Genomic DNA, 55,895 nt, shown 5'->3' with positions numbered 1-55,895 from the left:
GCCCGGGACGTCGTAGAGCATGACCGGCAGGCCGCCGGCGTCCGCGACGGTCTCCATGTGCCGGGCCAGCCCCTCCTGGGAGGGACGCGAGTAGTAGGGGCTGACCACGAGCAACCCGTCAGCCCCGGCCTCGGCGGCCTGCTCGGCCATGCGGGCGGCGTGCAGCGTGTCGTTCGAGCCAGCACCCGCCAGGACCGCCGCGCGGTCGCCGACGGCGTCGACGACGGCCGCGACCAGCTCCGCCTTCTCCGGGGCGTGGGTCGTGGGCGACTCACCGGTGGTGCCGTTGAGCACCAGGCCGTCGTTGCCGTGGTCCACGAGCCACGTCGCCAGCGCGCGAGCAGCCTCGAGGTCCACGGCGCCGTCCGCCGTCATCGGGGTGACCATCGCGGTCAGCACCGCACCGAACGGACGGCCGGGCGTCGAGGGGAGAGCCATGGGACAACCGTACCCGCAGGCCGGGCGCACGATCGCTCGGAGGACGCTCCGGCCGGCGAGACGGGCCGGGGCGTTGCATGCTCGGAGCATGACGGCGACGCCCCTCTCCCCCACCCTCGTGGCCCACCTGCCGACCGGCCTCCTGGTCGACGGCCGCTGGGAGGCGGCCGACGGCGGCGGCACGTTCGAGGTGGTCGACCCGGCCACCGAGGAGGTCCTGTTCGACGTCGCGGACGCCACGCCGCAGGACGCCGAGCGTGCGCTCGCCTCGGCCGCACGGGCGTGGCCGGCCTGGCGCGCCGTCCCACCGCGCGAGCGCTCCGAGCTGCTGCGCGCGGTGCACGCCCGCCTCCTCGCCCGCGCCGACGACGTCGCGGCCCTCATCACCGCCGAGTGCGGCAAGACCCGCGCCGAGGCCCGGGCCGAGGTCGTCTACGGCGCCGACTTCCTGCGCTGGTACGCCGAGGAGGCGGTGCGGTTCCCCGGCCTGTCGCGCACCGCCCCCGCCGGCGGTGCCAGGCAGCTGGTGCAGCACCGGCCCGTGGGTCCCGCGCTGCTCATCACCCCCTGGAACTTCCCCATCGCGATGGCCACCCGCAAGATCGGGCCGGCGCTCGCCGCCGGCTGCCCCGTGGTGATCAAGCCCGCCCGCCTGACGCCCATGACCACCATGCTCGTCGCCGAGATCATCCGCGCCGAGCTGGCCGAGCGCGGCCTGCCCACCGGCGTCGTCAACGTGATCCCGACGTCGTCGGCCTCCGACGTCACCGGGCCGCTGCTCGCCGACCCACGCCTGCGCAAGCTGTCCTTCACGGGCTCCACCGCCGTCGGGCGCACCCTGCTGCAGTCGGCGGCGGGCCAGGTGCTCAGCAGCTCCATGGAGCTGGGCGGCAACGCCCCGTTCATCGTGTTCGGGGACGCCGAGCTGGACGCCGCCGTCGACGCCGCCGTCGTCGCCAAGCTGCGCAACGCCGGACAGTCCTGCGTGGCCGCCAACCGGTTCCTGGTGCACGACTCGGTGGCCCGCAAGTTCGCCCGGCAGCTCGCCGAACGGTTCGAGTCGTTGCGCCTGGGCCACGGCTCCCAGGACGGCGTGGACCTCGGGCCGCTGATCGAGGCGTCCGCCGTCGACGCCGTGGACGAGCTCGTGGCCGACGCGACCGACCGCGGGGCCCAGGTGCTCACCGGCGGCGAGCGCCCCGCCGACCTCGGGGGCCGCGGCTACTTCTACCGCCCCACCGTGCTGACCGGCGTCGACCCCGACGCGCGCGCCGTGCGCGAGGAGATCTTCGGGCCCGTGGCCCCCGTGGTGGCGTTCGGCGACGACGAGGAGGCGATCGCCCTCGCCAACGACACCGAGTACGGGCTCGCCGCCTACGCCTGCACCACCTCGCTGGACCGCGCGATGCGGGTCGCCGAGGAGGTCGAGGCCGGCATGATCGGCATCAACCGCGGGATGGTCTCCGACGCGAGCGCCCCCTTCGGCGGCATGAAGCAGTCCGGGCTGGGCCGCGAGGGCGGCGAGGCCGGGATCGAGGAGTACCTGGAGAGCGTCTACGTGGCCCTGTGAGCCGACGGCGGCAGCGCCTCCGGGGTCCCCCCCGGCGCAGCGGGTGTGAGACGACCGTGCACGGCGGCACTCGGGCGTGTAGCAGTAGTGCGGTGAGCCCTGCCCGTCCCGACGCCGCACGCACCGGACCGCGCACCGGACAGCGGCCCGCTCCGGTGCGGGCCGCCGTCCGGCAGGGCGTGTCCGTGGCGTTGGCCACCGGCCTGTACGGCATCTCCTTCGGGGCGCTGTCCGTGGTGGCCGGCGTCGGCGTGCTGCCCACCATGGCCCTGAGCCTCCTGCTGTTCTCCGGCGGCTCCCAGTTCGCCCTGATCGGCGTGGTCGCCGCGGGCGGGTCGCCTGTGGCCGCCGTCGCCACCGCCGCCCTGCTCGGCGCTCGCAACACCCTCTACGGTGCCGTCGTCGCTCCTCTGCTGGGAGCCCGCGGCCTGCGCCGGCTCGCCGCCGCGCAGGTGACCATCGACGAGTCGACGGCGGTGGCCGTCGCGCAGACGGATCGCCGCGCGGCACGGGCGGGGTTCTGGACCGCGGGCGTCGGCGTGTTCGTGCTCTGGAACGCGTTCACCCTGGTCGGGGCCCTGGCCGGCGACGCCCTCGGCGACCCCCGTGCGTGGGGTCTCGACGCGGCCGCCGCCGCGGCGTTCCTGGCCCTCGTGTGGCCCCGCCTCGCCTCTCGGGCGGCCCAGGGCGTCGCTGCGGCGGCCGTCGTCGTCTCGGCGGCGCTCGTCCCCGTGGTACCGCCCGGCATCCCTGTGCTGGCGGCCGCGGCCGCAGCCGTGCTGGTCGGCGTGCTGACCGGGCCGCGGCCCGCCAGCCCCGCCGCGCTCGCGGCGCACGGGCCGACCACCGGCGGCGGCACCCCCGGCCATGCCCCTGACGACGCCACCGACGAGAGTGATGAGAGTGAGGCACGGACCCCATGACCACGACCGTGCTGTGGGTGACAGTGCTCGCCGCCTCGCTCGCCTGCTTCGCCCTCAAGCTCGCGGGCCATCTCGTGCCCGAGCACTGGCTCGCCGACGAGCGCGTCTCCCGCCTGACCGGGCTGGTCACGGTGGCGCTGCTGACCTCCCTCGTGGTGGTGCAGACGGTGGGCGACGGGCGGGGCCTGACCGTGGACGCGCGTCTGCCCGCCCTGGCGGTGGCGGCGGTGGCGCTCGCCCTGCGGGCGCCGTTCGTGCTCGTCGTCGTGCTGGCGGCCGGGGCGGCAGCCGCCCTCCGGGCCCTCGGCTGGGGCTGAGGTGCAGCGCAGGGTGGGGGCCGAGGCACGAGGCACCCGCCCGCAGCACAACCGACCCCCCAGCCGACCACAGCAGCCCTGGGGCTGAGGTGCAGCGCAGGGTGGGGGTCGAGGCACGAGGCACCCGCCCGCAGCACGACCGACCCCCGGCCGACCACAGCAGCCCTGGGGCTGAGGTGCAGCGCGGGCCGCTCCCCCGGGGCGGCGGCGGGCAGTAGGTTGGGGTGATGGCCCTGTTCACCTCGTCCGACGGCGCTGCTGCGGACGTCTCTGTGCGCCCCGCCGTCCCGGGCGACGAGGACGCCGTCACGCGGGTCCAGGTCGCCGCGTGGCGCACCGTCCAGGCGCTGGGCGACGCCGTCGTCGACCTCGTCGACACCGCTGCCGTGCGCTCCCGGTGGGCCGAGGCGGTGTCCGCTCCCCCGGGCCCGGGCTTCGCCGTGCTCGTGGCGCTGGACGGGCCCGACATCGTCGGGTTCGCTGCGGTGGCGCCCGGTCAGATCCTCGCCCTCGAGGTCGATCCTGGGCACCGTCGTGGCGGGCACGGTTCACGCCTGCTGAGCGCCGCGGTGGACCGTCTGCGCTCCGACGGCGCGCAGGAGGTGGTGACGTGGGTGCTCCAGGGCGACGGCGGCCGAGAGCGGTTCCTCGGCGAGGCCGGTCTCGGCCCGGACGGCACCGAGCGCGCGCTGGCGGTAGGGATGGACGACGACGGCGTGCGGAGCGTGGTGGAGCGGCGCTGGTCCGCGTTGCTGTGAGGTCGGTCCCTGCCGGACACAGCCCCGTCACAGTCCCGTAGCACGCGCCTGTCACGATGAGTCGTACGCCGCGGCTCACCTGTCGGGGCGAGGCGGGCGAGAGGGCGACATGGGCGACGGGGCCGCGATCGTGACGGACTACTTCGCCGCGCCGTCGGACGACGCCGCGGCCCTCGCGCTCGACGTGCCGTCGGGGCCGTCCACGCTGGCGCGCGGCTCGGGCGAGCCCTTGTTCGACACGGTGGCCCTGCCTGGCGTGGAGCCGTTCGTCATGCTCGGGACGCTCCACGAGCTGCTCTCCGGCCGCCCCTACGGCGAGTGCACCGCAGAGGGCCGCCACGGCCAGGTGGTGGGTGGCGACGGGGAGGGACCGTGGGTGGTGAGCCTGTCCGACGGTCTCGTGGAGGCGCTGGTGCGCTCCTCCCCCACGCGGCTGGCCGACGTCGCGGCACGGTGGGCCCGGACCCCGGAGGTGCGCCAGGTCGTCCCGCTGGTGGCAAGTACGGCCGTGCTCGCGCTGGCGGAGCTCGCCCACCGTGCCACGGACGTCCGGCACTCGTTGTACTGCTGGACCCGCCTGCCGGACTGAGGATCTGCGCAGCCCCGCAGCGGGGCGCGGGCGGCGTCGCGCCGGGTCAACCGTCGAAGAGGCTCGACGCCTTGCGCAGCGCCTCGCGGGCGCGCCTGCGGTCCCGCGCGGCGTCGTAGGCGAACGCGAGCCGGTACCAGGCACGCCAGCTGCCGGGCTCGCGCTCGACGGCCTCCCGGTAGGAGGCGAACGCCGAGTCGGCGGCCGCGCGGTCCACCCGTCCGCCGGGCGAGCGCGGCAGGTCGTCCACGGGCAGGCCGCCCTCGCCTGCGAGCACGTCGGCCATGCGCTGCACGCGCGCGGCGAGCCGGTACTCCAGACCGATCATCCCGAGCACCAGGAGGGGGATGACGAGCACCGCCGCACCGATGCCCACGAGCACCGGCTCGCCCGTGCGGATCATGGCGACACCGCGGCCAGCGATCGCCCACACGTAGAGGCCCAGCAGCACCGTGACCAGCACCGCGCCCACCAGGCCGCGGGGCAGTCGGCGCCGCGCGCTCGTCTCGCTCACCGGTGCCCCCTCACCCGAGGTCGAGCACGTGCTCGAGACCCACGGTCAGGCCCGGGCGGGACGGCACCCGGCGCACCGCGAGCAGCACGCCGGGCATGAACGACACGCGGTCGAACGAGTCCTGACGGATGACCAGCTGCTCCCCCGGGTTGCCGAGGAGCACCTCCTCGTGCGCGACGAGGCCGCGCAGGCGCACCGCGTGCACCCGGACGCCGTCGACGTCGGCACCGCGGGCGTCGTGACCGCTCGCCGTGGCGTCGGGCATCGGGCCGAGGCCGGCGTCGGCGCGTGCCGCGGCGATCGCTGCGGCGGTGTGCCGGGCCGTCCCGCTGGGCGCGTCCACCTTGTCCGGGTGGTGCAGCTCGACGATCTCCGCCGACTCGAAGTAGCGCGCCGCCTGGGCGGCGAACCGCATCACCAGCACAGCGGAGAGACCGAAGTTCGGGGCGATGAGCACGCCCAGGGGCTGCTCGCGCCCGGCGTTGGCCTCGGCCAGGTGCTCGGCCACGCGGCCGCGCGACGCAGCCGTCCAGCCCGTCGTCCCCACGACGGCGTGGACGCCGGCGTCGATCAGCGCGTGCACGTTCGCCTCGGTCGCGTCCGGCACGCTGAAGTCGACGGCGACCTGCACGCCGCTCTCGCGCACCGACGTGGTGACGTCGTCACCACGACCGACGCGAGCCGCCAGCTCGAGGTCCTCGGCGGACTCCACGGCCGCACACGTCGTCGCGCCCATGCGTCCCGACGCGCCCAGCACGGCCACTCTCGTCTTCTCGCTCATCGCTCTCCCGTCGTCGCCTTCGCCATGGGCGGTCCCCAGCTCTCCCAGGGACCGCCCGTGCCCGGCTGGTCGTCGCAGGTCAGTCCCCGAACGGCCCGACCCGCACCACGGACCGGGGCCGCGAGGCCAGGTCGGCCGCCAGCTCCCGGACGTCCTGCGCCGTCACGGCGCGGATCCGCTCGAGGGACTCCTCCAGGCTCAGCAGCTCGCCGTGCACCAGCTCCGCCTTGCCCAGGCGGCTCATGCGCGACCCGGAGTCCTCGAGCCCCAGGACGAGGCCGCCCTGGAGCTGGCCGACCGATCGCTCGAGCTCCGCCGGGGTGATGCCGCCCTCGGCGAGCCGCTCGAGCTCCTCGTGCAGCAGCTTGGTCACCACGTCGACCTTGGCCGGCGTGCAGCCCGCGTACAGGCCGAACGTGCCCACTCCTCCGTGCCCGGAGGCGAACGAGTAGGTGGAGTAGGCCAGGCCGCGCCGCTCACGGATCTCCTGGAACAGGCGCGAGCTCATCCCGCCGCCCAGGGCCGCGTTGAGCACCGAGAGGGCGAACCGGCGCTCGTCGGTCGCCGCCAGGCCCGTGGACCCGACGATGACGTTGGCCTGCTCCACCGAGCGGCGCACCGTCAGCTCGAGACCCTCCTGCGGGACACCGACGAGGTCGTCGACCTCGTCACGGCGTGCCCGGGGTGCGACCGACCCCTCCAGGACCCACCCGCCCGCCGTCAGCTGCTCGGTGACCTGCGCGACGAGGGCGTCGTGGTCGACACCGCCCGCCGCGGCCACCACGAGCGTCTCGGGGCGGTAGTGCCAGCGGTAGTGCTCCCACACGGCGTCGCGCGGCACCGCACGGATCGTCTCCGGCGTGCCCCCGATCGGTCGCCCGAGCGGGTGGCTGCCCAGCACCGCCTGCGTGAACTGCTCGTGCACGACGTCGGCAGGGTCGTCGTCGTTCATCGCGAGCTCTTCGAGGATGACGCCACGCTCGGTCTCGAGCTCGGCCTCGTCCAGGCGCGCGGAGGTGACCATGTCGGCGATGACGTCGACCGCCATCGGCAGGTCGGAGTCGAGCACCCGCGCGTAGTAGCAGGTGTGCTCCTTGCCCGTCGCGGCGTTGGCCTCGCCGCCCACGGCGTCGAACGCCTCCGCGATGTCCATCGCGCTGCGGCGGGCGGTGCCCTTGAACAGCAGGTGCTCGAGGAAGTGCGTCGAGCCGAAGTGCCCGTCGCTCTCGTCACGGGAGCCGACACCGACCCAGGCGCCCACCGTGGCCGAACGCAGCCCCGGCATGTGCTCGGAGAGCACACGGACGCCGCCGGGCAGGACGGAACGACGGATCGTCGCCCCGTCCTGCCCGGCGGTCAGCTCGGCACCCGGCTCGCCGGCCCCGGCGAGCGGAAGGTGCCACGTCATGCGATCAGGCCTCGGCCGGCTCCGTCGCGACAGCGTCCGCGACGTCCTCGTCGGACCCGGCCGCAGCCTCGTCCTCCTCGGTGACAGCCACGAGCGACAGCTTGCCGCGCGGGTCGATCTCGCCGATCTCCACCTGGACCTTCTGGCCCACCGAGAGCACGTCCTCGACGTTCTCGACGCGCTTGCCGCCCACGAGCTTGCGGATCTGGCTGATGTGCAGCAGACCGTCCTTGCCCGGGGAGAGGGAGATGAACGCGCCGAACGACGTCGTCTTGACGACGGTGCCGACGAAGCGCTCGCCCACCTCGGGGACGTGCGGGTTCGCGATGGCGTTGATCGCCGAGCGGGCGGCCTCCGCCGAGGGACCGTCGACGGCCCCGATGTAGACGGTGCCGTCGTCCTCGATCGAGATGTCGGCGCCCGTCTCCTCCTGGATCTGGTTGATCATCTTGCCCTTGGGCCCGATGACCTCGCCGATCTTGTCGACCGGCACCTTGACCGTGATGACGCGCGGGGCGTTCGGGGACATCTCGTCCGGCGTGTCGATGGCCTCGGCGATGACGTCGAGGATCGTCAGGCGGGCGTCGCGGGCCTGGGTCAGCGCGCCGGCCAGCACCGAGGCGGGGATGCCGTCGAGCTTGGTGTCGAGCTGGATGGCCGTGACGAACTCGCGGGTGCCGGCGACCTTGAAGTCCATGTCGCCGAACGCGTCCTCCGCGCCCAGGATGTCGGTCAGCGCGGCGTAGCGGGTCTCGCCGTCCACGGTGTCCGAGATCAGGCCCATCGCGATGCCGGCGACCGGGGCCTTGAGCGGCACACCGGCGTTGAGCAGCGACAGCGTCGAGGCGCAGACCGAGCCCATCGACGTCGAGCCGTTGGAGCCGAGGGCCTCGGACACCTGACGGATCGCGTAGGGGAACTCCTCGCGGCTCGGCAGCACGGGCACCAGCGCGCGCTCGGCGAGGGCGCCGTGACCGATCTCGCGGCGCTTCGGCGAGCCGACACGGCCCGTCTCGCCCGTGGAGAACGGCGGGAAGTTGTAGTTGTGCATGTAGCGCTTGCGCGTGACCGGCCCGAGCGAGTCGATCTGCTGCTCCATGCGCAGCATGTTCAGCGTGGTGACACCCAGGATCTGGGTCTCGCCGCGCTCGAACAGCGCCGAGCCGTGGACGCGCGGGATGACCTCGACCTCGGCCGACAGCGTGCGGATGTCCCGCAGGCCGCGGCCGTCGATGCGGACGCCCTCGGTGAGCACGCGCTGGCGCACGAGCTTCTTCTGCAGCGACCGGAACGCGGCCGACAGCTCCTTCTCGCGGCCCTCGAACTGCGGGCCGACCTCGGCCAGCACCTGGGCCTTCAGCTCGTCCAGGCGGTTCTCGCGGGCCTGCTTGTCCGCGATGGCCAGCGCCTCGGCGGCCGGCGCCGCGATGGCGGCCTCGACGGCGGCGAACGCGTCGTCCTGGTAGTCCGGGAACAGCGGGAACTCCTGGACCTCCTTGGCCGACTGGGCAGCCAGGGCGGACTGCGCCTCGCACAGGGCCCGCAGGAACGGCTTGGCGGCCTCGATGCCCTCGGCCACGACCTCCTCGGTGGGGGCCTGGGCGCCGTCCTCGCGGATCAGCTTCCAGGCGTCGTCCGTCGCCTCGGCCTCGATCATCGCGATCGCCACGTCGTCACCGACGACGCGGCCGGCGACGACCATCTCGAAGACCGCGCGCTCCTTGTCGGAGTACTTCGGGAACGCGACCCACTGGCCGTCGACCAGCGCGACGCGCACACCGGCGACCGGGCCCGAGAAGGGCAGGCCGGAGATCTGCGTCGAGAGCGACGCGGCGTTGATGGCCAGCACGTCGTAGGCGTCGTCCGGGTGGATCGACAGCACCGACACGACGACCTGGACCTCGTTGCGCAGGCCCTTGACGAACAGGGGCCGCAGCGGGCGGTCGATCAGGCGGCAGGCCAGGATCGCCTCGGTCGAGGGGCGGCCCTCGCGGCGGAAGAACGAGCCGGGGATGCGACCGGCGGCGTACATCCGCTCCTCGACGTCCACCGTCAGCGGGAAGAAGTCGAACTGGTCCTTGGGGTGCTTGCCGGCCGTGGTGGCCGACAGCAGCATCGTCTCGCCGTCCAGGTAGGCGGCGACGGAGCCGGCCGCCTGGCGGGCCAGACGGCCCGTCTCGAAGCGGACGGTACGGGTGCCGAAGCGGCCGTTGTCGATGACGGCCTCGGCGAACTGGATCTCGGGACCCTCCATGGGTGCCCTCCGTTCTCGCGGGCGCCGCTTCCCGGCGGTCTTCGATCGAGGCTCACCGATCACGTCCCGGCTTCCCGGAGGTGCCGGGGCGGGGATCGGGGGGCCACTACCGAGGACCGGACGAGAGAGCTCGGCGCGGTTCTGGGTGTTACCGGTACATCTCACCAGACCAGCCCGGCCCCTGCGACAGGGACCGGGCTGGGACGGCGTGGGTCAGCGGCGCAGACCGAGGCGCTCGATGAGCGCGCGGTAGCGCTGGATGTCGATCTTCTGCAGGTAGCCCAGCAGGCGACGGCGCTGGCCGACCAGGAGGAGCAGGCCACGACGCGAGTGGTGGTCGTGCTTGTGCTCCTTGAGGTGCTCGGTCAGGTCCTTGATGCGCTGCGTCAGGAGCGCGATCTGCACCTCGGGCGAGCCGGTGTCGCCCTCGTGGGTCGCGTACTCGGTGATGATCGACTGCTTGGTGGCAGTGTCGAGCGGCATGGCTCTCCTCAGGGTCGTTGCGCGGTGCTCCGGGGCTTGTCCACCGGGCGCTCTCTGTCCGCGGCCGTTCTGACGGCCCCACGATCCTACCAGTGCGCCGGGGCGAGCCCTCCGTGCGGCGCTCTCAGCCCAGGATCTCTCGGGCGCGGGCCACGTCCGCGTGCATCTGCTCGACCAGCTCGTCCACGCCGTCGAACCGCAGCGTCGGCCGCAGCCGCTCCACCAGCTCGAGCACGACCTCCTCGTCGTACAGGTCGAGGTCGGCGCGGTCGAGCACGTACGCCTCGACCCGCCGGTCCACGCCGTCGAACGTCGGGTTCGTGCCCACCGACACCGCCGCGGGGAGCACCGTGTCGGGGTGGTCCGGGTCGGTCGCAGCCAGTGCTGGGCGCAGCAGCCGGCCGGCGTACACGCCGTCGGCCGGCACCATGCCCGTGATGCCGCCGAGGTTCGCCGTGGGGAAGCCCAGCTCACGCCCGCGGGCGTCCCCGTGCACCACGACGCCGCGCACCCGGTGCGGGCGGCCCAGCACGTCTGCCGCGCCCCGCACGTCACCCTCGGCCAGCAGCGCGCGCACCCCCGAGCTCGACCAGCGTGCACCACCACCCGCAGCGGCGAGGTGTGAGCCCTCGCGGCCCACGTCGTCGACCGCGACGACCTCGAAGCCGTGCTGCCCGCCCAGCTCCACCATCGTCGCCAGCGTCCCGGCGTTCCCGCGGCCGAAGCGCACGTCGTGGCCCACCACCACGGTGCGGGCCCGCAGCCCGTCGACCAGGTACCCGGTGACGAACTCCTCCGGCGTCAGGGAGGCGAGGTCGAGCGTGTAGGTGAGCAGCAGCACACCGTCCAGGCCCGTGCCGGCCAGCAGCTCCAGCCGGTCCTCCAGGCCCACCAGCAGGTCGGGCGCCTCGTCCGGGCGGTGCACCTGCGCCGGGTGCGGGTCGAACGTCACCGCCACGGCTGCCCGGGCGTCGGCCCGCGCCAGGCCCACCACGCGCTCCAGCACGGCACGGTGCCCCCGGTGGACGCCGTCGAAGTTGCCGATCGTCACGACCGACGACCCGAGACCGCCGGCCCCGAAGGCCTCCGCGGCCTGGGCCAGGTCCTGCCACACCTGCACGCGTGCTGCTCCTCGGTTCGTGGTCCGCTCCCCCTGCGGCGTCAAGAGTAGGTCACCCCGCGGGCGGTCACGGGACGCTCACTGCCCCTGCGCCGCCAGCACGAGCACCGGCCGCGCCAGGTCCTCGCCCTGGCGCCGGGTGTCCTCCAGGAGGGCTACCAGCGCACCGTCGGGCCCCACGGCGGCCACGGGGCCGGGCCGACCCGACGGCGCGACCCACCGGCCGAAGCCGAGGTCCACCGCCTCCTGCTCCGTCACCTGCCGCACGGGCAGGTAGGCCCGCGCAGCCTCGGCAGGAGCGATGGTGGCCAGGACGCCGTCGGCGTCGGCCTGCGCCTCCATCCCCTCCAGCGTCCGCGCCGCCTGGAGGGTGTGCCCGCCCACCCGCGTGCGCCGCAGCGCGGTCAGGTGCCCGGCCGTGCCGAGCGCCGCCCCCAGGTCGCGCGCCAGGGCGCGCACGTACGTGCCCGAGGAGACGACGACGGACACGTCGAGGTCCAGCACCGGCACGCCGTCGTCGGTCACGGACTCGCGCACCGCGTGCACGTCGAACGTGCTCACGGTGACCGGCCGCGCCGCGAGCTCCACGTCCTCCCCCGCGCGGGCGAGGGCGTAGGCGCGTCGACCGTCGACCTTGATCGCCGAGACCGTCGTCGGCACCTGCTGGATGTCGCCGGTCAGCGCCGCCACCGCGCCGCGCAGCGCCTCGTCCCCCACGGACCGCCGTGCGGCCCCCGGGGCCGTGAGGACCTCCCCCTCGGCGTCGTCCGTGGTGGTGCCCACGCCCAGGCGCACCGTGGCGTCGTACGCCTTGTCGGCTCCGACGACGTACGTCAGGAGCCGCGTCGCGCGCCCCACGCCGACCACGAGCACCCCTGTCGCCATCGGATCGAGGGTGCCTGCGTGGCCGACCTTGCGCGTCCCCGCCAGCCGGCGGACCCGCCCGACGACGTCGTGGCTGGTCCACCCGGCTGGCTTGTCCACCACGACGAAGCCGTCAGGAGCCGTCGGCCGGCGCGCGGGCCGCGAGTCCTGGCCCGTGCTCAGCGCTCGTCCTCGCGTTCCGTGCCCTCGGCCGACGCCTCCTGCGCGTCGTCCTCGTGCGGCTTGCGGTACGGGTCCTGCTCGCCCGCGAACGTCTTGCCCTCGCGCAGCGCCGCCAGCTCGGCGTCGCGGCGCCGCGCCTCGTCGAGCGCAGCGGTCAGGTGCGCCGCCGTCTCGGGCACGGCGTCGAGGTGGAAGTCGATCGTGGGCGTCAGGCGGACGCCCGTCTGCTTGCCCACCTCGGACCGGATCACGCCCTTGGCGCTCTCGAGCGCCGCAGCCGTCCCTGCCCGGTCCTCGTCGCTGCCGTAGACGGTGTAGAAGATCGAGGCGCTCTGCAGGTCACCGGTGACACGCACGTCGGTGACCGTCACGAACCCGAGCCGCGGGTCCTTGATCCTCGTGTCGAGCAGCTGCGCGACGATGACCTTGATGCGGTCGGCGAGCCGCCGGGCCCGCGGGTTCTCGGTCATGGAAGTCCTCTCTGGTCGAACGGACGACGGCGGCCCGGGCGCCTGCCCGGGCCGCCGTCCTCGTGGGAGCGTGCGTCAGACGCGCGGCTTCTCGCGCATCTCGAAGGTGGCGATGATGTCGCCCTCGGTGATGTCGTTGAACGACCCGAGACCGATACCGCACTCGAAGCCCTCGCGGACCTCGGTGACGTCGTCCTTCTCGCGGCGCAGCGACTCGATCGTGAGGTTGTCCCCGACGACCGTGCCGTTGCGCAGCACCCGCGCGCTCGTGTTCCGTCGGATCGTGCCCGAGCGGATGATCGAACCGGCGATGTTGCCGAACTTCGAGGAACGGAAGACCTGGCGGATCTCCGCGGTCCCGAGCTGGACCTCCTCGTACTCCGGCTTGAGCATGCCCTTGAGCGCGGCCTCGACGTCCTCGATCGCCTGGTAGATGACCGAGTAGAACTTGACCTCGACGCCCTCGCGGTCCGCGAGGTCCTCGACACGCTCACCGAACTTCACGTTGAAGCCGATGATCACGGCGTTGTCGACCGTGGCCAGGTTGACGTCGTTCTGCGTGACCGCACCCACACCGCGGTGGATGACGTTGAGGCGGACCTCGTCGCCCACGTCGATCTTGTAGAGCGCGTCCTCCAGGGCCTCGACGGCACCGGACACGTCACCCTTGATGACGAGGTTGAGCGTCTCGACCTTGCCCTGCTCGAGCGCCTTCGTGAAGTCCTCGAGGCTGATGCGCTTGCGGCGCTTGGCCAGGAGGGCGGCACGCTCGGCGGCCTCGCGCTTCTCGGCGATCTGACGGGCGGTGCGCTCGTCCGGGGCCACCAGGAAGGTGTCACCGGCGCTCGGCACCGAGGACAGACCCAGCACCTGGACCGGACGGGCCGGCTCGGCGGCGTCGACCGCCTCCCCGTGCTCGTCGAACATCGCCCGGACGCGGCCGTGGGCCGTGCCCGCGACGATCGCGTCGCCCACGTGCAGCGTGCCGGACTGCACCAGCACGGTCGCCACCGCACCACGACCGCGGTCGAGGTTGGCCTCGATCGCGACGCCGCGCGCGTCCTTGTCGGGGTTCGCCCGCAGGTCGAGGGCGGCGTCCGCGGTCAGCAGGACCGCCTCGAGCAGCTGGTCGATGCCCATGCGCTGCTTCGCGGAGACGTTGACGAACATGGTGTCGCCGCCGTACTCCTCCGCCACGAGGTTGTACTCGGTCAGCTGCTGGCGGATCTTGTCGGGGTTGGCCCCCTCCTTGTCCACCTTGTTGACCGCGACGACGATCGGCACGTTGGCGGCCTGCGCGTGGTTGAGCGCCTCGATCGTCTGAGGCATCACGCCGTCGTCCGCCGCGACCACGAGGATCGCGATGTCCGTCACCTGGGCACCACGGGCACGCATGGCGGTGAACGCCTCGTGACCCGGGGTGTCGATGAAGGTGATGGCGCGCTCGAGACCCTCGTGCTCGGCACGCACCTGGTAGGCACCGATGTGCTGGGTGATGCCACCGGCCTCGCCCGCGACGACGTCCGTGGAGCGGATCGCGTCGAGCAGCTTCGTCTTTCCGTGGTCGACGTGACCCATGACCGTGACGACCGGCGGACGCGGGGCGAGGTCCTCGTCGGACTCCGCCTCGAGCTCCGCGTCCAGGTCGATGGCGAAGGACCCGAGCAGCTCGCGGTCCTCCTCCTCGGCCGAGACCATCTCGATCTTGTAGCCGAGCTCCTCGCCGAGGACGCCGAAGGTGGCCTCGTCGAGGGACTGCGTCGCCGTGGCCATCTCACCGAGGTGGAACAGCACCGTGACGAGCGACGCGGGGTTCGCGTCGATCTTGTCGGCGAAGTCGTTGAGCGACGCGCCCTGACGCAGGCGCACGACCGTCTGGCCGTTGCCGCGGGGGACGCTGACGCCGCCCAGCGACGGCGCCTGCATCTGCTCGAACTCCTGCCGCTTCGCGCGCTTCGACTTGCGCCCGCGGACCGGACGACCCCCGGCGCGACCGAACGCACCCTGCGTGGAGCCACGGCCGGCGCCACCGCGCCCACCGCCACCGGGACGACCGGCGAAGCCACCGCCGCCACCACCGGGGCCACCGCCACCGGGACGACCGGCGAAGCCACCGCCGCCACCGCCACCGGGACGGCCACGGCCGCCACCGCCGCCTGCGGCCGGGCGCTCACCCGGACGCGGCATGGAGGTGCGGCCGGGCATCATCCCCGGGTTCGGGCGAGCGCCGCCGCCGGGGCGCGGAGCCGCGGGACGCGGCCCCCCGGGACGGGGGCCGCCAGGACGCGGGCCGCCAGGACGCTCACCCGCTGCGGCAGCCGGAGCCTCGGCACGCTCGGGACGCTGGCCGGGGCGAGGCATGCCCTGGCTCGACGCGAACGGGTTGTTGCCGGGGCGCGGAGCACCGCCGCCTGCACCGGGGCGTCCGCCCTGGCGCGGCATGCCCTGCGAGGGCGCGAACGGGTTGTTGCCCGGGCGCGGAGCACCGCCACCCTGGCGAGAACCGCGGTCACCACCTCGGTCACCACCGCGCTCGCCACCACGCTGCTCACCGCGGTCGGCGGCGGCAGGGCGCGGAGCGGGGCGGGGGCCCGGAGTGGCACCCGGCTGGCGCGCGGGGGCGGGACGCTCGGCGGGGGCCGAGGTCTCGGCCGCAGGCGCGGGGGCCTCCGGGGCTGCGGGAGCAGCAGGCTCCGGGGCCGGCTGCTCCGCAGCGGGCTGCGGGCGGGCGGCGGCCGGCTTCGGCGCGGCCTTCGCGGGCGCAGGCTTGGCGGCGGGCTTCTCCGCCGCGGGCGCGCCAGCGGCGCCCTTGTGCTTCTCGCGCATCATGCGCTCGACCGGTGCCTCGAGCGTCGATGACGCCGACCGGACGAACTCTCCTGCAGCCTTCAGCTCAGCCAGCAGGGTCTTGCTCTCCACCCCGAGCTCCTTGGCGAGCTCGTGAACGCGGATCTTCGCCACATCTCTCCTGTCTCGGCCCTCCCCGAGGCAGCAGGGTGGACCGTCGTTAGTACCGAGTACTCATCGCTGGGGACTCATCGGGTGCCCATCGGCTTCTGACCCGCTTCCTTGTCGACGTACGCGTGGTGCGGCCAGGACCCGTGAGGGTCCCGGTCGGGACGGTGGTTCAACGGTCGGCACGTTCCAGATAGTCCCGGACCGCCGTGAGGTCCAGCGGGGCCGCCGCACGCAGCGCGCGCGGCACGGCCCGCCGTCGTACGGCGAGGTCCAGGCAGGCGAGCGTGGGATGGACCCAGGCGCCACGCCCTGGCATGGCCTTGCGCTCGTCCACCACGACGCGGGGTTCACCCGCACCCGTGGCGACCTGCGCCAGGACCAGCCTCAGGAGCACCGACCGCAGGTCGCGCTCCCGGCACCCGACGCACGTGCGCACCGGTCCGGCAGAGCCTGCCGGCGAGGGGGTGCGAGGGCATGTCGAGTCCTGGGCGCGCGGCCCGGTCCCTGACAGTCTAGCGCGCGAGCCGCCCGACGAACGACCCACGGCCCCCCCGACGGCTCGCGTCACGGCAGGTCGTGCTCCTGGGTGGCGCTGGGCGCGGACCCGTCGGCGGCGCTCTCGCGGGGCTCGGCAGCCGCCTCGTCGGACCGGATGTCGATCCGCCAGCCGGTCAGCTTGGCGGCCAGACGGGCGTTCTGCCCCTCCTTGCCGATCGCGAGCGACAGCTGGTAGTCAGGCACGACGGCGCGAGCAGCCCTCGCGTCCGGGTCCACGACCGTGACGGACGTCACGCGCGCCGGGGACAGCGCGTTCGCCACGAACCGGGCCGGGTCGTCCGAGTGGTCGACGATGTCGATCTTCTCGCCGTGCAGCTCCGCCATCACAGCGCGCACGCGCGAGCCCATCGGACCGATGCAGGCCCCCTTGGCCCCCAGGCCCTGCACCTTGGAACGGACGGCGACCTTCGAACGGTGGCCCGCCTCGCGCGCGATCGCGGTGATCTCCACCGATCCGTCGGCGACCTCGGGGACCTCCAGCTCGAAGAGCTTGCGGACCAGCCCGGGGTGCGTACGGCTGAGCGTGACCTGCGCGCCCTTGGGTCCGCGCGCGACCTCGACCACGTACGCGCGCAGACGCTCGCCGTGCACGTACTGCTCCGTGGGCACCTGCTCGTGCGGCGGCAGCACGGCCTCCGTCCCGCCGATGTCGACCAGCACGACGCGCGGGTCGCGGCCCTGCTGGATGACGCCGGCGATGACCTCACCCTCCTTGCCGCGGAACATGCCCAGGACCTGGTCGTCCTCGGCGTCGCGCAGGCGCTGGACGATGACCTGGCGCGCCGTCGCGGTGGCGATGCGACCGAAGTCCTGCGGCGTGTGGTCGAACTCCGGGCCCAGCTCCACCAGCGGGCGCCCCTCGGGGTCCTCCGGGTCCGGCACCCGGGTCTCCTCGCGCGCCCACACCGTCACGTGGCCCGAGCGGCGGTCCACCTCGACCCGCGCGCGCGGGTAGGCGTCCGGGGTGCGGTGGTAGGCCGACAGGAGCGCCTGCTCGATCGCCTCGACCAGCACGTCGAGGCTGATGTCCCGCTCACGCTCGAGCAGTCGCAGCGTGGTCATGTCGATGTCCATGTCAGCCCTCCTGGGTGCGGGCCGGGCCCGCGTCGTCAGCGTCTTCGGCGTCGTCGGCCGCGTCGGCGCCGACGTCGTCGCCCTCGTCGCCGGTCTCGTCCGTGTCCTGCGTGTCGTCGAGGTCGTCCAACCGCTTGAGCTCGACCTCGACCCTGCCCTTGCGCACGTCCGCCACCGGCACCCGGGCCCCGCCGTCGAGCACCAGCACCGCGCCGTCCTCGGCGCCCTCGGTGCCCGCCTCGAGCACGTCCAGGAGGCGCGCCTCGAGCGTCCGGCCGTCGGCCAGGCGCAGCGAGACCAGCCGGGTCCGCGCGCGCTTGAAGTGGCGCAGCTGCGTCAACGGCCGGGAGGTGCCCGGCGTCGAGACCTCGAGCGTGTAGGCACCCGGCACGACGTCGTCGGCGTCCAGGGCCGCGGAGACCGCGCGCGACACCTCGTCCAGCGCGTCGGACCCCAGAGCGCCCACCTCGTCCTCGGGCAGGTCGACCGTGACCCGCACGACCGAGCGCGCGCCCGCGCGCGAGACCTGGACGTCCTCCAGCCACAGCCCCGCGGTGTGCACCACCGGGCCCACGACGGCGCGCACGGCGTCTGCCGCAGCGGCCCCGCCGCCACGGCCCTGCTCGTTCCTCGGTCCTGCCATCGCCTGCCTCCCGTCAGCCCTCACGCTGGTCCCCAACTCCCGGGTCCGGCACGACCGGTGTGTTGTTGTGCGACGACAAGGGTAACGAACCGCCGGCGCCCCACGACCCGGAACCCCAGGTCGCGGGGCGCTCGACGACGCGACGTCGGACACACCCGCGCCCCGCGGCGTGCCGGTGCGCCCACCGCCCCGACGGCGCACCCCGACGTGGCATCATCGGCCGCGATGGAACCGCACCCTCCGGCGAGCCGCCGTGCACGCCCCCTGAGCGCCCCGGCCGCCGTCCGCGCCGTCGTCCTGGCGGTCGCCGTCGCGCTGCTCGCCGGCTGCGGGGTGCGGCTGGAGTCGCCACCGCCGTCCGAGCCGGTGCCCGACGCGACGGAGCTCGTGCGTCGCACGGCCGTGGCCGACGCCCTGCTCGTCGCCGAGCGGGCCGGCTCGACCACCACGAGCCCGGACCTACCCGCCCCGGTGCTCGACGAGCTCGGACGCATCGCCCAGGACGCCCACGCGCACGCCCGTGAGCTCGGCGGCGAGTACCGCTCGGGGATCGAGGAGCCGGACGAGGAGGCGGAACCGTCGGCCGAGCCCACCGCCACCGGCCCGGCCACGCCCGAGGCCGTCGTGGTGACGCTGGTGGACGCCGCCGCGCGCAACCGCGCGGCGGCCAGCAGCACCTCCGGCGGCGACCTCGGGCGGCTCCTCGCCTCGGTGTCGGCCGCGCAGACCGTGGCTGCGACCCGCCTGGCGGCCCTCTCGGGGATCCCCACCCCGCAGGCCCCGAGCCCCCAGGTCCCCGAACCGTCCCAGGAAGAGGCGCTCCCGGCCACGCCGACGCCCTCCGCGTCCGAGCCCGGGTCGGTCGAGACCACCGCCCCGGGGGACGGCCCGGTCCGGCCGCCGCAGGGCATGACCGCCGCCGACTACCGCGCCCTCGTCGCCTCCGAGGACGGCGCGCGCTACGCGCTCGAGGTGCGCGCCGCCCGGGCCGACGGCGACGTCCGCGCCCGCCTCCTCGACCGCTCGCGCGCGCACGGCCAGCGGGCCGAGGCCTGGGCGCGGCTCGGTGCCGTCGACGGCACCGACCAGGACCCGCGCCGGGTCGCGTACCAGGTCCCGGCCGACGACGACGCCGTGCTGGTCCGTACGCTCGAGCGCGGCCTCGCCGTCGACTACGCCACTCTCGTGGGCACGACGGCGCCCGGCTCGCGCGGCGTCCTCGTCGACCTTCTCGTGGACGGCGCGCTCACCCTCGACGCCTGGGGCCAGGCACCGTCACCGTTCCCCGGCATGCCCGAGCTCGACGGCTGACCGGCACCGGTGCGGGTGCCCGGGGGCACCCGCACCGCCCAGGTCAGGCCAGCAACGCCTCCACCTGCGCCGCGACGTCCTCGACGACGTCGTCGACGCCGACCTGCCGCGCCTCGCCCGCCCGCGGACGGACCTCGACCACGCCCTCGGCCAGGCCACGGCCCACGACCACCAGCAGCGGAACGCCCAGCAGCTCGGCGTCGGCGAACTTCACCCCGGGCGAGACCTTCGGCCGGTCGTCGTAGATCACCTCGACGCCGCGGGCGACCAGGCCCTGGGCGATCGACTCCGCGGCCTCGAACACCTCGGCGCCCTTGCCCGTCGCGACGAGGTGCACCTGGGCGGGTGCGACGTGCGCGGGCCACGCCAGGCCCTTCTCGTCGTGGTTGGCCTCGGCCAGCGCGGCCAGGGCACGCGTCACGCCGATGCCGTAGGAGCCCATCGTGACGACGACCTGCTTGCCGTTCTCGTCCAGCACCGTCAGGCCGAGCGCCTGTGCGTACTTGCGGCCGAGCTGGAAGATGTGGCCCATCTCGATGCCGCGCGCCAGCTCCAGCGGCCCGGACCCGTCCGGCGCCGGGTCCCCGGCCCGGACCTCGGCCGCCTCGATCGCGCCGTCGCCGACGAAGTCGCGGCCCGCCACCAGGTCGAACACGTGCCGCCCCTGTACGTTCGCGCCGGTGATCCAGCGGGTCCCGGGCACCACGCGCGGGTCCAGGAGGTAGCGCACGGCCGACCGGGTCTCCCCCGTCTGCGGGTCGGTGACCTGCGCGCCCTGGGGCCCGAGCACCGCCGGCCCGATGTACCCCTTGACCAGCTCGGGGTGCGCGGCGAAGTCCGCGTCACCGGCAGGCTCCGCCTCGGCCGGCGCGAGAGCCGCCTCCAGCCGCTTGACGTCCACCTCCCGGTCCCCGGGCAGGCCGACGACCAGCACCTCGCGCGTCCCGTCCGGGTGCGTCACCGCCAGGACGACGTTCTTGAGCGTGTCGGCAGCCGTCCACGGACGGTCGGGCCGCGGGAAGCGCGCGTTGGCGAGCTCGACCAGCGAGTCGATCGTCGGGGTGTCCGGCGTGTCCTCCACGTGCGCCGCGGGGGCGTCGTCGAACGGCACCGCGTCCGGCACCGGCGTCGCCACGGCCTCGACGTTGGCCGCGTACCCGCCGGCGGAGCGCACGAACGTGTCCTCACCGATGGGCGAGGGCGAGAGGAACTCCTCCGAGCGGGAGCCACCCATGGCGCCCGACACCGCGGAGACGATCACGTACTCCAGACCCAGGCGCCGGAAGATGCGCTCGTAGGCGTCACGGTGGCGCTGGTACGCCTCGTCGAGCCCCGCGTCGGTGTGGTCGAACGAGTACGAGTCCTTCATGATGAACTCGCGCCCGCGGATCAGGCCGGCGCGCGGCCGCGCCTCGTCGCGGTACTTCGTCTGGATCTGGTAGATCGTCAGCGGCAGGTCCTTGTACGAGGAGTACAGGTCCTTGACCAGGAGCGTGAACATCTCCTCGTGCGTGGGCGCCAGGAGGTAGTCCGCCTCCTTGCGGTCCTTGAGCCGGAAGAGGTTCGGCCCGTACTCCTCCCACCGGCCGGTGGCCTCGTACGGCTCCCTCGGCAGCAGCGCCGGGAAGTGCACCTCCTGGCCGCCGATCGCGTCCATCTCCTCGCGCACGATCGCCTCGACCTTGCCGAGCACGCGCAGGCCCAGCGGCAGCCAGGTGTAGATGCCAGGGGCGGCACGGCGGATGTACCCGGCACGCAGCAGCAGGCGGTGGCTGGCGACCTCGGCGTCCGCCGGGTCCTCGCGCAGGGTGCGGACGAAGAGGGTCGAGAGGCGCAGGAGGTCGCCCTTGCGGGCGGACGCGGAAGACATGGCGCACAGGATATCGGGGCGCGACGAGCCGCCGACCGCGTGCTGGGGTTGAATGGCGGACGTGCCCGAGCTGCCCGAGGTCGAAGCGCTCGCCCGGTTCCTCGACGGGCGCACGCGCGCACGCACCGTCACCGCCGTCGAGGTCGGCGACATCGCCGCGCTCAAGACGTACGACCCGCCGGTCGACGCCCTCGTGGGCGCGACGGTGCGGGGGTGGGCGCGGCACGGCAAGTGGCTCGACATGTCCACCGAGGCCGGTGAAGCTCCTGCCGGCCCGGGCGCCCCGCACCTGCTCGCGCACCTCTCGCGCGGCGGCTGGGTCCGCTGGTACGACGACGTCCCCGAGCGACCCGTGCGGCCCCGCCTCGGCGGGTCGTCCCGGGGCGCCGCCGTCGCCCTGCGCGTGCGGCTCGACGACGGCTCCGGCCTCGACCTCACGGAGGCCGGCACCACCCGCCGTCTGGCCGTGCACGTCGTGCGCTCGCCCGACGACGTGCCGCAGGTGGCGACGCTCGGTGTCGAGCCGCTCTCGCCGCAGCTCACCCCCGAGGCGCTCGGTGCCCTGCTGCGGCGCAAGAACCAGCAGGTCAAGGGCCTCCTGCGCGACCAGTCGGCGATCGCCGGCATCGGCAACGCCTACTCCGACGAGATCCTGCACGTCGCACGGTTCTCCCCCTACAAGCAGACCCGCTCCTTCACCGACGAGGAGACGGCCGTGCTGCACTCCGCCGTCGTGACGACGCTGACCGAGGCCGTGGCCGCCGCGAGCGGAAGGCCGGCCAAGGAGCTCAAGGACGCCAAGCGCGCCGGCATGCGGGTGCACGGCCGCACGGGCCAGCCGTGCCCCGTGTGCGGGGACACCGTGCGCGAGGTCTCGTTCGCCGACCGCTCCCTCCAGTACTGCCCCACGTGCCAGACCGGCGGCCGCCCGCTGGCCGACCGCAGGATGAGCAGGCTCCTGCGGTAGCCGCGGATGAACGTTCCCTCATCCGCGCTTCATGCTCGGCTCACACGACTGCGCCACCGTGGGACCATGACGGTCTTGCGACGCTCCGCGACCGCGCTCGCGATCCTCGTCGCGGTCGTCGGCCTCGCCCTCGGGAGCCAGGCTCTGCGCGGCACGGTGGGCGACCCCGTGGTCCGCCAGGACACGCTCGAGGTCGACGTGGCCGGCCCGCGGCACCCCGACGGCGGCACGCCGGCGGCCCCGGAGGCGCCCACCGCGCCCGCGCAGACGGCCTCCCCGTCCGCTGCGCCGTCCGAGAGCCCGGACCCGCCCGCGACCACACCCGGACCCACGCCGGCGCCCGGCGCCCCGGCCCCGTCGTCGCCCCCGGCACCACCACCGCCTGCCCCGGCACCCGAGCGGCCTCGCGAGGTCCCGTTCGACCCGCACGAGGCCGGAGGCGGCCCGGCCGCCGCCGACGACGACGACGATGACGATGACGATGACGACGACGATGAGGACGACCCGGACGACGATGACGACGACGACCGGGACGACGACGATGACGACGACTGACCCTGCCCCGGTGCCCCGCACCCGCGGCGCCCGCGTCTCGGCACGCTGGCGGATCGTCGGCTGGATCCTGCTGACCACGGGCCTGACGCTGCTCGCCGTCATCCTGACCATGCGGTCCCTCCTGACCGCCGACGTCGAGCGGGCTGCCAACACCGCGATCTCCCAGGAGCTGGAGGAGTTCGCCCGGTTCGCCTCCGAAGGGGTCGACCCGCGCACGGGCCAGCCGTTCGAGCACGTCGACGACCTGCTCGAGCTCTACCTCAGCCGCCAGCACCCCGACCAGGGCGAGGCGCTCGTCGGCATCGCCGGGCAGACGGTGCTCTACTCCGACAACACCCGCCTGCAGGGTCCGGACGGCCCCTACCGCCTGGGCGACGACGCGGCGCTGCTCGAGCGCATCACGTCCTCCGCCGCCCCCAGCGGCGTGCTGGACACGGCGCACGGCGAGCTGCGCTGGGGGCGGGTCACGGTCCAGACCCGGGACGAGCCCGGCACGTTCCTCGTCGCGGAGTTCGTCGGCGAGGCGCTGCGCCAGACGCAGCACGTGCTGCGCACCACCGTGCTCGTGGCGCTCGGCGGCCTGGCGCTGACCGCCCTGATCGCCTGGTTCGTCGCCGGCCAGATCCTCGCCCCGGTGCGGTCCATCGCCCGCACCGCCGCGCGGATCTCCGAGACGGACCTGTCCGTCCGGGTACCCGTGGTGCGCCGCGACGACCTCGGCGAGCTGGCCGCCTCGTTCAACGGGATGCTCGACCGGATCGAGGAGGCCTACACGGCACAGCGACGCTTCGTCGACGACGCCAGCCACGAGCTGCGCACCCCGATCACGGTGATCCGGGGCCACCTGGAGCTCATCGGCGACGACCCGGCCGAGCGCGCCGAGACCCTCGCCGTCGTCGACACCGAGCTGGCCCGCATGTCCCGGATCGTCACGGACCTGCTGCTGCTCGCCAAGGCAGAGCGCCCGGACTTCCTCCAGCGGCGACCCACCGACCTCGAGGACCTCATGCTGCACGTGGACTCCACCGTGCAGGCGCTCGACGACCGCCCGTGGCTCCTCATGGAGGTGGCCGAGGGCACGGCCGAGGTGGACCCGCAGCGACTGACCCAGGCGATGCTGCAGTACGCGGCGAACGCCGTGCAGTACTCGCCGGCCGGTTCCCCGGTGCGCTTCGGGTCCACGCTGGTCCGGACGGACGAGGGCACGCACCTGCGCCTGTGGCTCTCGGACGAGGGCCCCGGCATCGCGCCCGAGGACCTGCCGCACGTCTTCGAGCGGTTCCACCGCACCCCGCGCGGCGAGGACGACCACACGGGGTTCGGCCTCGGGCTCGCGATCGTCCACGCCATCGCCGACTCGCACCACGGCACCGCCTGGGTGCGGTCGACGACCGGTGCGGGGTCCACGTTCGGCATCGACGTCCCCGTGACCGTCGAGGGACCGCCCCCCATGGAGGACGACGCCACCGCACCCGGGCACGTCCCCGGGCACGCCGCCGGTGCGCCCACCACGACCACCGCAGAGGAGGAGCGTTGAGCCGCATCCTGATCGCCGAGGACGACCCCGGGATCGTGTCGTTCGTGCAGAAGGGCCTGCGCGCGGCGGGGTACACCACGGTCGTCGCCGAGGACGGCCAGTCGGCGCTGATGATGGCCCGCATGGGCGAGTTCGACCTGGTGCTGCTCGACGTCGGCCTGCCGCAGCTCGACGGCTTCACCGTGCTCGAGCGCCTGCGCGACGAGGGGGTCACGACGCCGGTCGTCGTGCTGACCGCGCGGGACTCGGTGACCGACCGCGTCCACGGGCTCGAGGGCGGCGCGAACGACTACGTGACCAAGCCGTTCCAGTTCGCCGAGCTCCTCGCCCGGGTCCGCCTGCGGCTGCGTGAGCCTGCGCCGGCCGAGGCCCGGAGCCTGCGCGCCGGCGGCATGTCGCTCGACCTGCGCACCCGCCAGGTCACCGTCGAGGACCGCACCGTGGACCTCTCCGGGCGCGAGTTCGCGCTGCTCGAGGTGTTCATGCGGCACGAGAACCAGATCCTGTCGCGCGAGCAGCTCCTGGGGCACGTGTGGGGGTACGACTTCGACCCCGCGTCCAACGTGGTGGACGTGTACGTGCGGGCGCTGCGCCGCAAGATCGGTGCCGACCGCGTGCAGACCCTGCGGGGGTCGGGCTACCGGCTCCCCTCGGCGTAGCCACCGAGGGGTCGTCGTGCGGCCCGCCAGGCGGACCGGCGCAGGTCAGAACAGCACGGTCGCGAACGTGCCGACCTGCTCGAAGCCGACCCGGCGGTAGGCGCGCAGCGCCCGCTCGTTGTACCCGTTGACGTACAGGGAGACCACCGGCGCCACCCGCCGGCGGGCGTCGACGACGACGGCGGCCATGCCCGCCTCCGAGAGCCCGCGGCCGCGCAGGGCCGGGTCGACCCACACCCCCTGCACCTGGGCCACACCCTGCGCCACTGCGCCGAGCTCCGCCTTGAACGCCACGACGGCGTGCTCGGCGGGGCCGAGCCCGGCCTCCGGCGGCACCGCGCCGTCGTCGTAGCGAACGTAGGAGCGCCCCTCGGCGACCAACGAGCGCACACGCTCGCGGTAGGCTGTGCCACCGTTGGCGACCGGCGAGTAACCGACCTCCTCGGTGAACATGGCCACGCAGGCCGGCAGCAGGGAAGCGAGCTCCTCGGGGCGCGAGAGGCGCACCTGAGGGTCCGGCTCGACGTCGGGGTCCCGCGCGATGGCCAGCGACGGCTGGTGCGCGCGCACGTCCCGGGCCGGCGGCCAGTGGCGCTCCAGCCGGGACCAGAGCGCGAGCACCGGCGCGGACTCACCGACGATCGACGACGCCCGGCGGCCCTGCCGACGCGCCGTGTCGGCGAACGCGTCGATCGCCTCGGCGGCGGCGGCCCGGTCCAGGGCGGCGGGGATCACGGGCACGAGGTTGGCACCCGCCCAGCACAGGGCCTGCAACGGGCCCTCGGCCGGCCAGCCCCACACCTGGCCGCCGGAGGCCGCCATCCCGACCCGGGCGGCGAGCTCGAGCCGCGCCGCGGCCAGGACGGACCCCACCGGGTCGTCACCGCACAGCGCGAGCGCCGCGGGGAGGTCGGCCGGGCCGAGCGGGCGCGCGGCCTCCCGGCCGCGGCCGGTGCCCGACCCGGCGCCCGCGAGCTGCTGACGGACGCTCACTCTTCCCTGCCCCCTGCCCCCTGCCGTGCGGGCCGTCAGCCGACCGTGACGATCGGGCTCGTCCCGGCCTCGTCCTCGACAGGCATCGACTCGGCGATGCGCATGGCCTCCTCGATCAGCGTCTCGACGATCTCGGACTCCGGCACCGTCTTGATGACCTCGCCCTTGACGAAGATCTGCCCCTTGCCGTTGCCCGACGCGACGCCGAGGTCGGCCTCGCGCGCCTCGCCCGGGCCGTTGACGACGCAGCCCATGACCGCGACGCGCAGCGGCACCGTCAGGCCCTCCAGGCCGGCGGTGACCTTCTCGGCCAGCGTGTAGACGTCCACCTGGGCCCGGCCGCAGGACGGGCAGGAGACGATCTCGAGCTTGCGCGGGCGCAGGTTCAGGGCCTGCAGGATCTGGTTGCCCACCTTGACCTCCTCGACCGGCGGGGCCGAGAGGGACACGCGGATGGTGTCGCCGATGCCCTTGCTCAGCAGGGCGCCGAACGCGGTGGCGGACTTGATCGTGCCCTGGAAGGCCGGACCGGCCTCGGTGACGCCCAGGTGCAGCGGCCAGTCGCCGCGCTCGGCGAGCATCTCGTACGCCTGGACCATGACCACGGGGTCGTTGTGCTTGACCGAGATCTTGAAGTCGTGGAAGTCGTGCTCCTCGAAGAGGCTGGCCTCCCACACCGCCGACTCGACCAGGGCCTCGGGGGTGGCCTTGCCGTACTTGGCCAGCAGGCGCGGGTCGAGGGAACCGGCGTTGACGCCGATGCGCAGCGACACCCCGGCGTCCTTGGCCGCCTGTGCGATCTGCTTGACCTGGTCGTCGAACTTGCGGATGTTGCCCGGGTTCACGCGGACGGCAGCGCAGCCCGCGTCGATCGCCGCGTACACGTACTTGGGCTGGAAGTGGATGTCGGCGATCACCGGGATCTGCGACTTCTTCGCGATCGCGGGGAGGGCGGCGGCGTCGTCGGCCGACGGGACAGCCACGCGCACGATGTCGCAGCCGGCGGCGGTGAGCTCGGCGATCTGCTGGAGCGTGGCGTTGATGTCCGTGGTGGGCGTCGTCGTCATGGACTGGACGCTGACGGGGGCGTCCCCGCCGACCGCTACCTTGCCCACGTTGATCTTGCGGGACTTGCGGCGGGGGGCCAGCACGGGGGCGGGCGCGGCGGGCATGCCGAGGTTGACTGTGCTCACCCGCCCAGTATCCCCCCACCGGGGTACCCCGCTGCACGGGGTCACCGGGTCGTCAGAAGATCTTCACGGGGTCGACGACGTCGGCCGCCACGAGCAGCACCGTGGACCCCAGCAGGACGACGAACATCACGTAGGCGACGGGCATCGTCCGGGCGACGTCGGCGGGTCCGGGCAGGGGGCGCACCCCGCGGACGCGCGCCGCGGTCCGCTTGGCCCCCTCGTAGAGGGCGTTGACCACGTGGCCGCCGTCGAGCGGCAGGAGCGGGATGAGGTTGAAGACGAAGAGCGCCATGTTCAGCGCGGCCAGCAGGCTGAGCATCACGGTGACGCGGTCGAGCACGCTGGCGTCGAGCCCGGCGACGTCCACGGCCGTGCGGCCGACGCCCACGATGGACTGGACGCCGTCGGCGGACCGGGGGGCGTCGGTGAACGCCTGCTCCGCGGCCTGCCACACCTTGGCGGGGAACGTGACGACGGCACCGGCCGTGGCGGTGAACATGCGTCCCACCTCGGCGGGCACCTCGTTCAGCGGCAGGGACTGGCGCGCCACCGTGGGCGAGATCCCCAGGAACGGGCCCGAGACGGTCTGCACCTGGCCGCCCGCGTCCCGCAGCGGCTCACCGTCGGCGTCCACCACCGCCCGGGTGGCGTCCACCGGGGTCACGGTCAGCTCCACCCGCTGCCCGGCACGCTCGACGACGACGGGGGCCGGCGCCGCACCGGCGTCGTCGATCGCGTCCAGCAGGCTCTGCCACGTGGTGACCCGCTCGCCGGCGTAGGCGACGACGCGGTCGCCGGGCTCCAGCCCCGCGTCCGCCGCGGGCGCAGGCGCCTCGGCCGGCGAGCACGGCTCGCCCGTCGCCGTCGGCACGCACCGGCTCAGTGACGCCACGGTGGGCGTGGCCTGCGTGATGCCGATGGCGAAGAACGCGGCGGTGAGCACGAACGCCAGCACGAGGTTCATGACGGGGCCGCCGAGCATGACCACGAGCTTCTTCGGCGTCGAGAGGTGGTAGAACGCCCGGTGCTCCTCGCCCGGCCTGATCTCCTCTACGCTCGCCTCGCGGGCGTCCGCCACGACCCGCCCGAAGAACCCGCGGCCGGTGCGCGTGCCGGGCGGCGCTGGCGGCAGCATCCCCACCATGCGGACGTACCCGCCGAGCGGGATCGCCTTGACGCCGTACTCCGTCTCGCCGCGGGTGCGCGACCAGAGCGTGGGCCCGAAGCCGACCATGTACTGGCTCACGCGGACCCCGAACGCCTTGGCGGGCACCATGTGCCCCAGCTCGTGGAGGGCGATCGACACCACGATGCCGACCAGGACGACCAGGACGCCCACGACGACGGGCCAGAGGCTGCTCACGGGCCCCAGCGTAGGCGAGCCCGCTGGGCGGGTCCTGGGTCCCGGCGGCCCGTGGTGTGAAGGTCTGGTGCGCACCGAGGCCGGGCGGACACCCGTCCAGGGCGCCGCCCAGCGGCGCTAGGGTGTGCACGACGGCGCGGGGCGCCGGCCGCCGCGGAGACCGCGGTGCCGGCTGAGAAGCACCCGTGGAACCTGCTCTCGGTAGTGCGAGCGAAGGGAACGCCCATGAGCACCGCTGTGCCCGGCCCCGACGGGGCCGTCACCTCCTCCTCTGACCCCGGTCCCGACCCGCAGTCGTGGCCCGGTCTCGCCCCCCAGGTGGCCGACGTGGTGCGCTCCGTGCGCCAGAGCGCGCCCCTGGTGCACTGCATCACCAACGTGGTGGTCACGAACTTCACCGCCAACGTGGTCCTGGCCGCCGGGGCCGCCCCCGCCATGGTCGCCACCCCCGCCGAGTCCGGCGTCATGGCCGGGGCCGCGAGCGCCCTGCTGGTCAACCTGGGCACGGTCGAGGGCGACCAGCCCGACGGGATGCGTGTGGCGGTCGAGGCGGCGACCGCCTCGGGCGTGCCGTGGGTGCTGGACCCGGTGGCCATCGGAGCGCTCCCCCTGCGCACGGCCCTCGCGGCCGAGCTGTTCGAGCGGGGGCCGGCCGTGGTGCGCGGCAACGCGTCGGAGGTCCAGGCCCTCGCCGGCGGGCGCGGCGGGCGGGGGGTCGACTCGCTCGACACGCCCGACGACGTGCGCGAGACGGCGCTGCACCTGGCCCGCGGCTCAGGAGCGGTCGTGGCCGTGAGCGGCACCGTCGACCTCCTGACCGACGGGGTCAGGGTGGTGCGCGTGCACGCGGGCCACCCCCTGCTGACGCGGGTGACCGGCGTCGGGTGCTCGCTCGGCGCGCTCGTCGCGGCGTGCGCGGCGGTGACCGACGACCGTCTCCTGGCGGCGACCGCGGCCACCGCGTGGATGTGCGTCGCGGGCGACCTGGCGGCTGCCGCCCACCCGGGGCCCGGGAGCTTCGCCGTCGCCCTGGTGGACCGCCTCGCCGACGTCGCCCCCGAGGCCGTCGCGGACCTGGCCGGTCTGGTGGCCGAGCGGTCGGGAGCGGCCGCGTGAGCGCCCCCGCCCGACTCGACCCGACCGTCTACCTCGTCACCGACACCCGCCTGTGCGGCGGCCCGGCCGGGGTCGTCGAGACGGTGCGCGGCGCCGTCTCCGGTGGGGTCACGGCCGTGCAGCTGCGCGACCCGGGTGCCAGCACGCGGGAGCTCGTCGCCCTCGGCGAGGCGCTGCTGGCGCTGCTGCGGCCCGTCGGGGTCCCCCTGGTGGTGGACGACCGCGTGGACGTGGCCCTCGCCCTGGGCGCCGACGGCGCGCACGTGGGGCAGAGCGACCTCGACCCGGTGGCAGCACGCCGCCTGCTGGGGCCGGGCCGCCACCTGGGGCTGAGCGTCAGCACGCCGGACGAGGCCCGGGCCGCGGTCGCGCTGCCGCCGGGCACCGTCGACCTGCTCGGCGTCGGCCCCGTCAACCCCACCACGTCCAAGGCGGACGCCCGGCCCGCGGTCGGCGCGGACGGCCTGGCGCGCGTGGTCCACGCCGCCTCCGCCGGCCGGCTCCCGTGCGTGGCCATCGGGGGCCTGCGGACGCAGGACGTGCCGGCGCTGCACGCGGCCGGTGCCGCGGGCTCCGCCGTCGTCTCGGCCGTGTGCGGCACCCCGGACCCGGAGGCGGCCACGCGCTCCCTGGTGCGGGCCTGGGCCGAGGCACGCTCCGCCACCCGCGCGGGGAGCGCCCGGTGAGCGCCGGGGCCAGCACACCGGGAGGCGCAGCGGCCCGGGTACGCCCCGACGGGCACCCCGTGGTCGCCGTGACCGTCGCCGGCTCGGACCCCTCGGGAGGCGCCGGGATCCAGGCCGACCTGAAGACCTTCGCCGCGCTGGGCGGGTACGGCTGCGCGGTCCTCACGGGCCTCACGGCCCAGTCCACCGTGGGCGTCACGCGCGTCATGCCCGTGCCCGCAGACATGGTGACGGCCCAGCTCGAGACGCTCCTGGCCGACGTCGCCGTCGACGCGGTGAAGATCGGCATGCTCTCGGACGCCGCCGTCGCCGCCGCGGTCGCGGACGTCCTGGAGGCGCTGCGCGCGGCCAACCGCCGGGACCGGCGACCGGGCCCCGCCGTCGTGCTCGATCCCGTCATGGTGGCGACGTCGGGCGACCGGCTCCTGGAACCGGCCGCCGAGGACGTGGTGCGGGAACGGCTGCTGCCCCTGGCGGACCTCGTGACGCCGAACCTCCCGGAGGCCGCCGCGCTCCTGGGCGCCGACGCGGCCCACGACGCCTCCGAGGCCGCCGACCAGGCGCGCGCCCTGCTGCGCCTCGGCGCCGGCACGAGCACCAGCACCGTCTCGGGCGGGCCGCGCTGGGCGCTGGTCAAGGGCGGGCACCTCGTCACGGGGGGACGCCCTGGCGCGGAGGGACATCCAGGCAGGGCGCAGGACGGCGAGGCAGCCGTCGACCACCTGGCGGGCCCCGGCGACGGCGAGCCCGCCGTCGTCACGCTCTCCTCGCCCCGCGTCAGCACCCGCAACACCCACGGCACGGGCTGCACGCTCAGCTCGGCCTGCGCCGTGCTGCGGCCGCTCCACGACGGGTGGCCCGCCACCGTGCGTGCCGCCAAGGACTACCTGACGCAGGCGCTGGTCGCGGGAGACCGGCTCGTCGTCGGCGGTACGGGCCTCGACTCGGGGCGAGCCCCGTGGACGGGTCACGGACCGGTCGACCACGGTTTCGCGCAACGGCCTGCCGCGCGCCCTGAACCAGCGCCGTGAGCAGGCGCCGTCAACGAGCGCGGCGAGCAGATGGGCCCGCTGCGGGGACGGTTCACCGGTCGCGCCGCCCCCGCGACCGACCGGACGGGGCCGGAGCCGCCCGCGCGGCTCAGGACCGCGCGAGCAGCTCGTCCGCCCGTGCCCGGGCCCACGCCTCGGTGCCCTCGACGTGCTCCAGGGTGACGTCAGCCGCAGCCACGCCGTCGTGCTCCCCCAGCACGCGCTCGACCGTCTCGACGATGTCGAGGAATCCGATGCGGCCCGCCAGGAACGCCGCCACGCCCTGCTCGTTGGCGGCGTTGTAGACCGCCGGGTGCGTCGCCGACGCCGCGGCGGCCTCGCGGGCCAGGCGCACGGCCGGGAACGTCTCCTCGTCCAACGGCTCGAACGTCCACGCGGTGGCCTGCGTCCAGTCGCACGGCGTCGCCACCGGGTCGAGGCGCTCGGGCCAGGAGAGCCCGAGCGCGATGGGCAGGCGCATGTCCGGGGGCGAGGCCTGGGCGATGGTCGAGCCGTCCACGAACTCGACCATCGAGTGGACGACCGACTGCGGGTGGACCACCACGGTGATGTCCTCGACGGCCACGTCGAACAGCAGGTGGGCCTCGATGAGCTCCAGGCCCTTGTTCATCAGGCTGGCGCTGTTGACCGTGACCACCGGCCCCATGCTCCATGTCGGGTGGGCCAGGGCCTGGTCGGGCGTCACGGTCTTGATGTCGTCGCGCGAGCGCCCCCGGAACGGCCCCCCGCTCGCGGTGAGCACCAGTCGCCGCACCTCGCTGCGCCCGCCGGGTCCGTGGGCGCCGGACCGCAGCGCCTGTGCGATGGCCGAGTGCTCGGAGTCGACGGGCACGATCTGGTCCGGTCGGCGGACGGCCGCCCTGACCAGCGAGCCGCCGACCACGAGCGACTCCTTGTTGGCGAGGGCCAGGGTGGACCCCGCGCCGAGAGCGGCGAGGGTCGGTCGCAGACCCACGCTGCCGGTGATGCCGTTGAGGACGACGTCGCTGCCCCGCCCCGCCAGCTCCGTGGCGGCGTCGGGCCCCGCCAGGACCTCGGTGCCCGCCGCGCCCGCCGCGTCGAGCGCCTCGCGCAGCGCTGTCTCGCGCCCGCGGTCCGCGACGGCGACGGCCCGGGCACCGAGCCGTGCCGCCTGGGCGGCCAGGAGGACGACGTCACCCCCGCCGGCGCTGAGCGCCTCGACCCGGAAACGCTCCGGGTGCTGGGCGACGACGTCGATGGCCTGGGTGCCGATCGAGCCGGTCGAGCCGAGGAGCGTGACGGTACGGGGAGCGAGAGACGCATCGGGCATGCGGCCATCCTCCCAGGTGGGGGCGGCGTCGGGAGCACCCGTTTTCACCCGCGTCGCTGCTTGACTTCCGAGCGCGCCGATAACTTGTCCGGTCGCGCACCTATGTGACGTCAATTACTTTCGCCGCATGCGCACTCCAGAGAACACCGCCCCAGCGGCGTCCCGGCGGCGCCGAGGGCTGGGCATCGTCGCCGGCCTCGCCACCATGCTGACCACCACGACCATCGCCCTCGCCGCCCCCGCCGCCGCGGACGACGACGGGCAGACGCACCGCGTCTACGCCACCCGCGAAGGACTCGTCGGCAAGACCACCGCCAACGGACACACCATCACCGAGCGCGACCACTTCGTGGCGCTGCCCTCGACCCGCGTGCTCTCCGCCCACGGCACCGGCACCTACTCCGTCCGCGTCTGCACCGCCGGCGCCCACCGCTGCGCCTACGCCCCCGTCTGGGACGTCGGCCCCTGGAACACCCGCGACGACTACTGGAGCACCACCCGCCACTGGGCCCAGGACCTGCCCGTGGGCACCCCGCAGGCCTCCGCCGCGTTCCGGCAGGGCCACTCCGGAGGCAAGGACCAGTACGGCCGCCAGGTCGCGAACCCTGCCGGCATCGACCTCGCCGACGGCACGTTCTGGGACGGGCTCGGCCTCCAGGACAACGCCTGGGTGGACGTCACCTTCCTCTGGCAGGGAGGCGCGCGCACCGGCACCGTCGTCTCACCCGACCAGCCGCTCAACGTCCGCACCGGGCCCGGCACCGGCTACCGCCCCACCGGCCTCGCCGCGCACACCGCCCAGGTACCCCTGCTGTGCCACGCCCGCGGCACCCTCGTCACAGGAAGCCGCGGCACCACCGACCTGTGGTACCGCATCGGCGAGAAGAACTGGGTCTCCGACGCCTACCTGCGCACCGGGACCGGCGCCGCCGTCGCCCCGCCCTGCTGACCACGGCGCACACCCCGCCCGCTGCGCGGGGCCGACCCGCCGTGCACAGCACGACGGCGGCGCTCCCCCACGGGAACGCCGCCGTCGGCGCGCTGGCGCCGTCACAGGCCGGGACGGATCAGCCGGCGAAGGTCACTCGACCCCGAGCAGCACCTCGACAGCCCTCGCGAAGAACGCGTCCACGGGCCCCTCGGCGTAACCCTCCGCACCCCGAGCACGACCGAACGTCGCCGACCGCACCTCGGCCGCCGTCAGCGGCTCCTGCCGGTCGAAGTACCCGACCAGCCGGTCGCACAGGGCGTCCACGTCGTCCTTGTCGTACGCCTGCTCGCCGCGACCGGCAGGCGCGAACTTCTCACCGTCGGGCCGCCCCAGACGGCCGTAGAGGGTCCGCGCGCGCTCCGCCAGCGCACCCATCCAGGCGTCGTGACCGTGCGCGCTGACGAACTCCGCACGCCGGCGCGCGATGAACGCGGCCTCCAGCCGGTCCAGCGCGGCGTCCACCTCGTGGGTGTCGTAGCCGCCCCGCACCAGGTCGAACGTGGCGGTCTGGATGTCCGCCCCCGTGAGCTCCTCGTCCGTGCGGCCCTCGTACGCCTGCCGGGCGTGGTCGAAGAACTCGTCGACCTCGTCCTTGTCGTACCCGGTGCGCAGCACCGACACGGTACCGAACAGAGCGTCGCTCACTCGTCCTCCTCCTCGGCGGCCAGCTGCCCGCAGGCACCGTCGATGTCGGAGCCGCGGGTGTCACGGATCGTCGTCGGGATGCCGTGCCCGCGCAATCGTGCCACGAACTCCGCCTCCACGGAACGCTCGCTCGCGGTCCAGATCGAGCCCGGCGTCGGGTTCAGCGGGATCGGGTTGACGTGCACCCAGCCCTTGCCGCGAGCGTTGAGCTTCTCCCCCAGGAGGTCCGCCCGCCAGGCGTGGTCGTTCATGTCCTTGATCAGTGCGTACTCGATGGACACGCGCCGGCCCGTCTTGTCGAAGTAGGCCCGTGCCGCGTCGAGCGCCTCGTCCACGCTCCAGCGGGTGTTGATCGGCACCAGCTCGCTGCGCAGGTCGTCGTCCGGCGCGTGCAGGCTCAGCGCCAGCGTCACCGGGATGCCCTCCGCCGTCAGCTTGTTGATCGCCGGGACCAGGCCCACGGTCGAGACGGTGATGTTGCGGGCGCTCATGCCGAGGCCCTCCGGCTGCGGGGCCACCAGCGTGCGCACCGTCTCGATGACCGCCTTGTAGTTGGCCAGCGGCTCGCCCATCCCCATGAAGACGAGATTGTTCAGGCGCGTGGGGCCGCCCGGGATCTCACCCTCCGCGAGCGAGCGCATCGCCGCGCGCACCTGCTCGACGATCTCCGCGGTCGACAGGTTCCGGGTCAGGCCCAGCTGGCCGGTGGCGCAGAACGGGCACGCCATCCCGCAGCCGGCCTGGCTCGAGACGCACAGCGTGGTCCGGTTCGGGTAGCGCATCAGCACCGACTCGACCTTGGCGTCGTCGAACAGGTGCCACAGCGTCTTGACCGTGGTGCCGCCGTCCGCCTCGAGCGTGCGCGTCGCGCGCAGCAGCGGGGGGAACAGCGTCTTGGCCAGCTCCTCGCGCGTCGCCTTGGGCAGGTCCGTCATCTGCTCCGGGTCGGACGTGAAGTGCGTGAAGTAGTGCGTCGCGAGCTGCTTGGCCCGGAAGGGCTTCTCCCCCATCGCCTCCACGGACGCGGCACGCTCGGCCGGCGTGAGGTCGGCGAAGTGGCGCGGCGGCTTGCCGCGCCGCCGCGGCGCCATCTGCAGCGGGACGGGCCTCGTCTCGTCCGAGGGGCGGACGGAGGTCGTGGTCTCGGCCGAAGGGCGGAGCTTCGGCGTGCCGAGAGGGGTGCCGGCCATGTGCGTACTTCCTTAAGCAGTGGTTCCCGAGGCAGCCACCGACAGCACGAGGTAGACGAACGGGGCGGTGACGAGGAGCGAGTCGACGCGGTCCAGCACGCCCCCGTGGCCAGGGAGCAGCGAACCCATGTCCTTCAATTCTAGGTCGCGCTTGAGCAGAGACTCCGCGAGATCGCCCACCGTGGCTGTGACAGCGGTCATGACGCCGAGCACGACCCCCAGCCACCAGTGGGTGCTCAAGGGCAGGTCGAGCACGAGGACCGTGCCGCCCAGGCCCACCACCACCGCGAGGACCAGCGAGCCCGCCAGCCCCTCCCAGCTCTTCTTGGGGCTGACCGTCGGCGCGAGCGGGTGGCGGCCGAACAGCACGCCGGCGATGTAGCCGCCCGTGTCGTTGGCCACCGCCAGCAGGATGAACAGCGCCACCCGCCACGCGCCGTCTGCCTGCCCCAGCAGCAGCACCACGAACCCGCCCAGGAACGGCACGTACGTCGCGGCGAACACGCTCGCCGCCGCGTCCCGCAGCGCCTGCGGCCCCGGACCGTCCAGCACCCGCCACAGGACGACCGCGGCGAGGGTGAGCACGTACGCGACCAGCAGCGCCTCGGGGCCGCCCGCGTACGCCGAGACCGCCATCCCCGCCCCGCCCACCGCGAGCGGCAGGAACGGCAGGTTGAGGTGCCGGCGCGCGAACGCCTGCTTCAGCTCCCACAGGCCGGCGCCCATGGTGATGATCGCCAGGGCGACGAACGGCTCCGGGCGGAACCACAGCGAGGCGCCGAAGACACCGAGCAGCACGACGCCGACGGCAATGGCCGCCGGGAGGTTGCGACCGGCACGGGACGCCTGGGGCGCCGTCCCCGCGGGTTCGAGAGGTGCGGCCGCCATCAGACCTCGAGCAGCTCGCTCTCCTTGCCCGCGAGGAGCTGGTCGACCATGTCGACGTGCCTCTTCGTGAGCGCCTCGAGCTCCTTCTCCGCGCGGGCGACCTCGTCCTCGCCGGCCTCGCCGTCCTTGACGATGCGGTCCAGCGTCTCCTTGGCCTTGCGGCGGATGTTGCGCACCGTCACGCGCGTCTCCTCCGCCTTCGTCTTCGCCAGGCGCACGTAGTCGCGGCGGCGCTCCTCGGTCAGTGCCGGGAGGATGACGCGGATCGCGTTGCCGTCGTTGGACGGGTTGACGCCCAGGTCGGACTCGCGCAGGGCCTTCTCGATGACGGCCATGGCGCCCTTGTCGAAGGGCGAGATCAGCACGGTCCGCGCCTCGGGGATGTTGAACGAGGCCAGCTGCTGCAGCGGGGTCGGCGCACCGTAGTAGTCCACGGTGATCTTGCTGAACATGCCCGCGTTCGCACGGCCGGTGCGGATGCCCGCGAAGTCCTCCTTGGCGACCTCGATCGCCTTGTCCATCTTCTCCTCGGCCTCGAGGAGGGTCTCGTCGATCACCGGTGTGCTCCTAAGCGTCTGTCGAGTGGGTGGTTCAGCTGGCCGTGATCAGGGTGCCGATCTTCTCGCCCAGCAGCGCACGGGTCACGTCGCCCGCACCCTCCAGGCCGAAGACCCGCATCGTCACGTCGTTGTCGCGGCACAGGCTCAGGGCCGTGGCGTCCATGACCTCGAGGTTCTGCACCAGCGCGTCGGTGTAGGTCAGGTGCTCCAGGCGCACCGCGTCGGGGTTGGTGCGCGGGTCGGCGCTGTAGACGCCGTCCACGCCGTTCTTCCCCATCAGGACCTCGTCGCAGTGCGTCTCCAGCGCGCGCTGCACCGAGACGGTGTCGGTGGAGAAGTACGGCATGCCGGCACCGGCGCCGAAGATGACCACGCGGCCCTTCTCCATGTGCCGGATGGCGCGCAGCGGGATGTACGGCTCGGCGACCTGCCCCATCGTGATGGCGGTCTGCACGCGCGTCTTGACGCCGCTCTGCTCCAGGAAGTCCTGCAGCGCCAGGCAGTTCATCACCGTGCCGAGCATGCCCATGTAGTCCGCGCGGGCACGGTCCATACCGGCCTGAGAGAGCTCCGCGCCGCGGAAGAAGTTGCCACCACCGACGACGATCGCCACCTGGACGCCCTCGCGCACCGCGGCACCGATCTCCGCGGCGATCCGACGCACCACGTCGGCCGCCAGCCCGATCTTGCCGCCGCCGAAGGCCTCGCCCGAGAGCTTGAGCAGCACCCGCCGCGCGGCGGGCCGTGCCACCGCGTCCGTCATGGGGTTCTCGATCTCGGTCATGGCCACCGTCCTGTCCTTCGTGCCGGCCTCGTGCTGCGGGAGTGAGTGTGCGTCCGGCGCATGGTGAGCCCGGATGCGCGAGCGGCCCGGCCCTACCGTACTCGGTAGGGCCGGGCCACCCGGGTCGCGTCAGTTGCCGACGCGGAAGCGGACGAAGCCGAGCAGCTTGCCGCCCGTCGCCTCGACGTGCTTGCCGACCGTGACCTTGGTGTCCTTGGCCAGCGGCTGGTCCACCAGCACGGCGTCCTTGAAGAAGCCGTTCAGGCGACCCTCGACGATCTTCGGCAGCGCGGCCTCGGGCTTGCCCTCGGCGATCGACACCTCGCGGGCGATCTCGCGCTCCTTCTCCACGACCTCGGCCGGGACGTCCTCACGGGTGAGGTAGGAGGGCGCCATCGCGGCGATGTGCTGCGCGACGTCCTTGGCAGCGGCCTCGCCGGCCTCGTCGGTGACGACGAGGACGCCGATCGACGGCGGCAGGTCCTTGGCGGTGCGGTGCAGGTACGTCGTGACCTTCGGGCCCTCGACGCGGGCCACGCGGCGCAGGACGATCTTCTCGCCCAGGGTGCCGGCGGCGGCAGCGATGAGGTCGGCGACCGTCTCGCCACCGGCCGGGGCGGCCAGGGCGGCGTCGGCGTCGGCAGCACCGGCGGCGGTGGCGGCCTCGAGGATCTGCTCGGCCAGCGACACGAACTTCTCGTTCTTGACGACGAAGTCGGTCTCCGCGTTGAGCTCGATGAGCGTCGCGGTCTGGCCGGCGGCGCCGTCCTCGACCTTGACGGCCACGAGGCCCTCGGAGGTCGCGTTGCCCTCGCGCTTGGCAGCCTTGGCCAGGCCGCGCTTGCGGATGAGCTCGACGGCCTTCTGCTGGTCGCCGTCGGCCTCGTCGAGAGCCTTCTTGACGTCGGTCATGCCGGCGCCGGTGAGCGCACGCAGGTCCTTGATGTCCTGGATGGTGTAGCTCGCCATGGTGGGGAGAGTCCTCCTGGTCGAAGTGGGTGCAGCAGGCGGGCGGCGCGGGCCGGGGACCTGGGACGGTCCCCGGCCCGCGTCAGCTCACTCGGACTTCGCGGCCTCGGCGGCGGCGTCCACGGCGGGAGCAGCCTCGTTGCCCGGGGTGACGGCGGTCTCGGTGCCCGAGGCGCCCTCGGTGGGGGCCGTGTTGCCGGCGGGGACGGCGTCGCCCTCGGCGGCCGGCGCGTCGCTCGGCTCCGTCTGGGCGGCGGCCTCGGCACCGGCGAGGAGCTCGCGCTCCCACTCGGCCAGCGGCTCGGCCTCGGCCTCGGCGGCGGCACCCGAGCGGCCGGAGTGGCGCTGGAGCAGGCCCTCGGCGGCGGCGTCGGCGATCACGCGGGTGAGCAGCGTGACGGAGCGGATCGCGTCGTCGTTGCCCGGGATCGCGTAGTCGACCACGTCCGGGTCGCAGTTGGTGTCGAGGATCGCGACGACGGGGATGCCCAGCTTGCGGGCCTCGTCGACGGCGAGGTGCTCCTTGTTGGTGTCGACGATCCACACCGCGGACGGCACCTTGGCCATGTCGCGGATGCCGCCGAGCGTGCGCGAGAGCTTGTCCTTCTCGCGGCGCAGCACCAGGAGCTCCTTCTTCGTGAGGCCGGAGCCGGCCACGTCGTCGAAGTCGATCTCCTCGAGCTCCTTGAGGCGCTGGAGACGCTTGTGCACCGTGGTGAAGTTGGTGAGCATGCCGCCGAGCCAGCGGTGGTTCACGTAGGGCATGCCCACGCGAGCGGCCTGCTCGGCCACGGGCTCCTGGGCCTGCTTCTTGGTGCCGACGAACAGGATCGAGCCGCCGTGGGCGACGGTCTCCTTGACGAACTCGTAGGCACGGTCGATGTACGACAGCGACTGCTGGAGGTCGACGATGTAGATGCCGTTGCGCTCGGTGAAGATGAAGCGCTTCATCTTCGGGTTCCAACGGCGGGTCTGGTGCCCGAAGTGGACACCGCTCTCGAGGAGCTGGCGCATGGTCACGACGGCCATGACTGGTCCTTTCGCCGCACGAGCCGGGATCCTCCCGTGCCCGCGCGCATCAGGCGACCGGCGCTGCCGGTCGCGTCACTCGGTTGTCGGTGCGTGCCGGGCGGCCGCACCCCTGGCGTCACGCCGGGCCGGCACCGCACGTCCCTCCTGGTGGAGGCCCGTGCAGACCGCTGCCGACGCGGCCGCGCCCCGCACCGTGTCCCGAGGAGGGGCGGAGCGGGCGCGTGGTGACGCGCGAAGTCGACCGGCACGCCGCCCCCCTGGTCCCCGCTCCCGGCAGGCGAGAGCCTCAGCCGGAGAACTGGGTGGGGTGCGAACGGACCGATCGCCTGGGGAAGTCTACCTGACGCCGTGAGCGTCCGGCGCGCGTCCGGCGCTCGACACCGCGGGCCCAGGCCCGCCGCCCTTCCCCGCAGAGCGAGCAGGCCGAGCAGGCCGAACAGCCCGGCGGGCCAGGCGGCCAGGCGGCCAGGCGGGCCAGGCCAGAGCGCACGAGCGACCCCGCCCCCAGGCAGGCGGTCCGGAGCCCCGCGCACAGCCGGTGACAGCGGGTCCGCTCCGGTCATGGGGAGCGGGCACGCTCCCCCCATGGTCGCACCGCAGCCTCTGACCACCCTGCTCGCCGCCACCCTGCTGGTGCCGCTCCTGACGGCGCCGGCACCCGGGCCCTCGGCAACGGGCGCCCCTCCCGCACCGGCGGGGCAGACGGCCGCTCGCGGCTACGTCGCTCCCGTGCCGGGCCCGGTGGTCCACCTGTTCGACCTCCCCGCCCGGCGCTGGGAGCCGGGGCACCGCGGGGTGGACCTCCAGGCCCCGGCCGGCGCGGCCGTCGCCTCCCCCGGACCGGGGACCGTCACGTTCGCCGGGCCGGTGGCAGGCAAGCCCGTCGTGGTGGTCACCCACCCCGACGGGCTGCGCTCCTCCCTGGAACCCGTCACCGCGACCGTGCCTGCCGGGACGGCCGTCGCGGCCGGAGACCCCGTGGGCGTCCTGTCGACCGGCCCGGGCGACGCCGCCAACCCCGACCACTGCTCGCCGGCCTCCCCCGCCGTGTCGACCGGGGTCGGCCTCCTCGGCACGGGAGCGGGCACGGGAGCGGGCACGGGACCACGCACGGGGGCCGGTGCGCCCGCAGCGGCGGCGGGGGGCACCTGCGTGCACTGGGGCGTCCGACGCGGTGACGTCTACCTCGACCCGCTGGTGCTGCTCGGGCTGGCCGCACCGATCGTGCTCCTGCCCGCGCGCTGAGGAGCCCCGCGACGCCCGCCTCATCGAGGGTGTCAGGCGCGCGGGAACGCCTGCGTGTAGACGGCGCGCAGCCGCTCGGCGTCGACGTGGGTGTACCGCTGGGTGGTGGCCAGGTTCGCGTGCCCGAGCACCTCCTGGACGCTGCGCAGGTCCGAGCCGCCCTGCAGCAGGTGCGTAGCCGCCGAGTGCCGCAGCGCGTGCGGAGCGACGTCGTCGACGCCGGCGCGGGCGGCCAGCCGGTGCACGGCCTCGCGCACCTGCCGCTGCCCCCACCGCCCCCCGCGGTCGCCCACGAGGAGGGCGGGGCCGGTGGAGGCGACGGCCAGGGCGGGCCGCCCGTGCTCCAGCCACGCCCCGACGGCGCGGGCGGCGGGCACCCCGAAGGGCACCACGCGCTCCTTGCCTCCCTTGCCGAGCACCCGGACCAGCCGCTCGCCGACCTCGACGTCGTCGACGTCGACCGCGACCAGCTCTCCGACACGGATCCCGGACCCGTACAGCAGCTCCGCCGCCGCCCATGCACGCAGGGCCGCCGGGCGGTCGTCCCCCTCGGCGGCCAGGGCGTCGTCCCGGGCGGTGTCCAGGAGCCGCGCTGCGGCGTCGGCGGACAGCACCGTGGGCAGCGTGCGGGGCACGCGGGGGCTCGCGAGACGCACGGACTGGTCGGAGCTCGTCAGGCCGGCCCGGTGCGCCCAGCGCAGGAACGTGCGCGCCGCAGCACCCCGGCGAGCGAGGGTCGCCCGCGCCAGTCCCCGCTGCGCCTGTGCCGCGAGCCAGCCGCGCAGGAGCGAGAGCTGGACGTCCTCCAGCGTCCGCGCCCCGTGCCGGACGGCGTGGCGGAGCAGACCGGTGACGTCCGCCACGTAGGCCCTGCGGGTGTGCGCGGAGTGGCCTCGCTGGGCGTCCAGGTGCTGGGCGAACCGAACGAGAGCGCCATCCATCGCCGCGGGCAGCGGCGGCAGGTCGGCGTCCAGCCCGGCCGCAGGGCCGGCGGCGGGCTGCACGGGTCGTGGATCGGTCCCCATCTGCGCCAGTGTGCCCGCGGGACCGGCGGACACCCCGGCAGCCCGCGGGCGTGTCGCACCGCCGCTCAGTGCACGCGGACGGGCGCTGCCCCTGCGGACTGCCCAGCCCGTGCCTGACGGTCCGCTCAGCGCGCGGGCAGGGCACGGCGTCCGTCACGGCGACGACCAGCCGGACCATGTCCGCTCAGCGCGCGCGGGCAGGGAGAGCCCGCCGTGCGCGGCGCCACCGTGCGCCGTCCTGCTCCGCGAGCCCCCGCACCTCCAGCACGCCGAGCGCCCCGAGCACCGCGGGCAGGGAGAGCCCCGCCACCCTGGTGAGCGCGGCCGGGTCCGCCGCTCCGCGGACCGGCAGCGCGTCCAGCACGGCCCGGGTCGCCGCGTCCAGCCCGTCCGCCTCGCCGACGGGCCCGTCCCGCTCCGGCGCGGCGTCCTCGCCGAGCGTGCCGGCCAGCTCGGCAGCCTCGGCCGCGTCCGTGACACAGGTGGCGACGCCGTCGCGCAGGAGCTGGTGGCACCCTGCCGAGCCCATCGAGGTGACCGGACCCGGCACCGCACCGACGGGGCGCAGGAGCCGTGCCGCACGCCGGGCCGTGGAGAGCGCGCCGGAGCGCCACGCCGCCTCGACGACCACGGTCGCACGGGTCATGGCGGCGATCAGCCGGTTGCGCGCGAGGAACCGCTGCTTGAACGGTGCCGAGCCCGGTGGGACCTCGGCCACGAGCGCACCGGCCCCGACCACTCGCGCCAGCAGCGCGTGGTTGCCCTGCGGGTACATCCGGTCGACGCCACCGGCCATGACGGCCACCGTGGCCCCGCCCGCCGCCAGGGACGCACGGTGCGCGACGGCGTCGATCCCGTACGCACCCCCGGAGACCACGGTGAACCCCCGGTCCGCGAGCCCCGCGGCGAGCTCGGCCGTGACGTGCTCCCCGTAGGACGTCGACGCCCGGGCCCCGACGACGGCCACCGAGCGCGCCGCGAGCGCAGCCAGGTCGGCCTCGCCGCGCACCCACAGCGCGAACGGCGCCCCGGCCCCCAGGTCGTCGAGCCCGCGCGGCCACCGAGGGTCGCCGGGCAGGAGGAGCGTGCCGCCGGTGTGCTCGAGCACCCGCAGCTCGCGCCGCGGGTCGAGGTCCTCCAGGCGCGGCGTCCAGCGGGTCACCGCGGCCGCGAGCGCCCGCACCGCCGTGGTGCTGCCAGCCGCCGTCGCGCTACCGGAGGCCGCCGCGCGGCCCGCGTCCACGAGCAGCCCGTCAGGGGCCTCGACGAGGCCGGCGTCACGCACCTCCAGCAGCCAGGCGAGAGCCCCCGCAGCCCCGAGGTGTGCCACCAGCGCACCGGCGACCTCGTCTCCGGGCTCGGCCAGGCGGCTCCACGCTGCGGCCGCCAGCAGCGGGTCGTCGACGTCGAAGCCCGGGCCGCTCATGCCGGCCTCCCGGTGCGAAGCATCATCGCCAGGCCCACGTCGGCGGCGTCGGGCACCGTGCGGCCGGCGAGGTCGCCCACCGTCCAGGCCAGGCGCAGCACCCGGTCGGCGCCGCGCAGCGACAGCGTCCCACGGTCGAGAGCCTTGTCGAGCTCTCCGAGCGCCCCGCGCACGGAGCGCATGCGCTCGCGCAGCCATGCGCCGGGCACCTCAGCGTTCAGCGTCCAGGGGGTACCGGCGAGCCGCTCCCGGGCAGCCGCGCGGGCCGCAGCGACACGGGCCGCGACCGCCGCCGAGGGCTCCCCGCGCCCCTCGGCCAGGTCGACCCGGCCGACGGCCTCGACACCCACCTGGACGTCGACGCGATCGAGCAGGGGGCCCGACAGCTTGCCGAGGTAGCGACGGCGGGCCAGCGCGGTGCACGTGCAGTCGAGCCCCTTGCCCGACCCCATGCCGCACGGGCACGGGTTGGCCGCGAGCACGAGCTGGAACCGGGCCGGGTAGCGGGCCGTCCCGCCGGACCGGTGGATCACGAGCTCGCCGTGCTCGAGCGGCTGCCGCAGGGTCTCCAGGACCCGCGACCCGAACTCGGGCGCCTCGTCCAGGAAGAGGACGCCGCGGTGGGCGCGCGAGGCGGCGCCGGGACGCGGCAGGCCCGACCCGCCGCCCACGACGGCGGCCGGTGTCGCCGTGTGGTGCGGGTCCTCGTACGGCGGCCGGGTCAGGAGCCCGTTGCCCGGGTCGAACGTGCCGGCCACCGAGTGCACGGCCGTGACCTCGACCGCCTCCGCCTCCGTGAGGTCCGGCAGGATCCCCGGCAGGCGGGAGGCCAGCATCGTCTTGCCGGCTCCCGGCGGCCCGGACAGCAGCAGGTGGTGCCCACCCGCTGCGGCGACCTCGAGCGCGAGGCGCGGCACCTCCTGGCCGAGCACGTCCGCGAGGTCTCCCGGCACCCGGGGCGCGACGGCCGTGCGCGGGTGGCGCACCGGGTCGACGTCGGGCAGCACCGGCGGGTGTCCGCCGTGCAGCGCCACCACCTCGGCGAGCGTGGTCGCACCGCGTACGCACGCCCCTGGCACGAGCGACGCCTCGGCCACGTCCGCCGTCGGGACCACGACGTCGCGGTAACCCGCCGCCACCGCGGCAGCGACCATCGGCAGGACGCCGCGCACCGGCTGCAGCCGTCCGTCCAGGCCCAGCTCCCCCAGGTGGACCACCCGCTCCAGGCCCGCGGCAGGGACCCTGCCGGCTCCCGCGAGCACGGCCACCGCGATCGCCAGGTCGAAGGCCGAGCCAGTCTTGGGCAGCGACGCGGGCGAGAGGTTCACCGTGATCTTGCGGTTCGGCCACTCGATCGCGCACGAGAGCACCGCCGCCCGCACGCGGTCCCGCGACTCGCTCAGCGCCGTGTCAGGCAGCCCGACCAGCGCGAACCCGGGCACCGAGAAGGCGAGCTGTGCCTGCACCTCCACCACGTGACCGGCCAGCCCCACCAGAGCAACGGCCGCCGTCGTCCCCAGAGCCATCAGCAGACCCCCTGCAGGACCTCGACGCGCACCGGCCCCGCCGGGGGCAGCACGACCGCGACCACGTCGATGCGCACGTCACGGAAGCGCCACCGGCCGGCACCTGCGGCGGGCTCGTGCCCGACCCGGGACCCGACCTCGGACCCGGTCTCGTCCCCAGAGTCGTCCCCGGGCTCGCCGCCGCTCCGGCGCGCGTGCTCGTGCAGCCACTGCCCGGTCAGCCGCCGGATGCGGGCCAGCTTGCGAGGCGTGACCGCCTCCGCCGGGTGCCCGAACCGGTCACCGCTGCGGGTCTTGACCTCCACCGCCACGAGCGTGCCGCCGTGCACCGCCACCAGGTCCAGCTCACCACCGGTGCCGCGCCAGTTGCGGGCCAGCACGGTGTAGCCCTCCTCGACCAGGCGCTCCGCGGCGATCTGCTCGCCGCGCCGCCCTACGTCGTCCTTCGCCGCCATCGCGACCACCTCCGAGAGGCAGCCTGCCGAGGCCGGGACGCAGCATGAGGGGCCTGCGGGCGGCGGTGTGCAGCGCCGGCCGCAGGGTCGTCCTGGGGACAGCGTCCGGCCCAGGCGACTCGGCACGGGCAGGTCGGCACGGGCAGGTCGGTGCGGTGCTTCACGCCGCCCCAGACCCCGGCGGCAGCTCCGGTCAGCTCGGGTCCGTGACCGGCGTCAGAGCGCCAGGTCGGCCTTGGCCAGCTCCTCGACGTTGACGTCCTTGAACGTCACCACCCGCACGGACTTCACGAACCGGGCCGAGCGGTAGACGTCCCACACCCAGGCGTCCCCGAGACGCAGCTCGAAGTAGACCTCGCCCGCGGCCGACCGCACCTGCAGGTCGACCTGGTTCGCCAGGTAGAAGCGGCGCTCGGTCTCCACCACGTACGAGAACAGGCCGACCACGTCCCGGTACTCGCGGTAGAGCGCGAGCTCCATCTCGGTCTCGTAGTTCTCGAGGTCTTCGGCGCTCACGGTCTCATCATCCCAGGTCCGTGCCCGGCTCGCCGGGACCGACCCGCGCACCGGCTGCTCGCCCGTCGGGGGCCTGGGCGTCCGCGGCCACGTCGAGCGTCTCGGCCACCACCTCGCCGAACTGCGCCGCCTGGGCCGCAGCCACCCCGGCGCCCGCCGCTCCACCCGCTGCCACCCCGCCTGCTGCCGGGTCGCCCGCCAGGGCGCTGAGGTTCCAGGAGCGACGGTGCTGCGGCGTCGTGCCGTGACGGCGCAGCGCCTCCAGGTGCGCGGGCGCCGAATAGCCCTTGTTCTGGTCCCAGGCGTAGACGGGGTACTGGCGCGCCAGCCGCGACAGCAGCATGTCGCGCTCCACCTTCGCGAGGACGCTCGCCGCGGCCACCGACGCGCACTGCAGGTCGGCCTTGACCATCGTGCGCACCGTCGGGTCCGTGTCGGGCGCGCCGTCGACGTCGAGGTCCGCCGCCTCGAAGAGGTCCACCTGCCGGCGGGAGAGCCAGTCGTGAGAGCCGTCGAGGAGCACCACGTCGACGTCACCGCACACCCGGCGCACCTGCGCGAGAGCACGGCGCCCCGCCAGGCGCAGGGCTGCGACGATCCCGTGGGCGTCGATCTCTGCCGGCCCCGCGTGCCCCACGGCCCACGCCACGCCCCAGCGCTGCAGCTGCGGCACCAGCGCCTCACGGGCCACCGGCGTGAGCAGCTTGGAGTCGGCCACGCCCTTGGGCGCGGTCCGGGTCGCGGCGTCCACCACGACGACGCCCACGCTGACGGGACCGGCGAGGGCGCCGCGTCCCACCTCGTCCATGCCCGCCACCAGCCGGGCCCCCGCCGAGACGAGCGCACGCTCGTGCCGCAGCGTCGGTGCGCGCCGGCCAGTGGTCCCGGCGGCCTTGCGGGGCGGGGTGGGTCGACGCGCGGACGTCACGGCTGGGGGACCTCCACGAACACCGAGCCGGGGTTGCGGTGCCAGGTGGCACGGTCGAACGGCCACACCGTCGCGAACGCGGTGCCCACCACGTTCGAGACCGGGACGAAGCCTCCGCCCGGCTTCGACTCGTTGTAGCGCGAGTCCTGCGAGTCCTGCCGGTTGTCGCCCATGACGAACAGCATGCCGGGCGGCACCGTGCGGTCGAACGGGGTCTGGCTCGGGATCGACCCCGGCCGGATGTAGGTCTCGTCGATCGGTTCGCCGTTGATCTCGATCCGCCCCTCGGCATCGCAGCACACCACGTGGTCGCCCTCCATGCCGATCACCCGCTTGATGAGGTGCTCGCCCGTGTCCTGCGGCAGCAGACCCACGAACGTCAGGGCGTGACGGACGGCGTTGCCGACCGGGCCCTGGTCCGGCGGCTCGTAGGGCGGGAGCCAGCCGCCCGGGTCCTTGAAGACCACGATGTCGCCACGGTGGACGTCGAAGACGTTGGGCACCAGGCGCGAGACCATGACCCGGTCGCCCTCCTCGAGGGTGTCGCGCATCGAGCCGCTGGGGATGAAGAACGCCTGGACGAGCAACGACTTGATGAGCCACGAGAGCACGAGCGCGCTGATGACGATGATCGCCGTCTCGCGCAGCAGCCCGGTCCCGCGGCGGGCCGGGCCCCGCGACGGTCCCTGCGGAAGGTCGGCAGGTTCGGGCGCGGGCTGAGGGTGGGTCACGGGGTCGGATTCTGTCACGGTTTCGAGGGCGCTCCCCACCGGACCGCGGGGAGGACGACGACGGGCGGCCCCTCCGGAGAGGGACCGCCCGTCGTCGATGGAGGCCGTGAGGCCGCGGCTCACTTGGCCGGGGTCTCGCGCTTCTCCTTGATCTTCGCCTTCTTGCCGCGCAGCGCACGCAGGTAGTACAGCTTGGCGCGACGCACGTCACCGCGGGTGACGAGCTCGAGCGAGTCGATCGTCGGGGCGTGCAGCGGGAAGGTGCGCTCCACGCCGACGCCGAAGCTGATCTTGCGGACGGTGAACGTCTCGCGGACGCCGCCACCCTGGCGCGCGATCACGACACCCTGGAAGGCCTGGACGCGCGAGCGGTTGCCCTCGACGACCTTGACGTTGACCTTGACGGTGTCACCGGCGCGGAAGTCCGGGATGTCGGAGCGCAGCGAGGCTGCGTCGACGATGTCGAGCGTGTGCATTGTTCTCTCCCCGCCTGCCACAGGTCAGGCGCAAGCTCAGGCCCGCGCGGGCGCGCGGGTCGGTGATGATGGTGGTTCCGGTGCGTCCCGCGTCTCCCCTGTGGCAGAGGCCGATACCGGCTGTGGACGCACCGCCGACCTATTCTGCCACAGGTGCCGGTGAGCCCGTGCCCTCCGGAGCGTCGGACGTCCGGCGCAGCCGTCCGCCGTCGACGTGCCAGCCCAGCTCGGCCAGCAGGCGCAGATCGTGCTTGTCGAGCCCGGCCACGTCGAGCGCGGCCACCATGTCGGGACGCCGGGCGGCCGTGCGCTCCAGGGCGCGGTCGCGCCGCCACCGGTCGATCTTCGCGTGGTGCCCTGAGAGCAGCACCTCGGGGATCTCCAGCCCCTCCCACGCGGGCGGCTTGGTGTACACCGGGTACTCGAGGAGCCCGGCCGCGCCGTGCGACTCCTCGACCAGCGACTCGGGGTTGCCCACCACCCCCGGCAGCAGGCGCCCCACCGCCTCGACCATGACGAGGGCTGCGACCTCTCCCCCGTTGAGCACGTAGTCGCCGATCGACAGCTCGCTCACCCGCCGCCCGGCTGCCCGGTAGCGTTCGGCCACCCGGGCGTCGATGCCCTCGTACCGCCCGCACGCCACGACCAGGTGGGTCTCGGTGGCGAAGGCCTCGGCGTGGCGCTGCGTGAACACCTCACCCGACGGCGTGGGGATGACCAGGTGCCCCTCCGGGTCGTCGCCCAGCACGGAGTCGATGGCGGCGCCCCAGACGTCGGGGCGCATGACCATCCCGGCACCGCCGCCGAACGGGGTGTCGTCGACGGTGCGGTGCCGGTCCGCGGTCCAGTCCCGCAGGTCGTGGACCCGCAGGTCGAGGAGACCCGATCGCCGCGCCTTGCCGACGAGCGACAGGTCGAGGGCGGCGAGGTAGTCCGGGAAGATGGAGACGACGTCGATGCGCACGTCAGCTCTCGCCCTCGGCGCGACCCGTGCCGGTGTCCACGTCGGGGCCGCCGTCGGAGTCGCCGTCAGAGTCGCCGTCGGGCGAGGCGACGACGAGGTTGTCGGCGTCGCGGGCGAGCAGGCCGCCGGGCGGGTCGAGCACCACGCGCCCGCCGGCCACGTCGACCTGCGGGACGATGGCCTTGACGAACGGCACGAGGGTGCGCTCTCCCCCGGTCTCGCGCACGAGGAGCGCGTCGTGGGCGGGCAGGTGCTCGAGCGCCACGACCTCGCCCACCACGGTCCCGTCGACGAGCTCGGCACGCAGGCCGCGCAGCTCGTGCGGGTACCAGGCGTCCTCCTCGTCGGAGGCGTCGGCCTCGACGACGAGCTCGACGCCACGCAGCGCCTCGGCGGCGGTCCGGTCCGCCACCTCGGCGAAGCGCACGAGCCAGCGTTCCTGGTGGGTGCGTACGGTCAGCACGGTCAGGGGGCCGGCGGACGCCGGCTCGGTGGCGAGCACCTGCCCGACCGCCAGCCGGCTCTCCGGGTCGTCGGTGCGCAGGTCGAGGCTCACCTCGCCGCGCAGGCCGTGGGCTCGCCCGACGCGGGCCACCACGAGCTGCATGTCGTCTCCTGTCCGTCCGTCCCGGCCGGCGGTCCCGGTCCGGGATGCGACGACGGGACCCGGTCCGCGTGCGGACCGGGTCCCGTCGTCAGTTCGCGTGGGTGCTCAGCGCCGGTCGACGTCGACGACGTCGACCCGCACCGGACCGTCGGTCGACAGCGCACCGACGACGGTGCGCAGCGCCTTGGCCGTGCGGCCGCCCCGGCCGATGACTCGGCCGAGGTCGTCCGGGTGCACGCGGACCTCGAGCAGCTCGCCCCGGCGCAGCGCCTTCGCGGTCACCTGGACGTCGTCCGGGTTGTCCACGATGCCGCGCACCAGGTGCTCGAGGGCCTCGGCGAGCATCAGGCCTCGGCCTCAGCCTCGGCCGGGGCCTCCTCGGCGGGCGCGGACTTGCGCTCCGCAGCCTTGGCCTTGGCCTTCTCGGCCTCGGCGTTGACGGCCTCGACCGCCGAGGCGGTGTCGCCCTTGGCAGCCTTGGTCCTGAGGGTGCCCTCGGCACCCTCGATGCCCTTGAACTTCTGCCAGTCGCCGGTGACCTTGAGGATGGCGGCGACCTGCTCGGTCGGCTGCGCGCCGACGCCGAGCCAGTACTGAGCGCGCTCGGAGTCGATCTCGATGAACGAGGGCTCCTCGGTCGGGTGGTACTTGCCGATCTCCTCGATCACGCGACCGTCGCGCTTGGTGCGCGAGTCGGCGACGACGACACGGTAGTACGGGGCCCGGATCTTGCCGAGGCGCTTGAGGCGAATCTTGACGGCCACTGTTGTGGTCACTCCTGGTTCTGGGATGGGTGACCCGCGCACACCGGTTCGTGGGGTCGAGCGGCGAGCGGGATCAGGACGCGGCGTCGCGCAGGTGAGAGGGGCCTGGGCACACCGAGTACCGGCCCATTGTGCCAGACCTGGGGGCCGGCGCCAAAGCGAGGTCGCTCACGGCGCCGGCCGCCCGCAGCGGGAGCCTCAGCGGCCACCGAGCAGCTTGTCGAACCCCTCGGGCAGCTGCAGCTGCGACAGGTCGACGTCCTCGGGCTGCTGCTTGCCGACGCCGAACGACGAGCCCGCCGCACCGGCCGGCGCGGCCGGGCCACCCAGGGCCCGCTGCAGCGCCTCCTTCTCCTGCTGGGCGCGCTTGGCCGGGTTGCCCGACTTGCCCTTGACCTTCTTGGCGGGCTGCTGCTTGCCGCGGGACTTCTTGCCACCGCCGGGCATCCCCGGCATGCCCGGCATGCCACCGGGCATCCCCGGCATCCCGCCGCCCCGCGCCATCTGGCGCATCATCTTCTGCGCGGCCTCGAACCGCTCCAGCAGCTGGTTGACCGCCGTCGTGGTGGTGCCGGAACCGCGGGCGATGCGCGCACGGCGCGAGCCGTTGATGATCTTGGGGTTCTCGCGCTCGGCCGGCGTCATCGAGTGGATGATCGCCTCGATGCGGTCGACCTCCCGCTCGTCGAAGTTCTCGAGCTGCTCGCGCATCTGCCCCATGCCGGGCAGCATCCCGAGCATCTTCTTCATCGAGCCGAGCTTCTTCATCTGCTGCATCTGCACCAGGAAGTCGGCCAGCGAGAAGTCCTGGCCGGTGGCCACCTTCTGCGCCATCTTCTCGGCCTGCTCGGCGTCGAAGGCGCGCTCGGCCTGCTCGATGAGGGTGAGCACGTCACCCATGTCGAGGATGCGCGAGGCCATCCGGTCGGGGTGGAACACCTCGAAGTCGGTGAGCTTCTCACCGGTCGAGGCGAACATGATCGGGCGGCCGGTCACCTTCGCGACCGACAGCGCGGCACCACCGCGGGCGTCGCCGTCGAGCTTGGACAGGACCACGCCGGTGAAGTCGACGCCCTCGAGGAACGCGCTGGCCGTGGCGACGGCGTCCTGGCCGATCATCGCGTCGATGACGAACAGCACCTCGTCGGGGCTGATCGCCGCGCGGATGTCGGCGGCCTGCTGCATGAGCACCTGGTCCACGCCGAGGCGGCCCGCGGTGTCCACGATGACGACGTCGTGCTGCTTGTCCCGGGCGAACGCCACACCGTCGCGGGCCACGCCCACCGGGTCGCCGATGACGACGTCGGTCTCCGCTCCCTGGTTGCCGGGGTGCGGCGCGTAGACGGGGACGCCGGCACGCTCGGCCACCACGGACAGCTGGGTGACGGCGTTGGGGCGCTGCAGGTCGGCAGCGACCAGGAGCGGGGTGTGGCCCTGCTCGCGCAGGGCGAGCGACAGCTTGCCCGCCAGGGTCGTCTTGCCCGCGCCCTGGAGGCCGGCCAGCATGATGACGGTCGGGGCCACCTTGGCGAACGACAGCGGGCGCGTGTGCCCCCCGAGGATCTCGACGAGCTCCTCGTTGACGATCTTGACGACCTGCTGCGCCGGGTTCAGCGCGCCGGACACCTCGGCCGACAGCGCACGCTCGCGCACGGCCGCGGTGAACTCGCGCACCACGGGCACGGCGACGTCGGCGTCGAGCAGCGCCCGGCGGATCTCGCGCACGGTGGCGTCGATGTCGGCCTCGGACAGGCGTCCCCGGCCGCGGAGGTTCTTGAAGGTCGCGGTGAGCCGGTCCGACAGGGAGTTGAACACCAGGGCGGTCCTCGAGGTCTCGTGAACGGTGTGGAACGGTCCCCCAGCCTACCCGCCGGCGCGAGCGCCGGTCCCGGCCTCCCCCGCACCGGCGCCCTCGCCCAGGGCTGCCCGCGCCCGGCGCACCAGGTCGTCGACCAGCCGGGCCCGCCAGGACGTCCACCCGTTCTTCGCTCCCAGGCTCGAGGCGTCCGCCTCCGTGAGCACCCGCAGCTCGGCGAGCAGGTCAGCCCGGTGGTCGACGGCGTCCAGCAGCCGGGCGACCGTGGCGGGGTCGCCGGGGTCGGCCTGCGTGGCCAGCTCCGACAGCACCAGGTGGTGGCGCACCAGCCGGGTCACGTCGCGCGCGACGTCCTCGCCGAACCCCATCCTCGCCACGATCCCCGGCACGAGGCGGGCGCCCTCGACCGAGTGGTCCGGGTCCAGTGCCCCGCGCCGCTTGCCGACGTCGTGCAGCACGGCCGCGACCAGCAGGACCTCGCCGCGCACTGCCGCCGGCTCGGGCAGCGCACGGCGCAGGGCCGCGGCACGGGCCACCGTCTCCACCATGTGCCGGTCCACGGTGTGCCGGTGCACGGCGGCGCGCTGGGGCCGGTTGCGCACCCCCGCCCACTCGGGGATCCAGGACGTGACCACGCCGGCCAGGTCGAGCGCCTCCCAGACGGGGACCTGGGCGGGCCCCGAGCCGAGGAGCTGGAGGAACGCCTGGCGCGCCGCGCGCGGCCACGGCTCGGGCAGCGGCGCACCGCGGGCCAGGCTCCCGACCGTCACCGGCGACAGCACCAGCCCGGTGCGCGCCGCCGTCGCCGCGGCGCGCAGGCTCAGCAGCGGGTCGCTCTCCGGGCTCGCGTCCACCGCGAGCACCAGCTCGCCGTCGTGCTCCACCAGCCCGTCGCCCACGGCCCGCAGCCGCGGGGGCGTGCGCCGTCCGCGCACGAGCAGCGGACGGCGCGCGGGCGGGCGCTGCAACGCCTGGCGCGCGCGGCGCACCGTCGAGTCGAGGGCGTAGGAGATCTCCCGGCCGGCCTCGGCCAGCGACGCCAGCAGCTCGTCCGGGTCGTCGAACCCCGAGCGCTCCGCGACCTCGTCCAGGTCGGCCAGCAGCAGCCGCGTCGTACGGCGCCGGGTCACCACCTGGAGGGTGTCGCGCACGTCGAGCACGTGCGTGTACGCCCGGTCGACCGCACCGTGCGGGCGGTCCGTGAGCCAGGTGGCCGCCAGGGCCGAGAGCAGGACGGCGTCCCGGATGCCGCCACGCGCCTCCTTCAGGTCCGGCTCGACCAGGTACGCCAGCTCTCCCGAGCGCTGCGCGCGCTCGCGCACCGATGCCAGCAGCTCCGGCAGCCGGCGCCGCGACGCGGCACGCCAGTCCGTCAGGATCGCCGACGCCGCCCGGTGCACGACCACGGCGTCCCCCGCCACCGGGCGCACGTCGAGCCAGCTCACCGCCGCCGCCAGGTCCTTCGAGGCGACCTGCCGCGTCTGGCTGAGGGAGCGCACCGCGTGGTCGATGTCCACGCCGGAGTCCCACAGCGGGTACCACAGGCGCTCCGCCACGCGCGCCAGCTCCTCGGCCGGGTGGGTGCGCCCGTCGTGCACCAGCACCAGGTCGAGGTCCGACAGCGGCCCCAGGTCGCCGCGGGCCAGGCTGCCCACCGCCGCCAGCGCCAGCCCGGCGGGCTCGACGCCGTCGGTGGCCTGGTCGTAGAGCGCGCCCAGCCGCTCGGTCACCGTGCGCACCAGCGCCGAGCGCCGAGCCACGCCGGAGCGCGACGGTCCGGACAGGTCGGTCGCCGCGGCCAGCAGATCAGCGCGCAGGCCCCGCACCCCGTCCGCGGGGTGCGGGGCCTGCCCCTGACCTGACCGACCGTCGTCCTGCACGGGGACGTCGGTCACGGCCGCCTACAGGGCGCTGTCGCCGTGCTCACCGGTGCGGACCCGGGCGACGTCCTCGACGTGGACCACCCAGACCTTCCCGTCACCGATCTTGCCCGTCTGGGCGGCGCCGACCACGACGTCGACGACCGCCGCCGCGTCCTCGTCGGCCACCAGCACCTCGACGCGGACCTTCGGCACCAGGTCCACCGTGTACTCCGCCCCGCGGTACACCTCGGTGTGACCCTTCTGGCGGCCGTAGCCGCTGGCCTCCGACACGGTCATCCCGCGGACGCCGGCGGCCTCCAGGGCCGACTTCACGTCGTCGAGACGGTGCGGCTGGATGACACCGGTGACGAGCTTGCTCATGCGCGGACCTCCTTGATGACCGAACCCTGGGCGATGGTCTCGTACGCGGTCTCGCCGTGCACGGCGAGGTCGATGCCCCCGACCTCGCTCTCCTCGGTGACGCGCCAGCCCAGCGTGGCCTTGACGGCCAGCGCGACGACCAGGGTGACGACGGCGGAGAACGCGATCGCGACCAGCGCGATAACCACCTGCACGCCCAGCTGGGCGAGGCCGCCGCCGTAGAACAGGCCGGTCTCCGTGGCCAGGAAGCCGAGCGCGACGGTGCCCCACAGGCCGGCCACGAGGTGGACGCCCACCACGTCGAGCGAGTCGTCGTACCCGAACCGGTACTTCAGGCCGACCGCGAGCGCCGAGAGCGCACCGGCCACGGCGCCGACGACGATCGCCCCGAGCGGGGACACGTCCCCGGCGGCCGGGGTGATCGCCACCAGGCCCGCGACGACGCCGGAGGCGGCACCGAGGGAGGTGGCGTGGCCGTCACGGATCTTCTCCGTGAGCAGCCAGCCGAGGATCGCGGCCGCGGTCGCGGTGGTCGTGTTGACCCACGCCAGGCCCGCGGCCTCGTCGGCGCCGTACGCCGACCCGCCGTTGAAGCCGAACCAGCCGAACCACAGCAGCGCGGCGCCCAGCATCACGAAGGGGAGGTTGTGCGGGCGCATCGGCTCGGTGCCGAAGCCCTTGCGCTTGCCGACCACCAGGGCCAGCACGAGCGCGGCGACGCCCGCGTTGATGTGCACCACGGTGCCACCGGCGAAGTCGATCGGGGCGGCGTCACCGAAGACGAACGGCCCCTCGTCGGACAGCAGGCCACCGCCCCAGACCATGTGCGCGAGGGGGAAGTAGGAGAGCGTCACCCAGACGGCCGCGAAGACCATCCAGGAGCCGAACTTCACGCGGTCGGCGATCGCGCCCGAGACCAGCGCGACGGTGATGATCGCGAACGTGGCCTGGAAGCCCACGTCGACGATGGTGGGCATGAACGCCCCGGTGTCCTCGTTCAGCACCGTGACGGGGTCGAAGCTGCCCCCCAGGCCGAACTGGTCGAACGGGTTGCCGAAGATGCCCCCCACGCTCGAGCCATAGGACATCGACCAGCCCCAGAGCACGTAGATGACGCCGACCACGGCGATCGCGCCGAACGACATCATCATCATGTTCAGGACCGACTTGCCGCGCACCATGCCGCCGTAGAAGAACGCCAGGCCTGGCGTCATCAGGAGCACGAGGGACGCCGACACGAGCATCCACGCGGTGACTCCGGTATCCAACATCAGGTTCCCTCCCTCACCAGCCGGGCGGCCGGACGGGTCAACCGTGAGGGAGCACCGTTTCCACCGGGACCTTCTCGCGTTACGACGGCGTGACAGACGCCGCGCACGGGTAAACGTTGGGTTTCCCTGCCCGCTGCGTCCAGCATGCGGGACGCAGCGGTCCCGGTCGTGACCTGGCCGTGACACGGGCGTGGGCGCCCGACGAGTCGTCGGACGCCCACGTGCCGCCGCGCGGCGTCTGCGCCGCGTTCGCGCCGCCGCTGCGGTCTGCCTGTGCCGGAGCGGCGACCTCAGTCGCCGAGGATGCCGTCGACGAACTGCTCCGCGTCGAACGGTGCCAGGTCG

Annotated in this window: 57 protein-coding genes (2 of these 57 cut by a window edge); 15 read left to right on the top strand and 42 right to left on the bottom strand. The window is 74.3% G+C overall.

The window, feature by feature from the left end:
* Positions 1-438, bottom strand: the beginning of a protein-coding gene (gene dapA / locus DNL40_RS03310) for a 4-hydroxy-tetrahydrodipicolinate synthase (RefSeq protein WP_111249767.1). Its footprint begins 477 nt before the window's first position; only the first 438 of its 915 coding nucleotides appear in the window; its start codon is at positions 436-438; its stop codon lies off the left edge, out of view.
* A gap of 88 nt (positions 439-526) precedes the next feature.
* Here dapA and DNL40_RS03305 point away from each other — a divergent pair, with 88 nt between their 5' ends.
* From DNL40_RS03305 to DNL40_RS03285, 5 genes are all read left to right on the top strand, one after another.
* Complete coding sequence (locus DNL40_RS03305; RefSeq protein ID WP_111249766.1) at positions 527-2,008, top strand: NAD-dependent succinate-semialdehyde dehydrogenase; 1,482 nt, start codon at positions 527-529, stop codon at positions 2,006-2,008.
* Between the two features lie 92 nt (positions 2,009-2,100).
* Positions 2,101-2,931 carry an AzlC family ABC transporter permease gene (locus DNL40_RS03300; protein ID WP_425450745.1) on the top strand — a complete coding sequence of 277 codons (831 nt, stop codon included), beginning with the start codon at positions 2,101-2,103 and terminating at the stop codon, positions 2,929-2,931.
* Positions 2,928-3,248, top strand: coding sequence for an AzlD domain-containing protein (locus DNL40_RS03295; protein WP_111249764.1), 321 nt, complete (start codon positions 2,928-2,930; stop codon positions 3,246-3,248). The genes DNL40_RS03300 and DNL40_RS03295 overlap by 4 nt, the downstream gene beginning before the upstream one ends.
* 227 nt (positions 3,249-3,475) lie before the next feature.
* Positions 3,476-4,006, top strand: a complete 531-nt coding sequence (locus tag DNL40_RS03290; protein WP_111249763.1) for a GNAT family N-acetyltransferase — start codon at positions 3,476-3,478, stop codon at positions 4,004-4,006.
* Positions 4,007-4,115: 109 nt separating this feature from the next.
* Complete coding sequence (locus DNL40_RS03285; protein ID WP_111249762.1) at positions 4,116-4,595, top strand: hypothetical protein; 480 nt, start codon at positions 4,116-4,118, stop codon at positions 4,593-4,595.
* Between the two features lie 46 nt (positions 4,596-4,641).
* Here the strand turns inward: DNL40_RS03285 and DNL40_RS03280 are convergent, their stop codons facing one another.
* The 12 genes from DNL40_RS03280 to DNL40_RS03225 all read right to left on the bottom strand — a co-directional run bounded on the left by DNL40_RS03280 (position 4,642) and on the right by DNL40_RS03225 (position 17,905).
* Entirely contained in the window at positions 4,642-5,109 is a 468-nt protein-coding gene (locus DNL40_RS03280) for a tetratricopeptide repeat protein (RefSeq protein WP_111249761.1), read from the bottom strand.
* 10 nt (positions 5,110-5,119) lie between these two features.
* A complete protein-coding gene (gene dapB, locus DNL40_RS03275) occupies positions 5,120-5,890 on the bottom strand; it encodes a 4-hydroxy-tetrahydrodipicolinate reductase (RefSeq protein ID WP_111249760.1) in 771 nt (256 codons plus the stop codon).
* A 79-nt stretch (positions 5,891-5,969) separates the two neighbouring features.
* Positions 5,970-7,298, bottom strand: a complete 1,329-nt coding sequence (locus tag DNL40_RS03270) for a M16 family metallopeptidase (RefSeq protein WP_111249759.1) — start codon at positions 7,296-7,298, stop codon at positions 5,970-5,972.
* A gap of 4 nt (positions 7,299-7,302) precedes the next feature.
* A complete protein-coding gene (locus tag DNL40_RS03265) occupies positions 7,303-9,552 on the bottom strand; it encodes a polyribonucleotide nucleotidyltransferase (protein WP_111249758.1) in 2,250 nt (749 codons plus the stop codon).
* 213 nt (positions 9,553-9,765) lie between these two features.
* Positions 9,766-10,035: a 30S ribosomal protein S15 gene (gene rpsO / locus DNL40_RS03260; protein ID WP_111249757.1), complete on the bottom strand. Its 270-nt coding sequence runs from the start codon at positions 10,033-10,035 to the stop codon at positions 9,766-9,768.
* A gap of 124 nt (positions 10,036-10,159) precedes the next feature.
* Positions 10,160-11,155, bottom strand: coding sequence for a bifunctional riboflavin kinase/FAD synthetase (locus DNL40_RS03255; protein ID WP_111249756.1), 996 nt, complete (start codon positions 11,153-11,155; stop codon positions 10,160-10,162).
* Between the two features lie 78 nt (positions 11,156-11,233).
* Positions 11,234-12,202 (bottom strand): tRNA pseudouridine(55) synthase TruB, encoded by a 969-nt coding sequence (truB, locus tag DNL40_RS03250; RefSeq protein ID WP_111249755.1) that lies wholly within the window; start codon positions 12,200-12,202, stop codon positions 11,234-11,236.
* Positions 12,199-12,672, bottom strand: a complete 474-nt coding sequence (gene rbfA, locus DNL40_RS03245; protein ID WP_111249754.1) for a 30S ribosome-binding factor RbfA — start codon at positions 12,670-12,672, stop codon at positions 12,199-12,201. The genes truB and rbfA overlap by 4 nt, the downstream gene beginning before the upstream one ends.
* 75 nt (positions 12,673-12,747) lie before the next feature.
* Positions 12,748-15,633, bottom strand: coding sequence for a translation initiation factor IF-2 (infB, locus tag DNL40_RS03240; RefSeq protein ID WP_111249753.1), 2,886 nt, complete (start codon positions 15,631-15,633; stop codon positions 12,748-12,750).
* A gap of 166 nt (positions 15,634-15,799) precedes the next feature.
* Entirely contained in the window at positions 15,800-16,024 is a 225-nt protein-coding gene (locus DNL40_RS03235) for a YlxR family protein (protein ID WP_342766629.1), read from the bottom strand.
* 170 nt (positions 16,025-16,194) lie between these two features.
* The gene (gene nusA / locus DNL40_RS03230) at positions 16,195-17,262 is read right to left on the bottom strand and encodes a transcription termination factor NusA (protein WP_111249752.1); all 1,068 of its coding nucleotides are present in this window, start codon (positions 17,260-17,262) and stop codon (positions 16,195-16,197) included.
* Between the two features lies 1 nt (position 17,263).
* A complete protein-coding gene (locus DNL40_RS03225) occupies positions 17,264-17,905 on the bottom strand; it encodes a ribosome maturation factor RimP (protein ID WP_111249751.1) in 642 nt (213 codons plus the stop codon).
* A 225-nt stretch (positions 17,906-18,130) separates the two neighbouring features.
* Between DNL40_RS03225 and DNL40_RS03220 the strand changes: the two genes are divergently transcribed.
* Entirely contained in the window at positions 18,131-19,216 is a 1,086-nt protein-coding gene (locus tag DNL40_RS03220; protein WP_111249750.1) for a DUF4439 domain-containing protein, read from the top strand.
* 43 nt (positions 19,217-19,259) lie between these two features.
* Here DNL40_RS03220 and DNL40_RS03215 read toward each other — a convergent pair whose 3' ends face one another.
* The gene (locus DNL40_RS03215) at positions 19,260-21,086 is read right to left on the bottom strand and encodes a proline--tRNA ligase (RefSeq protein WP_111249749.1); all 1,827 of its coding nucleotides are present in this window, start codon (positions 21,084-21,086) and stop codon (positions 19,260-19,262) included.
* Between the two features lie 61 nt (positions 21,087-21,147).
* Here DNL40_RS03215 and DNL40_RS03210 point away from each other — a divergent pair, with 61 nt between their 5' ends.
* The 4 genes from DNL40_RS03210 to DNL40_RS03195 all read left to right on the top strand — a co-directional run bounded on the left by DNL40_RS03210 (position 21,148) and on the right by DNL40_RS03195 (position 24,804).
* The gene (locus DNL40_RS03210) at positions 21,148-22,053 is read left to right on the top strand and encodes an Fpg/Nei family DNA glycosylase (protein WP_111249914.1); all 906 of its coding nucleotides are present in this window, start codon (positions 21,148-21,150) and stop codon (positions 22,051-22,053) included.
* Positions 22,054-22,119: 66 nt separating this feature from the next.
* The gene (locus DNL40_RS16330; RefSeq protein WP_179950907.1) at positions 22,120-22,608 is read left to right on the top strand and encodes a hypothetical protein; all 489 of its coding nucleotides are present in this window, start codon (positions 22,120-22,122) and stop codon (positions 22,606-22,608) included.
* A gap of 10 nt (positions 22,609-22,618) precedes the next feature.
* Positions 22,619-24,145 carry a sensor histidine kinase gene (locus DNL40_RS03200; protein ID WP_218925980.1) on the top strand — a complete coding sequence of 509 codons (1,527 nt, stop codon included), beginning with the start codon at positions 22,619-22,621 and terminating at the stop codon, positions 24,143-24,145.
* Complete coding sequence (locus tag DNL40_RS03195; RefSeq protein WP_111249746.1) at positions 24,142-24,804, top strand: response regulator transcription factor; 663 nt, start codon at positions 24,142-24,144, stop codon at positions 24,802-24,804. Before DNL40_RS03200 ends, DNL40_RS03195 begins: the two co-directional genes overlap by 4 nt.
* A 45-nt stretch (positions 24,805-24,849) precedes the next feature.
* On the opposite strand, the gene DNL40_RS03190 is transcribed toward DNL40_RS03195, so the two are convergent.
* The 3 genes from DNL40_RS03190 to DNL40_RS03180 all read right to left on the bottom strand — a co-directional run bounded on the left by DNL40_RS03190 (position 24,850) and on the right by DNL40_RS03180 (position 28,353).
* The gene (locus DNL40_RS03190; protein WP_111249745.1) at positions 24,850-25,797 is read right to left on the bottom strand and encodes a GNAT family N-acetyltransferase; all 948 of its coding nucleotides are present in this window, start codon (positions 25,795-25,797) and stop codon (positions 24,850-24,852) included.
* A gap of 35 nt (positions 25,798-25,832) precedes the next feature.
* Positions 25,833-26,969, bottom strand: a complete 1,137-nt coding sequence (ispG, locus tag DNL40_RS03185; protein WP_179950925.1) for a flavodoxin-dependent (E)-4-hydroxy-3-methylbut-2-enyl-diphosphate synthase — start codon at positions 26,967-26,969, stop codon at positions 25,833-25,835.
* Positions 26,970-27,042: 73 nt separating this feature from the next.
* Positions 27,043-28,353, bottom strand: a complete 1,311-nt coding sequence (locus DNL40_RS03180; RefSeq protein WP_245885591.1) for a M50 family metallopeptidase — start codon at positions 28,351-28,353, stop codon at positions 27,043-27,045.
* 225 nt (positions 28,354-28,578) lie between these two features.
* On the opposite strand from DNL40_RS03180, the gene thiM reads away from it, so the two are divergent.
* Genes thiM through thiD form a run of 3 tightly spaced genes read left to right on the top strand, consistent with a single transcriptional unit; the run spans position 28,579 to position 31,186 of the window.
* The gene (gene thiM / locus DNL40_RS03175) at positions 28,579-29,469 is read left to right on the top strand and encodes a hydroxyethylthiazole kinase (protein WP_111249912.1); all 891 of its coding nucleotides are present in this window, start codon (positions 28,579-28,581) and stop codon (positions 29,467-29,469) included.
* Positions 29,466-30,155 (top strand): thiamine phosphate synthase, encoded by a 690-nt coding sequence (thiE, locus tag DNL40_RS03170; protein ID WP_111249743.1) that lies wholly within the window; start codon positions 29,466-29,468, stop codon positions 30,153-30,155. Before thiM ends, thiE begins: the two co-directional genes overlap by 4 nt.
* Before the next feature lie 59 nt (positions 30,156-30,214).
* A complete protein-coding gene (thiD, locus tag DNL40_RS03165; RefSeq protein ID WP_111249742.1) occupies positions 30,215-31,186 on the top strand; it encodes a bifunctional hydroxymethylpyrimidine kinase/phosphomethylpyrimidine kinase in 972 nt (323 codons plus the stop codon).
* A gap of 109 nt (positions 31,187-31,295) precedes the next feature.
* On the opposite strand, the gene dxr is transcribed toward thiD, so the two are convergent.
* Complete coding sequence (gene dxr, locus DNL40_RS03160; RefSeq protein ID WP_111249741.1) at positions 31,296-32,498, bottom strand: 1-deoxy-D-xylulose-5-phosphate reductoisomerase; 1,203 nt, start codon at positions 32,496-32,498, stop codon at positions 31,296-31,298.
* A 127-nt stretch (positions 32,499-32,625) separates the two neighbouring features.
* On the opposite strand from dxr, the gene DNL40_RS03155 reads away from it, so the two are divergent.
* Positions 32,626-33,447, top strand: a complete 822-nt coding sequence (locus tag DNL40_RS03155; protein WP_111249740.1) for an SH3 domain-containing protein — start codon at positions 32,626-32,628, stop codon at positions 33,445-33,447.
* Between the two features lie 132 nt (positions 33,448-33,579).
* Here DNL40_RS03155 and DNL40_RS03150 read toward each other — a convergent pair whose 3' ends face one another.
* The 7 genes from DNL40_RS03150 to rpsB form a co-directional block, all read right to left on the bottom strand.
* Positions 33,580-34,134 (bottom strand): DivIVA domain-containing protein, encoded by a 555-nt coding sequence (locus DNL40_RS03150; protein WP_111249739.1) that lies wholly within the window; start codon positions 34,132-34,134, stop codon positions 33,580-33,582.
* Positions 34,131-35,324: a dual-specificity RNA methyltransferase RlmN gene (gene rlmN / locus DNL40_RS03145; RefSeq protein ID WP_111249738.1), complete on the bottom strand. Its 1,194-nt coding sequence runs from the start codon at positions 35,322-35,324 to the stop codon at positions 34,131-34,133. Before rlmN ends, DNL40_RS03150 begins: the two co-directional genes overlap by 4 nt.
* Positions 35,325-35,336: 12 nt before the next feature.
* Positions 35,337-36,212: a phosphatidate cytidylyltransferase gene (locus DNL40_RS03140; protein ID WP_111249737.1), complete on the bottom strand. Its 876-nt coding sequence runs from the start codon at positions 36,210-36,212 to the stop codon at positions 35,337-35,339.
* A complete protein-coding gene (gene frr / locus DNL40_RS03135) occupies positions 36,212-36,769 on the bottom strand; it encodes a ribosome recycling factor (protein ID WP_111249736.1) in 558 nt (185 codons plus the stop codon). The genes DNL40_RS03140 and frr overlap by 1 nt, the downstream gene beginning before the upstream one ends.
* Positions 36,770-36,803: 34 nt before the next feature.
* Positions 36,804-37,556: a UMP kinase gene (pyrH, locus tag DNL40_RS03130; RefSeq protein WP_245885590.1), complete on the bottom strand. Its 753-nt coding sequence runs from the start codon at positions 37,554-37,556 to the stop codon at positions 36,804-36,806.
* A 129-nt stretch (positions 37,557-37,685) separates the two neighbouring features.
* Complete coding sequence (tsf, locus tag DNL40_RS03125) at positions 37,686-38,525, bottom strand: translation elongation factor Ts (RefSeq protein ID WP_111249735.1); 840 nt, start codon at positions 38,523-38,525, stop codon at positions 37,686-37,688.
* 87 nt (positions 38,526-38,612) lie between these two features.
* Positions 38,613-39,554 (bottom strand): 30S ribosomal protein S2, encoded by a 942-nt coding sequence (gene rpsB / locus DNL40_RS03120; protein WP_111249734.1) that lies wholly within the window; start codon positions 39,552-39,554, stop codon positions 38,613-38,615.
* Between the two features lie 588 nt (positions 39,555-40,142).
* Between rpsB and DNL40_RS03115 the strand changes: the two genes are divergently transcribed.
* On the top strand, positions 40,143-40,802 hold the full coding sequence (locus tag DNL40_RS03115; RefSeq protein WP_179950906.1) for a peptidoglycan DD-metalloendopeptidase family protein: 660 nt from the start codon (positions 40,143-40,145) through the stop codon (positions 40,800-40,802).
* A gap of 32 nt (positions 40,803-40,834) precedes the next feature.
* Here the strand turns inward: DNL40_RS03115 and DNL40_RS03110 are convergent, their stop codons facing one another.
* From DNL40_RS03110 to ftsY, 17 genes are all read right to left on the bottom strand, one after another.
* Complete coding sequence (locus DNL40_RS03110) at positions 40,835-41,827, bottom strand: tyrosine recombinase XerC (protein ID WP_425450744.1); 993 nt, start codon at positions 41,825-41,827, stop codon at positions 40,835-40,837.
* Positions 41,828-42,011: 184 nt separating this feature from the next.
* Complete coding sequence (gene dprA, locus DNL40_RS03105; protein WP_111249732.1) at positions 42,012-43,253, bottom strand: DNA-processing protein DprA; 1,242 nt, start codon at positions 43,251-43,253, stop codon at positions 42,012-42,014.
* On the bottom strand, positions 43,250-44,779 hold the full coding sequence (locus DNL40_RS03100) for a YifB family Mg chelatase-like AAA ATPase (RefSeq protein WP_111249731.1): 1,530 nt from the start codon (positions 44,777-44,779) through the stop codon (positions 43,250-43,252). Before DNL40_RS03100 ends, dprA begins: the two co-directional genes overlap by 4 nt.
* Positions 44,779-45,234 carry a YraN family protein gene (locus tag DNL40_RS16145; protein ID WP_146252006.1) on the bottom strand — a complete coding sequence of 152 codons (456 nt, stop codon included), beginning with the start codon at positions 45,232-45,234 and terminating at the stop codon, positions 44,779-44,781. Before DNL40_RS16145 ends, DNL40_RS03100 begins: the two co-directional genes overlap by 1 nt.
* Before the next feature lie 216 nt (positions 45,235-45,450).
* Positions 45,451-45,750 carry a DUF2469 domain-containing protein gene (locus DNL40_RS03090; RefSeq protein WP_111249730.1) on the bottom strand — a complete coding sequence of 100 codons (300 nt, stop codon included), beginning with the start codon at positions 45,748-45,750 and terminating at the stop codon, positions 45,451-45,453.
* A gap of 7 nt (positions 45,751-45,757) precedes the next feature.
* On the bottom strand, positions 45,758-46,678 hold the full coding sequence (locus DNL40_RS03085; RefSeq protein WP_425450743.1) for a ribonuclease HII: 921 nt from the start codon (positions 46,676-46,678) through the stop codon (positions 45,758-45,760).
* The gene (gene lepB / locus DNL40_RS03080; RefSeq protein ID WP_245885589.1) at positions 46,675-47,409 is read right to left on the bottom strand and encodes a signal peptidase I; all 735 of its coding nucleotides are present in this window, start codon (positions 47,407-47,409) and stop codon (positions 46,675-46,677) included. Before lepB ends, DNL40_RS03085 begins: the two co-directional genes overlap by 4 nt.
* 119 nt (positions 47,410-47,528) lie before the next feature.
* The gene (gene rplS / locus DNL40_RS03075; RefSeq protein WP_111249729.1) at positions 47,529-47,885 is read right to left on the bottom strand and encodes a 50S ribosomal protein L19; all 357 of its coding nucleotides are present in this window, start codon (positions 47,883-47,885) and stop codon (positions 47,529-47,531) included.
* 139 nt (positions 47,886-48,024) lie between these two features.
* Positions 48,025-48,849 carry a tRNA (guanosine(37)-N1)-methyltransferase TrmD gene (gene trmD / locus DNL40_RS03070; protein WP_111249728.1) on the bottom strand — a complete coding sequence of 275 codons (825 nt, stop codon included), beginning with the start codon at positions 48,847-48,849 and terminating at the stop codon, positions 48,025-48,027.
* A gap of 1 nt (position 48,850) precedes the next feature.
* Positions 48,851-49,456, bottom strand: coding sequence for a ribosome maturation factor RimM (gene rimM, locus DNL40_RS03065; RefSeq protein WP_111249727.1), 606 nt, complete (start codon positions 49,454-49,456; stop codon positions 48,851-48,853).
* Between the two features lie 105 nt (positions 49,457-49,561).
* The gene (locus tag DNL40_RS03060) at positions 49,562-49,801 is read right to left on the bottom strand and encodes an RNA-binding protein (RefSeq protein ID WP_111249726.1); all 240 of its coding nucleotides are present in this window, start codon (positions 49,799-49,801) and stop codon (positions 49,562-49,564) included.
* Entirely contained in the window at positions 49,801-50,220 is a 420-nt protein-coding gene (gene rpsP, locus DNL40_RS03055) for a 30S ribosomal protein S16 (protein ID WP_111249725.1), read from the bottom strand. Before rpsP ends, DNL40_RS03060 begins: the two co-directional genes overlap by 1 nt.
* 198 nt (positions 50,221-50,418) lie before the next feature.
* Positions 50,419-52,035: a signal recognition particle protein gene (ffh, locus tag DNL40_RS03050; RefSeq protein ID WP_111249724.1), complete on the bottom strand. Its 1,617-nt coding sequence runs from the start codon at positions 52,033-52,035 to the stop codon at positions 50,419-50,421.
* 48 nt (positions 52,036-52,083) lie between these two features.
* Positions 52,084-53,931 (bottom strand): [protein-PII] uridylyltransferase family protein, encoded by a 1,848-nt coding sequence (locus tag DNL40_RS03045; RefSeq protein WP_179950905.1) that lies wholly within the window; start codon positions 53,929-53,931, stop codon positions 52,084-52,086.
* Between the two features lie 6 nt (positions 53,932-53,937).
* Positions 53,938-54,279 carry a P-II family nitrogen regulator gene (locus tag DNL40_RS03040; protein ID WP_111249723.1) on the bottom strand — a complete coding sequence of 114 codons (342 nt, stop codon included), beginning with the start codon at positions 54,277-54,279 and terminating at the stop codon, positions 53,938-53,940.
* Entirely contained in the window at positions 54,276-55,550 is a 1,275-nt protein-coding gene (locus DNL40_RS03035) for an ammonium transporter (protein ID WP_111249722.1), read from the bottom strand. Before DNL40_RS03035 ends, DNL40_RS03040 begins: the two co-directional genes overlap by 4 nt.
* Before the next feature lie 290 nt (positions 55,551-55,840).
* Positions 55,841-55,895 carry the end of a signal recognition particle-docking protein FtsY gene (ftsY, locus tag DNL40_RS03030; RefSeq protein ID WP_111249721.1) on the bottom strand. 1,112 nt of this gene lie beyond the right edge of the window, so 55 of the gene's 1,167 nt are visible here — the last part of the coding sequence; its start codon lies off the right edge, out of view; its stop codon occupies positions 55,841-55,843.

Source organism: Xylanimonas oleitrophica (genome assembly GCF_003244315.1).
GTDB classification, from domain to species: Bacteria; Actinomycetota; Actinomycetes; order Actinomycetales; family Cellulomonadaceae; genus Xylanimonas_A; species Xylanimonas_A oleitrophica.
This window is presented reverse-complemented; position numbering and strand designations above follow the sequence as displayed.

What these genes read in the sequence shown, in the direction of transcription:
- rpsB (WP_111249734.1), bottom strand. Translation starts at nt 39,554, where the DNA reads ATGGCCGTCGTGACCATGCGCCAGCTCCTCGAGAGCGGTGTCCACTTC.
- DNL40_RS03285 (WP_111249762.1), top strand. Translation starts at nt 4,116, where the DNA reads ATGGGCGACGGGGCCGCGATCGTGACGGACTACTTCGCCGCGCCGTCG.
- DNL40_RS16145 (WP_146252006.1), bottom strand. Translation starts at nt 45,234, where the DNA reads ATGGCGGCGAAGGACGACGTAGGGCGGCGCGGCGAGCAGATCGCCGCG.
- DNL40_RS03290 (WP_111249763.1), top strand. Translation starts at nt 3,476, where the DNA reads ATGGCCCTGTTCACCTCGTCCGACGGCGCTGCTGCGGACGTCTCTGTG.
- DNL40_RS03140 (WP_111249737.1), bottom strand. Translation starts at nt 36,212, where the DNA reads ATGGCGGCCGCACCTCTCGAACCCGCGGGGACGGCGCCCCAGGCGTCC.
- pyrH (WP_245885590.1), bottom strand. Translation starts at nt 37,556, where the DNA reads ATGACCGAGATCGAGAACCCCATGACGGACGCGGTGGCACGGCCCGCC.
- tsf (WP_111249735.1), bottom strand. Translation starts at nt 38,525, where the DNA reads ATGGCGAGCTACACCATCCAGGACATCAAGGACCTGCGTGCGCTCACC.
- DNL40_RS03155 (WP_111249740.1), top strand. Translation starts at nt 32,626, where the DNA reads ATGCGCACTCCAGAGAACACCGCCCCAGCGGCGTCCCGGCGGCGCCGA.
- DNL40_RS03270 (WP_111249759.1), bottom strand. Translation starts at nt 7,298, where the DNA reads ATGACGTGGCACCTTCCGCTCGCCGGGGCCGGCGAGCCGGGTGCCGAG.
- rbfA (WP_111249754.1), bottom strand. Translation starts at nt 12,672, where the DNA reads ATGACCGAGAACCCGCGGGCCCGGCGGCTCGCCGACCGCATCAAGGTC.
- DNL40_RS03060 (WP_111249726.1), bottom strand. Translation starts at nt 49,801, where the DNA reads ATGCTCGCCGAGGCCCTCGAGCACCTGGTGCGCGGCATCGTGGACAAC.
- DNL40_RS03110 (WP_425450744.1), bottom strand. Translation starts at nt 41,827, where the DNA reads ATGGGGACCGATCCACGACCCGTGCAGCCCGCCGCCGGCCCTGCGGCC.
- nusA (WP_111249752.1), bottom strand. Translation starts at nt 17,262, where the DNA reads ATGGACATCGACATGACCACGCTGCGACTGCTCGAGCGTGAGCGGGAC.
- DNL40_RS03295 (WP_111249764.1), top strand. Translation starts at nt 2,928, where the DNA reads ATGACCACGACCGTGCTGTGGGTGACAGTGCTCGCCGCCTCGCTCGCC.
- DNL40_RS03115 (WP_179950906.1), top strand. Translation starts at nt 40,143, where the DNA reads ATGGTCGCACCGCAGCCTCTGACCACCCTGCTCGCCGCCACCCTGCTG.
- ispG (WP_179950925.1), bottom strand. Translation starts at nt 26,969, where the DNA reads ATGCCCGCCGCGCCCGCCCCCGTGCTGGCCCCCCGCCGCAAGTCCCGC.
- thiM (WP_111249912.1), top strand. Translation starts at nt 28,579, where the DNA reads ATGAGCACCGCTGTGCCCGGCCCCGACGGGGCCGTCACCTCCTCCTCT.
- dprA (WP_111249732.1), bottom strand. Translation starts at nt 43,253, where the DNA reads ATGAGCGGCCCGGGCTTCGACGTCGACGACCCGCTGCTGGCGGCCGCA.
- DNL40_RS03215 (WP_111249749.1), bottom strand. Translation starts at nt 21,086, where the DNA reads ATGTCTTCCGCGTCCGCCCGCAAGGGCGACCTCCTGCGCCTCTCGACC.
- rimM (WP_111249727.1), bottom strand. Translation starts at nt 49,456, where the DNA reads ATGCAGCTCGTGGTGGCCCGCGTCGGGCGAGCCCACGGCCTGCGCGGC.
- rpsO (WP_111249757.1), bottom strand. Translation starts at nt 10,035, where the DNA reads ATGCCGCTCGACACTGCCACCAAGCAGTCGATCATCACCGAGTACGCG.
- DNL40_RS03220 (WP_111249750.1), top strand. Translation starts at nt 18,131, where the DNA reads ATGGAACCGCACCCTCCGGCGAGCCGCCGTGCACGCCCCCTGAGCGCC.
- DNL40_RS16330 (WP_179950907.1), top strand. Translation starts at nt 22,120, where the DNA reads ATGACGGTCTTGCGACGCTCCGCGACCGCGCTCGCGATCCTCGTCGCG.
- dapB (WP_111249760.1), bottom strand. Translation starts at nt 5,890, where the DNA reads ATGAGCGAGAAGACGAGAGTGGCCGTGCTGGGCGCGTCGGGACGCATG.
- DNL40_RS03100 (WP_111249731.1), bottom strand. Translation starts at nt 44,779, where the DNA reads ATGGCTCTGGGGACGACGGCGGCCGTTGCTCTGGTGGGGCTGGCCGGT.
- DNL40_RS03305 (WP_111249766.1), top strand. Translation starts at nt 527, where the DNA reads ATGACGGCGACGCCCCTCTCCCCCACCCTCGTGGCCCACCTGCCGACC.
- DNL40_RS03265 (WP_111249758.1), bottom strand. Translation starts at nt 9,552, where the DNA reads ATGGAGGGTCCCGAGATCCAGTTCGCCGAGGCCGTCATCGACAACGGC.
- dxr (WP_111249741.1), bottom strand. Translation starts at nt 32,498, where the DNA reads ATGCCCGATGCGTCTCTCGCTCCCCGTACCGTCACGCTCCTCGGCTCG.
- rlmN (WP_111249738.1), bottom strand. Translation starts at nt 35,324, where the DNA reads ATGGCCGGCACCCCTCTCGGCACGCCGAAGCTCCGCCCTTCGGCCGAG.
- DNL40_RS03035 (WP_111249722.1), bottom strand. Translation starts at nt 55,550, where the DNA reads ATGTTGGATACCGGAGTCACCGCGTGGATGCTCGTGTCGGCGTCCCTC.
- rplS (WP_111249729.1), bottom strand. Translation starts at nt 47,885, where the DNA reads ATGCACACGCTCGACATCGTCGACGCAGCCTCGCTGCGCTCCGACATC.
- DNL40_RS03040 (WP_111249723.1), bottom strand. Translation starts at nt 54,279, where the DNA reads ATGAGCAAGCTCGTCACCGGTGTCATCCAGCCGCACCGTCTCGACGAC.
- DNL40_RS03225 (WP_111249751.1), bottom strand. Translation starts at nt 17,905, where the DNA reads ATGGCAGGACCGAGGAACGAGCAGGGCCGTGGCGGCGGGGCCGCTGCG.